Genomic DNA, 44,421 nt, shown 5'->3' on the forward strand with positions numbered 1-44,421 from the left:
AGCGCACGCAAAAAGAATATTTCTTACGTGAGCAAATGAAGGCGATTCAAACTGAACTTGGCGACAAAGAAGGTAAGGGCGGAGAAGTAGAAGAACTTCGTGAAAAAATTGAACAGTCAGGAATGCCTGAAGAAACAATGAAGGCTGCGCTGAAAGAATTAGATCGTTATGAAAAGTTACCAGCAAGTTCTGCGGAGAGTGGTGTTATTCGCAATTATATTGATTGGTTATTAGCGCTTCCGTGGACAGAGGCAACAGAAGATATAATTGATCTTGCTCATTCGGAAGAGATTTTAAATAACGATCATTACGGTCTTGAAAAAGTGAAAGAGCGTGTACTTGAATATTTAGCTGTACAGAAGTTAACGAATTCATTAAAAGGACCTATCCTTTGTTTAGTAGGCCCTCCTGGGGTCGGCAAAACTTCGTTAGCGCGTTCAATTGCAACATCATTGAATCGTAACTTTGTCCGTGTATCTCTTGGTGGTGTGCGTGATGAATCTGAAATTCGTGGTCACCGCCGTACATATGTTGGAGCAATGCCAGGACGCATTATTCAAGGTATGAAAAAGGCGAAAACAGTTAATCCAGTCTTCTTATTAGATGAGATTGATAAAATGTCTAACGATTTCCGTGGAGATCCATCAGCGGCATTACTTGAAGTATTAGATCCAGAACAAAACCATAACTTCAGTGATCATTACATTGAAGAACCATATGATCTATCGAAAGTTATGTTTGTAGCAACCGCTAATACACTTTCAAGTATTCCAGGTCCATTACTTGACCGTATGGAAATCATTTCGATTGCTGGCTATACAGAACTTGAAAAAGTACACATTGCTCGTGAGCATTTATTGCCGAAACAATTAAAAGAGCATGGCTTACGAAAAGGTAATTTACAAGTGCGTGATGAAGCGCTTCTTGAAATTATTCGTTATTATACACGTGAGGCTGGTGTTCGTACGCTAGAACGTCAAATTGCAAAAGTTTGCCGTAAAGTAGCGAAAATTATCGTTACAGCAGAACGTAAACGTATCGTTGTGACAGAGAAAAAGATTGTTGATTTACTTGGTAAACACATATTCCGTTATGGGCAAGCTGAAAAAACAGACCAAGTTGGTATGGCAACAGGTCTAGCTTACACAGCAGCAGGCGGCGATACACTTGCAATTGAAGTTTCTGTAGCGCCAGGAAAAGGGAAACTAATTTTAACGGGGAAACTTGGGGATGTTATGAAAGAATCAGCACAAGCTGCGTTTAGTTATATACGCTCTCGTGCAGAAGAGCTTCAGATTGACCCGAATTTCCATGAGAAAAATGATATTCATATTCATGTTCCAGAAGGAGCAGTTCCAAAAGATGGACCGTCAGCAGGTATTACGATGGCAACGGCACTTATTTCTGCACTAACAGGTATTCCTGTAAGTAAAGAAGTAGGTATGACAGGTGAAATTACACTTCGTGGTCGTGTATTACCAATTGGTGGCTTAAAAGAAAAAACATTAAGTGCTCACCGCGCAGGCTTAACAAAAATTATTTTGCCAGCAGAAAACGAGAAAGATTTAGATGATATTCCAGAGAGCGTAAAAGAAAACCTTACGTTTGTGCTTGCATCTCATTTAGATGAAGTATTGGAGCACGCATTAGTAGGAGTGAAACAATGAAAGTAACAAAAGCAGATATTGTAATTAGTGCTGTTAAACCAGAACAATATCCAGACAGTGATTTACCAGAAATTGCATTAGCAGGTCGTTCAAATGTCGGGAAGTCTTCCTTTATTAATAAAATTTTAAATCGTAAAAAGTTAGTGCGTATTTCTTCTAAACCAGGAAAAACGCAAACACTGAACTTTTTCTTAATCAATGAGATGATGCATTTTGTTGACGTTCCAGGTTATGGATATGCGAAAGTGTCTAAATCGGAGCGCGCGGCATGGGGGAAAATGATTGAAACGTACTTTACAACGCGTAAGCAATTAGACGCAGCTGTATTAGTAGTTGATTTACGTCACCAACCAACAAGTGATGACGTGATGATGTATGATTTCTTAAAGCATTATGAAATCCCAACAATTATTATTGCGACGAAAGCCGATAAAATCCCGAAAGGGAAATGGCAAAAGCATTTAAAAGTTGTAAAAGAAACGCTTGCTGTTGAAATTGGCGATGAAATCGTTCTATTCTCTTCTGAAACAGGACTTGGAAAAGAAGAAGCGTGGAAGGCAATTCATAAAATGACAAAAACAAAAAACGCGTGACGAATGTCGCGCGTTTTTTTCTTTATATAAGCTGTTAACGTACGTTTAATGTAACTTCAATATTACCTCGTGTTGCTTTAGAGTAAGGACATACACCGTGAGCCGCTTCTACAAGTTCTTTTGCTTCGCTATGTGAAACGCCAGCGACATGTACATCAAGCACGGCAGATAGGCCAAAACCACCGTCTGTATCTTTTCCGATAGAAACGTGAGCGGTTACTTCTGTACTTTCTACTTTCATACGTTTTGTACGAATGACAAGTTGTAATGCACTATCAAAACAAGCTGCATAACCAGCTGCAAATAGTTGTTCTGGATTTGTTGCTTCTCCGCCTGCACCACCTAGTGCTTTCGGCATTTTTACATCAAGATTTAATATGCCATCATCTGAAACTACTTTCCCATTTCTTCCACCTGTTGCTGTTACTGAAGCAGTATATAATTTATCCATATTTATTCCCCTTTTCCATTATTAATTGTTTTCATTGTTTCAATTAGTTTATTTAGCTCAATTAATAAAGAGCGATATTCGTGCTCTGTAATTCCTAAATTTGTAGCCATCGTTGTCGGTAATGAGCAAGCCTTTTCCTTTAAATCTTTGCCTTGTTCTGTTAATTCAATACAAACTTTTCGCTCGTCTTCTTTGGAACGAACACGTTTTACAAGTTTTAATGATTCCATTCGTTTTAACATAGGTGTTAACGTACCGGAATCTAAAAATAGACGTTCTCCAATTTCTTTTACTGTTAGTCCATCTTGCTCCCATAGTACGAGTAAAGTAATGTACTGGGGATACGTAATACCCATCTCTTCTAAATAAGGTCGATAAAAACGAGTAACCTCTCTAGAACAGGCATAAATAGAAAAACAAAGTTGGTTATCTAGATGCAAAGAGTCCTCTGTCATACATAACTCCTTTCTAATTAAGTTGTGCGCAATTTAATTTTGTAAAATCAATATAACGAAAAATAAATAAAATGTCAAATACATTGTATTGAGAAAGTGTTTGCTACATTTTGGAACAATCATACATATTTTCCTTCATGATGAAAGAAGATAGGAAAGATGATGTTATAATTTATATGGAATAGTTTCCATCACTTGATTATGAGGACTTTTTTTGGTAACGTACAAATAGAGTTATTAATTTATAATCATTATAAAGTAGAAGATTTTTTATTAGTTTACTGAATCTCCTTTATTACATACGGAGAATAATTAAAAAATAATCGGTTGTTCACACGATTGTCAGATTCATAAGAGGAAAGTTGTATTATGATAGTAGATAAAGTGATAAAACGGGTGAAGGGGGACATGCTGCGTGCATATTCTTGTTGTTAGTGTAAATTATCGAACAGCCCCTGTAGAATTTCGTGAGAAACTCACATTTCAGGCAGCAGAGCTAGAGCGAGCGATGACTACATTACAAAATCAAAAGAGCGTGTTAGAGAATGTCATTGTATCAACTTGTAATCGCACTGAGATTTATGCTGTTGTCGATCAATTACACACGGGACGGTATTATATTAAGAAGTTTTTAGCTGATTGGTTTCAGCTTGAAATAGAAGAAGTCGCGCCATATTTAACTATTTTTGAACAAGATGGTGCAATAGATCATTTATTCCGCGTAACGTGCGGTTTAGATTCGATGATAGTCGGAGAAACGCAGATTTTAGGTCAAATAAAAGATAGCTTTTTAGAAGCGCAACAAGTTAAAGCAACAGGCACAATTTTTAATGAATTGTTTAAGCAAGTCATTACATTAGCAAAACGTGCCCACTCAGAAACAACAATCGGGGAAAGTGCAATGTCTGTTAGTTATGCTGCTGTTGAGCTTGGAAAGAAAATATTTGGCGAGTTAACAAATTGTCATGTGCTTATTCTTGGTGCTGGTAAAATGGGCGAACTTGCACTGCAAAACTTATATGGAAGTGGTGCTCGTAAAGTAACGGTTATGAATAGGACGCTTTCGAAAGCAGAAGTAATGGCTGAGAAATATATGGGACATGCAAAATCGTTAAGCGAATTACAATGTGCATTATTAGAAGCAGATATTTTAATTAGTTCAACTGGTGCATCTGAGTATGTCATTACGAAAGAGATGATGACAAAGGTGGAGAAAATGCGCTCTGGTCGTCCTTTATTTATGGTTGATATTGCAGTACCACGTGATATTGATCCAGCGATTGATGAGTTAGAAGGTTCTTTTTTATATGACATTGATGATCTGCAAGGAGTAGTGGAAGCAAATCGTGCTGAGCGTTTGAAAGAAGCGGAGAAAATTCAATTTATGATTGAAGAGGAAATTGTTCTATTTAAAACGTGGTTAAGTACACTTGGTGTTGTTCCATTAATATCAGCTCTTCGTGATAAGGCACTTGCAATCCAAAGTGAAACGATGGTAAGCCTAGAGCGAAAAATACCAAACCTTAGTGATCGTGAGAAAAAAGTCATTAGTAAGCATACGAAAAGTATTATTAATCAATTATTAAAAGACCCAATTTTAGTAGCGAAAGAAATAGCTGCTGAAGAGGGAGCGAGCGAAAAATTAGCGTTATTTGCGAAGATTTTCGATTTAGAAACGGAAGAAGTAGAGAGTCGTGCGGAAGAAGTAGAACATAAAAGAGTGTGGACACCATCCGTTCCATCTTTATAATTTGGAAGGATGATCGGATGAGTTTTTTAAATAACAGTATTATTTATCATATTGCAATTATTTTATATGCTTGTAGCATTAGTTTATATTTTATAGATTATTTCCAAAGTAACCGAAAGGCGAACCGATTTGCTTTTTGGTTACTTTCGATTGTATGGGTATTGCAGTCTATTTTTATGTTGCTTAGGGCGACAGATTCAGAAACGAACCCCATTTTAACTTTATTATCAGGGATTTATTTTTATGTTTGGTTATTGATTACGATGTCGTTAGTCATAAATCGATTTATGCGCGTTGACTTTTTAGTCTTCTTTACAAATGTTGTTGCATTTGGCGTAAGCGCTTTTTCTATTTTTACACCGCTCGGAAAGATGTCGCCAGTACTTGCAGAGCAATTAGTTTCGGAACTTGTATACGTGCATGTTGGAATGGCGATTATTTCTTATGCAACGTTTACGGTATCGTTTATTTTTTCTATTATGTATTTACTGCAATATCGCCTATTAAAAAAGAAAAAGTGGAATGCGAGATTAAGAAGGTTAGGGAATTTACCGAAGCTTGAATCTACGTCTTACGGATTAAATTTATTTTCTGTTCCATTTTTCTTACTAGCAATTTTATTAGGGTGCATATGGGGATATACAAAATTGGATAATTTTCATTGGTATGATACGAAAGTAATTGGTTCGTTTGTCGTTCTATTTGTATATTGTGCGGGCTTGTATTTAAGAGCGGCAGATGTGTTGCAAGGGAAGAAAATTGTACTGTGGAATGTAGGGGCCTTTCTCGTAATGCTAGTTAACATTTTTTTATTAAGTAGTTTATCTAATTTCCACTTTTGGTATTTATAATGAGGAGAGAGAATTATGCGCAAAATTATTGTAGGGTCACGAAAGAGTAAGCTAGCATTAACACAAACAAACTGGTTTATTGATCAGTTAAAAGCACTTGGTTTACCATATGAATTTGAAGTGAAAGAAATTGTCACTAAAGGTGATGTGATTTTAGATGTTACTCTTTCAAAAGTAGGCGGAAAAGGTTTGTTCGTTAAAGAAATTGAGCATGCGTTACTTACGAAAGAAATCGATATGGCTGTACATAGTATGAAAGATATGCCAGCCGTACTTCCAGAAGGGTTAATGATTGGCTGTACACCAAAGCGTGTTGACCCTCGTGATGCTTTTATCTCAAAAAATGGAGCATCGTTTAAAGAGTTAGCGGAAGGTGCTATTTTAGGTACGAGTAGTTTAAGACGTAGTGCACAACTACTCGCTGCGAGACCAGATTTACAAGTGAAGTGGATTCGCGGAAATATCGATACACGTTTACGTAAATTAAAAGAAGAGGATTACGATGCGATTATTTTAGCGACAGCTGGATTACAAAGGATGGGCTGGGATGATGAAGTTATTACAGAACATTTAGATGAAACGTTATGTGTACCTGCTGTAGGACAAGGTGCATTAGCGATTGAATGTCGTGAGGATGATAAGGATTTATTGCAGTTGTTATCGCATATTAATGATGCGATAACAGAAAGAACAGTGGCAGCGGAGCGAGTATTTCTTCATAAACTTGAAGGTGGATGTCAAGTTCCAATCGCTGGATATGCAACCCTTAAAGAAAACGATACAATCGAATTAACAGCTCTTGTTGGCTCTATGGATGGCTCTGTTTTATTAAAAGAGACAGTAGTAGGTACTAATCCTGAGGAAGTAGGATTAGAAGCCGCGGGCCGTTTAATTAAACAAGGCGCCAAAGAACTCATTCTTGCTGCAAATAAGGAGCAACAATAAATATGAACGCTCTCGCTGGAAAAACGGTATTGATTACACGTGCCCAGCATCAAGCGAAACAAATGAGTGTAGCAGTGAAAGAAAAGAGCGGAATTCCATTGGAAATTCCGCTTTTGCATATGGAAGGTATGTCTCATAGGCAAATTCAACATATTGAAGGGCAGCTACATTCGTATGACTGGGTTATTTTTACGAGCAGAAATGGTGTAGCTTTTTTTCTAGATAGTTTGAACAAGAAACTACCGCTAACCATTAAAATCGCTGCGGTAGGTGTGAAAACAAAATTAGAGTTAGAAAAAAGGGGCTATCAAGTTCATTTTGTTCCAACTTCATTTGTTGCAGAAGCATTTGCAGAAGAGTTTCTAAAAGAATTAAGTGGAAACGAACATATTTTATTTCCGAAAGGGAATTTAGCAAGAGATGTAATACCAGTTAAACTTCGGGAAATTGGTGTTTCTCTAGATGAGTTAATCGTATATGGTACGAAAGTGAATGTAGAAAAAAAGCAAGAGCTTATAGCAGCGTTGAAGTTAGGGAAAATAGACATTATTACATTTACGAGCCCTTCAACTGTTACTAGTTTTGTTCGTTTACTTGAGGGTACAAACTGGAGAGAATGGACAAAAAAATGTACAATTGCTTGTATAGGACCTATTACGGAAAAAGAGGCAAGTCGTTATTTTCCGTCTGTTATTGTGCCGAAAGAGTACACTGTAGAAGCATTACTACAATGTGTTTGTGAATCTATAAAATGAAAGAATGGGGATAGAAATCTATGAACTCTTTACAATTTAATCGTCATCGTCGTTTAAGACAAAGCGGTAGTATGCGTGCACTTGTGCGTGAAACGTTTTTACATACGGAAGATTTTATTTACCCTATTTTTGTATTAGAAGGTGAAAATGTTCGTAATGAAGTTCCTTCTATGCCAGGCGTATATCAAATGTCTTTAGATTTATTGCAAACTGAAATGCAAGAAGTTGTTGATTTAGGTATTCGTTCTGTTATTGTATTTGGTTTACCTGCTGAAAAGGATGAAGTTGGATCATCAGCATATTGTGATCATGGAATTGTACAACGTGCTATTCAACAAATTAAAGGCGATTTCCCCGAGCTAGTAGTAGTTGCGGATACATGTTTATGTCAATTTACAAGTCATGGTCATTGCGGTGTAATTGAAGATGGTATTATTTTAAATGACGAGTCTCTTGCAGTTCTTGCGAAAACAGCTGTAAGTCAAGCGAAGGCAGGAGCGGACATTATTGCGCCATCAAACATGATGGACGGCTTCGTAACAGCAATTCGCCATGCATTAGATGAAAATGGTTTTGGACACGTGCCAGTTATGTCGTACGCTGTGAAATATTCATCAGCATTTTATGGGCCATTCCGTGATGCTGCGCACGGTGCGCCGCAATTTGGTGACCGTAAAACATATCAAATGGACCCAGCGAACCGTATGGAAGCATTCCGTGAAGCGGAATCAGATGTAATGGAAGGGGCTGATTTCTTAATTGTAAAGCCAGCTCTTTCTTACTTAGATATCATTCGTGATGTGAAAAATAACTTTAATTTACCAATCGTTGCTTACAACGTAAGTGGTGAATATTCAATGATTAAAGCGGCAGCGCAAAATGGTTGGATTAATGAAAAAGAAGTTGTGCTTGAAAAATTAATTAGCATGAAACGTGCAGGAGCAGACTTAATTATTACGTATCATGCGAAAGATGCAGCAAAATGGTTGCAAGAAGGAGGAGCTAAATGATGAAAAAGTTTGATAAGTCAATTGCAGCGTTTGAAGAGGCGCAAGACTTAATGCCTGGTGGCGTAAATAGCCCAGTTCGTGCCTTTAAGTCTGTTGGGATGAATCCGTTGTTTATGGAGCGTGGTAAAGGCTCTAAAGTATATGATATTGATGGAAATGAATACATCGACTACGTATTATCATGGGGGCCTTTAATTCATGGTCATGCAAATGATCGTGTTGTTGAAGCGTTAAAATCTGTTGCTGAAAGAGGTACAAGCTTCGGTGCACCGACAGAAATCGAAAATAAATTAGCGAAACTTGTTATTGAGCGTGTACCATCGATTGAAATTGTCCGCATGGTCAACTCTGGAACAGAAGCGACAATGAGTGCACTACGTTTAGCTCGTGGTTATACAGGCCGTAATAAAATCTTGAAATTCATCGGTTGTTACCACGGTCATGGTGATTCGTTATTAATTAAAGCTGGTTCTGGTGTGGCGACTCTAGGTTTACCAGATAGCCCTGGCGTACCAGAAGGTGTAGCGAAAAATACGATTACAGTAGCTTATAATGATTTAGAAAGTGTGAAATACGCTTTTGAACAATTCGGTGATGATATTGCTTGTGTAATTGTAGAACCAGTGGCAGGGAATATGGGTGTTGTTCCTCCGCAACCAGGATTTTTAGAGGGACTTCGTGAAGTAACAGAACAAAACGGTGCACTGCTTATTTTTGATGAAGTAATGACAGGATTCCGTGTTGCTTATAACTGTGGACAAGGTTACTACGGTGTAACACCTGATTTAACTTGTTTAGGTAAAGTAATCGGTGGTGGCTTACCAGTAGGAGCGTACGGTGGTAAAGCAGAAATTATGCGCCAAATTGCGCCAAGCGGACCGATTTATCAAGCTGGTACTTTATCAGGTAACCCACTTGCAATGGCAGCAGGTTATGAAACGTTAGTACAGTTAACGCCAGAATCATATGTAGAATTTGAGCGTAAAGCTGAAATGTTAGAAGCTGGATTACGTAAAGCAGCTGAAAAACATGGCATTCCACATCATATTAATCGTGCAGGTTCTATGATTGGTATTTTCTTTACAGATGAGCCCGTTATTAATTACGATGCAGCAAAATCTTCAAACTTAGAATTCTTTGCGGCTTACTATCGTGAAATGGTAGAACAAGGTGTATTCTTGCCACCATCTCAATTCGAAGGTTTATTCTTATCGACAGCACATAGTGACGCAGATATTGAGGCGACAATTGCAGCGGCTGAAATTGCAATGTCAAAATTAAAATAATGTATTAGAGAAAAATCGCTCTCCATAAGGGGAGCGATTTTTTTTATTCATAAAGTAAGCTTTCCCTACATAAATCTGTAATGACATATAGTTTGGGAGGGGGAAAAGAAGTGGCTGCAGATCATTCGTTACGATTTTCATTAAAAGAATCTGTTTGGTTCCAAAAGGGACAGGAAGTCGATGAACTTTTGTCAATTTCGTTAGATCCAGACGTTGAGATAGAAGAGCTTGATCATGAAGTAATCGTGAGAGGGCAATTAGATTTAACGGGAGAGTATGTTGCAAGGCAAGATGATTCGGCGTATTCACTAAGAGAACTATCGCCAGCAAAGTCAATTGATTATGTAGAAACAAGGGAAGATGGGGTTAATGAACTTGTTCATTCCTTTCCGCTTGAAATATCAATTCCGAGAAATCGAGTGAAAGTAATTGAAGAACTATATGTATCAATTGAGGAATTTGATTATGAATTAAAGGAAAATGGTTGCTTACAATTATTAGCGGATATATCTATTACTGGTTTATGTGATGAAGAGAGAAGCGAGGATGAAGAAGAAACGGTGTATGCTGAGTTAGAAGAAGATTCAGCGCAAGAGGATGAGAATAGACCGGCGCCGCATGTAGAAGAACCAACATACAAGGAATCAGATGAGTGGGAAGATTACGCATTTGAACCGTTCCAATTAGAGGAAAGAAAAGAGCAGGAATTAGAAGAAGAGAAAATAGAAGAACATGAATTTGTGGAGCGTGAAGAGGAGCAAGAAACAACGCCGCAATTTGAATTGTTCGGACGAAAAGATTTCAAGAAAGAAAAAGCGAAAAAGCAGGAAGAACAAGAAGAAGAGTACTCACAGCGAGATGAAAATGCGCTTTATTTAACAAAACTATTTACGAAAGAACCGGAAGAGGAATTTACAAAGTTAAGAATGTATTTCGTGCAAGAAGGGGATACAATTGAATCTATTGCAGACCGTTATGAAACATCGGTACAAAATTTGTACCGTGTCAATCAAACAGAAGATATATTTTTAAATACGGGGCAAATTATTTATATTCCCGTTTCAAGAGTAAAGGCGAAATAAAGAAGTGAGTGTTTTCACTCACTTCTTTTCTTAGAAGCTATGTTTTGAATAGAAAGGGTTATTCGTATGGATATTGAATTGCGAAATCACTATGAACCTATCGTGAGGCAATATAGATTGGATACGCAGCATATGGAAGAGCACGGAAGTGTAATGAAAATTTATACGAATCAAGGTCCATATGCACTTAAGAAAATAGAAGGCAGAAAGTTAGAGCGGAATAACTTTCTGCATCATATTCAATATTTGAAGGAGAAAGGTTTTTCAAATTATGTACCTATATACCATGCGACGGATGGAAATTATATTTTAAGTGACGGGACGTATAATTATTATTTAATGCCTTGGTTAGAACGTGCAGAAGGAAATGGTGAGGACAATGATCAATACCATAAAATGTTTCAGACACTCGGAACGTTGCATCAAAAAACTGTGAAGGAAGAAACGTATACGGAAGAAGATTTAGAAAAACATTATACAACTATATCCAATCGCTGGGAAAATGATGGTGAGATGTTAGAAGAGTTTCTCGTAGAATCTGAATCAAAATGGTATATGTCCCCGCTTGAATTGCAATATTGTACGTACTATCATCATGTAATGAGAGCGCGTGAATTTGCAACGAAGCAATTAAATGAGTGGAACGATGCGATGAAAGAAAAAGATAAAACGCGTATTACTTTTGTGCATGGTAACGTGTCACTTAATCATTTTTTATTTGACTATGAGCGGAATGGCTATTTTATTAGTTTGGAAAAATCGAAGTTTGCAACGCCTGTGCAAGATATAGTAGGTTTTTATTCACGGTCTTTAAACACATATCCAATCGCAAGAAGTGATCGGTTTGAATGGTTTCAAATGTATCAAAAAAATTTTCCGTTTACGAAAGAAGAGCAACTTCTCATGTTTGCTTATATGACGTACCCATCACAATTTATTCGACAAATCGGTTCGTATAGAAAAAGAAAAGATAATCGCAACGAGGAAAATGAATTGCGGGAAGTAAAGAGTTTGCAACAATCGCATTGGCTCGTTAGCAATATAGAATATTTCCTATCACAATTACAAGCTGCCCAGCAAGGGAACGGGTAAAGTAAAACTTTAATCAGCGGGGCTCCCGCCTAACTTCTTTGCTTCAGCTGAATTTTGATATAGGGATCTTACTGCCCGCAAATAGCGAGATAAAGAAGATAAGTAGAGAATGCTACTTATCTTTTTTTGTGCGCCCGAAAATTCATAGACTTAAATTTATCTTGACGAATAAGGTTTCGTTTTTTACACTATTGTATATAATAATTAACAATCATATAAATGCCTTGAAGGGGAAGAGTATAACATGAAACGTCTTCAGAGAGGAGAATCATTAGCTGGGAGATTCTCTAGATAGTTATGTTAGAAGGTAGCCCTGGAGCATCTTTTCTGAACGGAATAGTTCTCATTAGGAAAAGACGGATTTGTCCGTTATCAAATTAAGAGTATAAGCAAATTATGAATTTGTTTGTAAATAAAGGTGGTACCGCGATGTCCCTCGTCCTTTTTTGGATGAGGGACATTTTTTATTTTAAGGAGGGAAAATAATGTCAAACACGGAAAAGAATTTACCAACTAAATATGATCATATGTCCGTTGAAGAAGGCCTTTATCAGTGGTGGCTAGAAGGCAAATATTTTGAAGCAACAGGAGACGAGAAGAAACAACCGTATACAATTGTAATTCCACCTCCGAACGTAACTGGTAAGTTACACTTAGGTCATGCTTGGGATACAACTCTTCAAGATATTTTAACTCGTACGAAGCGTATGCAAGGTTACGATGTGTTATGGCTTCCAGGAATGGACCATGCTGGTATCGCAACACAAGCGAAAGTAGAAGGAAAACTTCGTGAAGAAGGTATTTCACGTTACGATCTTGGCCGTGAGAAATTCCTTGAAAAAGCTTGGGAATGGAAAGAAGAATACGCTTCTCACATTCGTCAACAATGGGGGAAAGTTGGTTTAGGACTAGACTATTCTCGCGAACGTTTCACATTAGACGAAGGTTTATCTGATGCGGTTAATAAAGTATTCGTTCAATTATACGAAAAAGGCTTAATTTACCGCGGTGAATATATTATCAACTGGGATCCAGCAACACGCACAGCTCTTTCTGATATTGAAGTAATTCATAAAGAAGTTCAAGGTGCATTCTACCATATGAACTATCCGTTAACAGACGGTTCAGGTCACATTCGTCTTGCTACAACTCGTCCAGAAACGATGCTTGGTGATACAGCAGTAGCAGTTCATCCGGAAGATGATCGTTACAAACATTTAATCGGAAAAACAGTTACACTTCCAATCGTAGGCCGTGAGATTCCGATTATTGCTGATGAGTACGTAGAAAAAGACTTCGGAACAGGTGTTGTAAAAATTACACCAGCTCATGACCCGAATGATTTTGAAGTAGGTAACCGTCATGACTTACCACGCATCTTAGTAATGAATGAAGATGGATCGATGAACGAAAAAGCTGGTAAGTATAACGGTATGGATCGTTTCGAATGCCGTAAAGCATTAGTGAAAGACTTACAAGAGGCTGGCGTATTAGTAGAAATCGAGCCTCATATGCATTCAGTAGGTCATAGTGAGCGTAGCGGTGCAGTAGTTGAGCCTTACTTATCAACACAATGGTTCGTAAAAATGGCTCCACTTGCAGAAAAAGCAGTAGCACTTCAACAAAAAGAAGAAGAAAAAGTAACGTTCGTACCAGAGCGTTTTGAAAACACATACTTACGCTGGATGGAAAACATTCATGACTGGTGTATTTCTCGTCAATTATGGTGGGGACACCGTATTCCAGCTTGGTATCATAAAGAAACTGGTGAAGTATACGTAGGTACAGAAGCACCAGCAGATATTGAAAACTGGAATCAAGATAATGACGTACTTGATACATGGTTCAGTTCAGCGCTATGGCCGTTCTCAACACTTGGTTGGCCGGATGAAGATTCAGCAGACTTTAAGCGCTACTATTCAACAGATGCATTAGTAACTGGTTATGACATCATCTTCTTCTGGGTATCTCGTATGATTTTCCAAGGTTTAGAGTTTACAGGCGAGCGTCCATTTAAAGATGTATTAATTCACGGTTTAGTTCGTGATGAGCAAGGTCGTAAGATGAGTAAATCTCTTGGTAACGGTATTGACCCAATGGATGTTATCGAGAAGTACGGTGCAGATGCAATGCGCTATTTCTTATCAACAGGAAGTGCACCAGGTCAAGATTTACGCTTCAGCATGGAGAAAGTAGAATCTACTTGGAACTTCATTAATAAAATTTGGAATGCATCACGCTTCGTATTAATGAACATGGATGATATGAAGTATGAAGAAATCGATTTAACTGGTGAAAAATCAGTTGCAGATAAGTGGATCTTAACTCGCTTAAACGAAACAATCGAAAGTGTAACACGTAACATGGATAAATATGAGTTCGGTGAAGCTGGACGTTCATTATACAACTTCATTTGGGACGATTTCTGTGACTGGTACATTGAAATGGCGAAGCTTCCACTATACGGTGAAGATGAAGCAGCTAAGAAAACAACTCGTTCTATTTTAGCTTACGTATTAGACCAAACAATGCGTCTATTACACCCATTTATGCCATTCGTAACAGAAAAAATTTGGCAACATTTACCACACGAAGGCGAATCTATTACAGTAGCTGCGTGGCCAACAGTTCGCGAAGATTTACAAGATACGGAAGCTGCGGCAGAAATGCACCTTCTAGTTGATATCATTCGCTCTGTTCGTAACATCCGTGCAGAAGTAAATACGCCAATGAGCAAAAAAGTTCAAATGCAAATTAAAGCAAAAGATGAGGCTGTACTTGCTCAACTTACGAAAAACAGCTCTTACATTGAGCGTTTCTGTAATCCAAGCGAATTAACAATTCAAACAGATTTACAAGCGCCAGAAAAAGCAATGACTGCAATCGTATCAGGTGCAGAGTTATTCTTACCATTAGCTGATCTTATCAATCTTGATGAAGAGAGAGCTCGTCTTGAGAAAGAACTTGAGAAGTTCGATAAAGAAGTAGAACGTGTACAGAAGAAACTTTCTAACCAAGGTTTCGTAGCGAAAGCTCCTGCGGCAGTTATTGAAGGAGAGCGTGCGAAAGAGCAAGATTACCTAGAAAAACGCGAAGCAGTTCGTCAACGTCTAGTAGATCTTGAAAAGTAAAAATGTTTTTAGAGACTCACTATATTGGTGAGTCTCTTTTCTTTGCGTATAATAGAACTATGAAAGTTGTCTTTTGAAAGGGGAAAAGCATACGTGATACATACATACGAAGAAGCGATAGGATGGATTCATAGCCGATTGAAATTTGGAATTAAGCCAGGATTAGAAAGAATGAGATGGATGCTAGAAGAACTCGGAAATCCAGAGCGTCATATAAAATGTGTTCATCTTGCTGGTACAAATGGAAAAGGTTCAACGTTAACATATATGCGCTACATGTTAGAAGGCGCGAAATATAAGGTAGGAACGTTCACCTCTCCTTATATCGAAACATTTAATGAACGCATTAGTGTGAATGGGACACCAATTGCAGATGAAGAGATTACTGAACTTGTAAAGATGGTAAAACCAGTCGTGGAAAAACTAGATGAGACGGATTTAGGGGAAGCGACGGAGTTTGAAATTATTACTGTTATGGCAATTTGTTATTTCGGTAAAGTCAATTTCTGTGATGTTGTTTTATTTGAAACAGGGCTTGGTGGACGTTTTGATTCTACTAATGTTATACACCCTGTTCTCACGATTATTACAAATATCGGTCACGATCATATGCATATTTTAGGGAATACACTAGGAGAAATTGCATATGAAAAGGCGGGGATTATTAAGTCTGGCGTGCCGGTAATTACTGGTGTGCAGGACGAAGAAGCTTTGGAAGTCATTCAAAATGTTGCAAAGGAAAACCATGCAAACCTATACGAACTTGGCAAGCATTTTACAGCGTTACATAAGCAGTCTAAAGAAGATGGGGAACAGTTTGATTTTACTTGTCCTTTTGCCGCATTTGAAGATTTGCAAATCTCAATGAAAGGCATTCATCAAGTAGGAAATGCAGCGCTAGCACTTATGGCAGTCATGTATGTAAAAACATATCTATCATTTTTAATTGAGGAAGAGGAAATAAGAACGGGATTACGGGAAGCGTATTGGATTGGGCGCTTTGAAAAGCTGCAAAGTAACCCGGATATTATTATAGATGGTGCCCATAATCCAGAAGGTATTGAAAGCCTTGTGAAAACAGTAGAAGCGCATTACAAAGATAAAAATGTAATAGTTTTATTTACTGCCCTTGGTGATAAACAATTGCATAACATGGTAGGCCAATTAGAAACCATTGCAGATGAAATTATTTTTACAACATTCGCCTTTGATCGTGCTATCTCTGCTGATAAACTTGCATCATATTCACAAAAAGAATCAAAATTAGTTTTTGAAAATTGGAAAGATGCAATTGATACAAAAGTTGAAATGATAGGAGAAAATGATGTTTTCATCATAACAGGTTCTCTTTATTTCATTTCTGAAGTTCGAAAATATATTCGCGAGAAAAACTAGATAGTCTTTGCTATCTAGTTTTTTGTTCTACAAATGAAGGCAAAAGCATACATATAAGATAAATATATAGGGTTATTTGGCGAATTTCTCTGACAAATATCTCGTTTTTTTGTGAAAGGAATATGATATGATGCGGACAACGATAAGAGGTGAGGTGTGAGTGTATGGACAAGCAATCACGAACGATCTCAGTGAAAGTGAATGGAACAGAAGCGAAGTATGAGGAAAAGAAGAAAGATGAATTTGAATGGATGGTAGTAGAAGGTGAACGACCGAGAAATGTTGTTCCGTTTCAAAAAGCGAAATCGATGTCTGTGGAAAAATACCGAAAGAAGTGGAGTAATACATTAATTGCAATCGTTGCAACCGCAATTATTATCGGTACGGCGTTTGGAATGGGGATGCTTCATTTACTCACCGGACAAGGAACGACAGGAGGAAGTGAAGTAACAGCTTCCCAGCCGACTGGGAATGGAGAATCAAAGGTGGGTGGAACGGCAGGACAAACATCAGAACCAAAAGAAGAAAAACAAAAAGCACAGGCAGGAGCGTCATTGGATCCGATGAAATTATTTTTTGTTCAAGGGGGGCTTTATTCTTCTGAAGAAAAGGGACGAGCAGCTCTTGAAGAATGGAAAGGCAATGGGGGCATTGGAGCTTTGAGACCGAGCGGGGATAAGTATGCAATAGTTGTTGGTATTGCTAGCGATGAACAGGCTATAAATCAATTAATGACTCAGTATAAAAATGATGGTGTCTCCGTTTTAAAAAAGAACTGGGATATAACAGATAAAGCGTTGCTGAAAGATGATAAAGAAGTAGGAACATTTTTAACAAAAGTGCAGCCATTATACACTCATTTAGCAAAATATGCTTCTAGTGTACAAGTTGGTGGAAAAAGCAGCGCAAAAGATATAGAAGCAATTAAAAAAGAATGGAAAGCGATTGAAAAAGAGGGGAAAAGTATGAAGCGAGAAGAAGCAAAGAAACTGTATATGTATACGTCGATAGCTGTACAAACAGTAAAAGATGGGAAAATGGATAAGGAATCTTTGGCGAAATTAAATCAAGTTATTATTGATGGCTTACTCTCGTATGAAAAAATTGTTTCGTAGAAAGTGAAATGATAGGATAATAAAATGAGTAAGAAAGAAGTACATGTACTTCTTTCTTTTCTTTTGAATTTAGAGCAAAGTGCTTTCTCTATGACAGGAATATAATCGTATGCAATAAAGAATTGTTATTTTAGTTAGAGAAATTAATATTTCTTTCATTTGTGGACAAACTACTCCTTTGATACGATTGATATAAATTGTTCTGCTTCATGTGAGAAAGGAAGGAGAAAATATGAAAAAAATAATTTTAGCTTCAGGATCACCTCGGAGGAAGGAATTGCTTGAGTTAGCTAGCATACCATTTGAAATCATTGTAAGTGAAGTAGAGGAAACAATTGGTGCATATTCATCGCCTTCTGATATTGTAATGTCGCTTGCCTTGCAAAAAGCATCAGCGGTGGCAGAAAATAATAGTGATTACATTGTGTTAGGTGCAGATACAATTGTTACATATGAGTCGCGTATTCTTGGTAAGCCTTCTAATGAGGATGAGGCGAAAGAGATGTTACAATTATTATCAGGGAAAACACATGAAGTGTATACAGGTGTTGCGATTATATCAAAAGAAAAAACGGTTACTTTTTATGAGCGTACAGAAGTTACGTTTTGGGAGCTAACAGAAGAGGAAATTGATACATACGTCGCGTCGAAAGAACCTCTTGATAAAGCCGGTAGTTATGGGATTCAAGGTAAAGGATCTATTTTCGTTCAAAATATTCAAGGGGACTACTATAGTGTAGTTGGCTTACCAATTGCACGTCTCGTTAGGGAATTAAAACAATTTGATATTGATGTAACCCATGCGTAAAATTGCATGGGGTTTTCTTTGAGAGAACAAATAAAGGAGTGGAGAGATGAACGGTATTCGTGATGTTGTAAGAGAAGAACAGCCACGGGAGCGTTTATTGTTAGAAGGTGCCGGAAGTTTATCAAATCGAGAGCTTCTCGCAGTATTACTCAGAACAGGTTCTAAAGAAGAAACAGTGTTAAAGTTATCAGATAAAATTTTACACCAATTTGATGGCTTACGTATGTTGAAAGACGCAACATTAGAAGAGCTAATTAGTATACATGGTATTGGGATTTCAAAGGCATCGCAACTTATGGCAGCCTTTGAACTAGGCAGAAGAATGGTGCGTTTAGAATATCAAAATAGATATAGTATTCGAAGTCCAGAAGATTGTGCGAAATACATGATGGAAGAAATGCGTTTTTTACAACAAGAGCATTTTGTTTGTTTATATTTAAATACAAAAAATCAAGTTCTACATAGGCAAACGATTTTTATTGGAAGTTTAAACACGTCAATTGTACACCCCAGGGAAGTTTTTAAAGAAGCCTTCCGTCGTGCAGCAGCCTCTATTATATGTCTTCATAACCATCCCTCAGGAGATCCCACGCCGAGCCGTGAAGATATTGAAGTAACAAAACGTTTAGTAGAATGCGGCCAGATTATCGGAATTGAAGTGCTAGATCATATTATAATAGGTGACCATAAATTCGTGAGTTTAAAGGAAAAAGGTCATATTTAAGACTATGCTTTTTACTTATTTTGTTTTATAATGTGATTTATGAGTTTTTTGTAGAAATTTATCTACAAAAAGGATAAAGATATAAAAAACGTACTGTTTTTATAATATAAAGTAAGAAAAAATGAGTCCGTGAAAACAAGAAAGGAAGATAAATAATATGTTTGGATTTGGTGGATTTACTCGCGATCTTGGAATAGACTTAGGAACTGCGAACACGCTTGTATATGTAAAAGGAAAAGGTGTAGTTTTACGTGAGCCTTCAGTAGTTGCGTTACAAACTGATACGAAACAAATCGTTGCTGTAGGTAGCGACGCAAAACAAATGATTGGTCGTACACCAGGGAACGTTGTGGCACTTCGCCCGATGAAAGACGGTGTAATTGCTGATTATGAAACAACTGCAACAATGATGAAATATTACATTCAACAAGCTCAAAAATCAAACGGTTTCTTCTCACGTAAGCCGTATGTAATGGTATGTGTACCATCTGGTATTACAGCTGTAGAAAGACGTGCAGTAATCGATGCGACTCGTCAAGCGGGTGCTCGTGATGCTTATCCTATCGAAGAGCCATTTGCAGCAGCAATTGGTGCAAACTTACCTGTTTGGGAACCAACTGGTAGTATGGTAGTTGATATCGGTGGTGGTACAACAGAAGTTGCAATTATTTCTTTAGGAGGTATTGTAACAAGTCAGTCAGTTCGTGTTGCTGGTGATGATATGGACGATTCAATCATTCAGTACATTAAGAAAAGCTATAACTTAATGATCGGTGAAAGAACAGCTGAAGCATTAAAATTAGAAATCGGTTCTGCAGGCGAGCCAGAAGGTATCGAGCCTATGGAAATTCGCGGTCGTGATTTAGTAAGTGGTTTACCAAAAACAGTACTAATTCAGCCAGAAGAAATTGCAGATGCATTAAAAGATACAGTAGATGCGATTGTAGAATCAGTTAAAAATACGCTAGAAAAAACTCCACCTGAATTAGCGGCTGATATTATGGACCGCGGTATTGTATTAACAGGTGGCGGGGCATTACTACGTAATTTAGATAAAGTAATTAGTGAAGAAACAAAAATGCCAGTTCTTGTTGCAGAAGACCCATTAGATTGCGTAGCAATTGGAACAGGTAAAGCATTAGACAATATCGATCTTTTCAAAACTGCTGCTCGATAATATTGCAAAATAAAAATCAGTGAAATTAAGAGGGTGTGAACGTGCCACAGTTTTTCTTAAACAAAAGATTAATTGTTTTGTTAGTTAGTATTATTCTTCTCGTGGCATTGATTGGAATCTCATTGAAAGAACGGAACAGTTTAACATGGCCAGAGCAGTTTGTTAAAGATACTGTCGGTGTTGTAGAACGTGTATTCCAAAAGCCAGCGAAATACGTAGCTGGATTCTTCGAAAATGTAGAGGATGTAAAGCGCACGTATGAAGAGAATAAAGAATTAAAAGCAAAATTAGATAATTATGCAGGTCTATCAGGTAAAGTAAAACAATTAGAAGATGATAACAAGAAGTTACAAGAGTTAACTGGAAAAAAAGAGTTGCTGAGCGATTATACTGAGATTCCAGCTACTGTTGTTTCTCGTAGTTCAGATAAATGGTACGATTTAATTGGAATTGATAAAGGGGCACAGCAAGGAATTAAAAAAGATATGGCTGTTATGACTTCACAAGGTTTAGTTGGACGTGTGAAAAGTGTATCTCAGTTTACATCATCAGTAGAGTTATTAAGCTCTATGAGCCGAACAAATCGTGTATCTGCTATTGTACAAGGGCAAGAAAATATCTTTGGTTTAATTGAAGGTTACGACAAAGAAAAACACTTACTTCTTTTCACAAAGATTGGTTCTGATGCAAAAGTAGAAAAAGATCAAATGGTTGTAACATCTGGACTAGGTGATATTTTCCCGAAAGGTCTTGTAATTGGGAAAATCGTTGATGTACAACCAGATGCATACGGCTTAACAAAAACAGCTTATGTAAAACCTGCCGCTGATTTAAATGACGTAGAGCATATTATGGTTGCTAAACGTAAAAAGCCTTCAGCGCCATTAGAATAGGAGGGGGAGAAGAGATGATGAAGATTTTAAAAAGAGCAGCTCTTCCTCTTTTGCTCCTTTTTGTGTTTCTATTTGAAAATATGTTTGCTACCATTGTTCCAACAAATGTGTTTTGGAAAGAGAGTATAGCAGCACCGCATTTCTTTATAATCGTCTTATGTTTTATTACAGTGTATTATAGTCCGGTCCAGGGGATTTATTACGGACTATTATTTGGTTTCTTATTTGATACCGTATACACAGAACTTGTCGGTATATATATTTTTGCTTATCCGATTTTAGCTTATTTAGTTTATAGTGTGATGAAAGTACTGCAATTGAATTTATTTATTGTTGTTTCCATCATATTAGCTAGCGTTGTAGCACTAGAGTATTATGTGTATGGATTTTTAACTTTGTTGGGACGTACTCATATGCCAGCGTATGTCTTTTTCACAGATCGTCTCCTTGCTACTTTATTGTTAAATGCTATTTTCTTGTTGATAGTTTGTTTCCCACTGAGACGATATATATTGCGTCTTTCAAAAGCGATGGAAGAAAAAGAAAAAAGGATTTTCTAATTTTATGTCGAATTGAATCGGTGGGGTGAACTTTAGTGGAAGAAAAAAAGCAACAAAATGTAACGATAAAAGGGACAAAAGATGGGATAACGCTTCATTTAGATGATTGTTGTTCATTCTCTGAATTGTTGATAGAATTAGACGAAAAACTTTCTACACATTACTACGATGGTGATGGACGCTCTTTAATTGAAGTGCATGTGAAAGTAGGAAATCGTTATTTAACAGAAGTCCAACAAGAAGAGATTCGTACGTTAATTCGTAATAAAAAGAATCTTGTTGTGGATTCAATTGAAAGTGATGTTATCACTAAAGCAGAAGCAATAGCTTGGAAAGAAGAAACAGAAATTGTCCCTATTTCCAAAATTGTTCGCTCTGGACAAGTTTTACATGTAAAAGGAAATTTGTTGTTAATTGGAGATGTTAATCCAGGCGGAACGGTTATCGCTGGGGGGAATATTTTTGTTGTAGGATCATTAAGAGGAATTGCACATGCTGGGTATTATGGGGATTCGGATGCTGTAATCGCTGCATCTGTTATGAACCCGATGCAACTTCGAATTAGTGATGTGGCAATGCGGGCTCCGGAAGAGAAAGAAGACGGAGCGGAGGCGGCAGAATGTGCGTATATTAATGAGAACAATCACATTGTTGTCGATCGCCTGCAACTTCTCACTCATCTTAGACCTAATTTAACAAAGTTAGAAAGGGGAATTGTATAGCTGTGGGAGAGGCAATAGTAATTACATCTGGAAAAGGCGGAGTAGGTAAAACTACAACGTCTGCGAACATTGGTACGGCCCTAGCGTTATCTGGAAAGAAAGTGTGCTTAATTGACACAGATATCGGTCTTCGAAATTTAGACGTAGTAATGGGGCTGGAAAATCGTATTGTATTTGATCTTGTTGATGTCGTTGAAGGGCGTTGCCGTTTACCTCAGGCTCTTATTAAAGATAAACGTTTTGATGATCTTTATTTATTACCTGCAGCACAAACGAGTGATAAATCAGCGGTAACACCTGAACAAATGGATGAATTAATACAAGTATTACGTCAAGATTATGATTACATATTAATTGATTGTCCTGCGGGGATTGAGCAGGGATTTAAAAATGCGGTAGCTGGTGCGGATAAAGCAATCGTTGTTACGACGCCAGAAGTATCCTCAATGCGCGATGCGGATCGTATTATTGGGCTTTTAGAAAAAGAGGATATTGAACCACCAAAACTTGTTATTAACCGTGTACGTAGTCATATGCTTCATGAACAGGATATGTTAGATGTTGATGAAATTGTACGTACATTGTCAATCGAGCTTCTTGGTGTTGTCGAAGATGACGATGAAGTTATTCGAGCTACAAATACAGGTGAACCTGTGGCGTTGCAACCAAGCGGAAAAGCAGCGTTGGCTTATCGTAATATTGCAAGACGCTTGTTGGGTGAGAATGTACCATTACAAGCATTTGAACAAGAAAAGGTATCGGTATTTGCAAAGGTAAAAAACTTCTTTGGAATCCGTTAAAAGCACTTCGCACATATGCGAAGTGCTTTCTTTTTTCTTCACACGAATATCTTTCTTTCTTAGCTCATACACATGTACAAACTGTATACAACTGTTTCTATTGAAATTAGCTTACGGAAAGAAAGGAGACAGTATGAAGAATAGACGCGTAGAAGAAATTAAAAAGCGGATTGCGAAAAGGAAGGCCGAGCAAGAAAGGATGGAGGAAGAGCAGTATTTTACCGGAGGAAATTTTGGTAGCGAAACAGTATTTATTGAAGAAGGAGAAAAGGAAATTCACCCTTTATTTCGAAAGGAAGTCTTTTTCTTCAAAGTTTTATTATCAGCAATATTAGTTCTTTCGGTTGCTATTTTATATAAGAATGCCCCGTCTTCGTTCGATGGTGCTAAAGCTGTTACAGAAAAAGTGATGAAAGAGGAATTTCAGTTTGCTACTGTAGCGAAATGGTATGAAAAGCAATTTGGAAAACCGCTTGTATTTTATTCACCGAATGAGAAAAAAGAAGGGAGTATTCAGCAAAAAGATTATGCAATTCCTGCTTCTGGAAAAGTAATGCAAGGGTTTCAAAAAAATGGTCAAGGTGTATTTGTCCAAACAGCTACAAATGCAACAGTTGAGTCAGTGAATGAAGGATTAGTTGTTTTTGCGGGTAAGAAAGAGGAACTTGGAAATACAGTTCAAATTCAACATGCAGATGGTACGGAGTCATGGTATGCAAACTTAAACGATATGTCAGTGAAATTATATGATTACGTTTCAAAGAAACAAAAAATTGGAACGGTGAGTAATGATACAAATGATAAAAATGGAAAGTTTTATTTCGCGATAAAAAAGAATGAAAAATTTATTGATCCGATCCAGGTGATATCATTTGATTAAATATAGGGACGTTTTAACGAAAATTTCCGTGCATCCATTATTTTGGGTTATCATTGTCATTGGTATTTTTACTGCACGTTTTAAAGAATTAATACTGTTATTTTGTATTGTTCTTATTCATGAACTTGGGCATGCTTTTGCAGCAGCGCACTATAATTGGCGTATAAAAAAAATTCAGCTTTTGCCGTTTGGTGGCGTGGCTGAGCTTGAGGAACATGGTAATAAGTCGTTGAAAGAGGAACTTGTTGTCGTAATTGCAGGACCGATTCAACATGTTTGGATGATGCTAGTAGGTTATATATTGTTTGAAGCTGGTTGGCTGAACGCGGATTTATATTATTTCTTTATGTGGAATAATATAATTATTTTAGCGTTTAATTTACTCCCTATTTGGCCGTTAGATGGCGGGAAAGTATTGTTTAATATACTATCATATCGTTTTCCTTATTTACAAGCACATGAAAAGATGATGAAATTGTCATGTGTTTTTTTTGGTGTAATATTAGGATGGCAGTTACTCTGGAATAGCAATAATATTATGATGTGGGTACTACTCATGTTTTTGGCAGTGTCGTTATATCAAGAGTGGAAACAAAGACGGTATGCCTTTATGCGTTTTTTATTAGAACGTTATTATGGGAACAAAAGAGGAATTGAAAAGATTGCACCTATTGAAGTGCAATCAGAAGATCATTTATATAAGATATTCACAAAATTTCGTAGAGGATATAAGCACTCTATTATCGTCCATGGAAAATATAAAGAACATTACACATTAGATGAAAATGAACTGCTCTATGCATATTTTACTGAAAAACGAACAACTTCATCAGTTGAAGAATTAATCGGTTAGTGTTGACGATAGCACTAACCTTTTATTATTGTAAAAGCAAAGAAGATTATAAAGTGAGGAAATAATTTTGAAAACGTTATATGTGAATTACGCTGGATCGGAAAAGCGCGTTGCAATTGAAGAGAAGAAAAAAATTGTTGAGTTTTTATGGAAACGTAATGAAGAGCAAGAGATTGTTGGGCATATTTATGCCGGACGTATCGTAAGAACAATCGCTGGAATGAACGCAGCATTTGTAAACATCGGTTTAGAAAAACATGCGTATCTTTCATACGATGATGTACCATCTTGTTATCGTATACATGAAGGGCAAGCGATTCTCGTACAAGTTGTGAAAGAGGCAATTGATACGAAAGGGCCTAAATTGACAGCGAATATAGAATTTACCGGGAAATATGTCGTTTATATGCCGTTTGATGAGATGCGCGCTGTTTCTCGGAAAATAAAAAATAATAAAAGAAGACAACAGTTACTCCAAATTGAGGTAGAAGGAACGGGGGGGTACATTTTCCGCTCTGCTTCTGAAAAAGGAGCGATTGAAGAAATACAAGCTGAAATGCAAATGTTACAGCAGTTATATGAAGAGCTACAAAGAAAAGAGGGCCAAGGAAAGGCGCCGTTATTACTTCATCGACCGGCCACCTTTTTAGATCGTGTATTCCAAGAGAATCCGATTGAAACAATTGAAAAAGTAGTTGTAGATACAAGAAGTATAGTAAAAGAATTAGAGGAAAAGATTGGAAAAGAAAAAGTATCTTTTTATAATGAAAAATCTTCAATGTTTAACCATTTTGGAATAGAGCGTGAAATCGAGAAAGCACTTCAAAAAATTGTATGGCTCCCGAATGGTGCTTATTTAATTGTGGAACAAATGGAGACGATGACTGTAATTGATGTGAATACGGGCAAGTTTACTGGAAAACAGAATTTACAAGATACAGTCCTTCGTACAAATGAAGTGGCAGCTGAAGAGATTGCACGTCAATTAAGACTGCGTGATATCGGTGGTATGATATTAATTGATTTTATTAATATGAAAAGAAGAGAAGATAAAGAAATGGTAAGAGAATGTCTCATGGCTGCTATGCAAAATGATCGCACATATACAAGAGTGCTTGGGTTTACAGAGTTAGGGATTTTAGAGATGACACGTAAACGTAAGAAACATTCTTTACGCGACGTATTACTAGAAGAATGTGTACCGTGCAAAGCGACGGGGTATGTGATGTCATATGAGACAATTGCGTATGAGTTAGAGAGAGAGCTAATTACATATGGCAATATAGAGGATGAGGCAGTATTAATCGCTGCACCTAAAGACTTGCAAAAACAATTTTTGCAAAAAGAATTACAAAAAAATATTCCATTTGAAATTTATTTCAAAGATGATATGATCGAAAAGTATGCAATTGTCCGTTTTGGAAGTAAAACAGAAATTGTAGAGCGGAAAAAATAGTTAGCAGAACATTTATTGACAACCGTCTATGATTCATGATAACATCTTTATGTTATAGTTTATAGCACCTAAACGGCTATATGCTACAACCGCACAAGACAGGTTCCCTAAAGGCATATATGTCTACCTCGTTTTTGGCGAGTCTTAGTAATTAAGAGGAGGTGCAAGTATGTACGCAATTATCGAAACAGGTGGAAAACAAATTAAAGTTGAAGCTGGTCAAGCAATCTACATTGAAAAATTAGATGTTGAAGCTGGTGAAACTGTTACTTTTGACAAAGTTCTTTTCGTTGGTGGCGAAAACGTTAAAGTTGGTAGCCCAGTTGTAGAAGGTGCAACAGTTACTGCGAAAGTTGAAAAACAAGGTCGCGCTAAGAAAATTATCGTTTTCAAATACAAAGCGAAAAAGAACAATCGTAAGAAACAAGGTCATCGTCAACCTTACACTAAGCTAGTTGTTGAAGCTATCAACGCTTAATCCAGGTTAACATGATTAAAATTACGATAAGTCGCACGAAATTAGGAAGTATCCAATCATTTAAAATGACTGGACATGCCGATTATGCGCCACATGGACAAGACCTTGTCTGTGCTGGAACTACAGCGGTTGTGTTTGGTTCTATAAATGCAGTGGAAGAACTTTGTAATGTGCAGGCAACTATTGAACTCGGAAGTGATGGCGGATTCTTAACGTATGAATTGCCTAATGATTTAGACGTTCATACAGTAGAAAAAGCACAGATACTTTTGGAAGGATTGGTTGTTTCGCTTAAGACGATCGAACTTGATTACGGAAAGTATATCCGTTTAATAGAAAAAGTGCAGGAGGTGTAACGTATGTTAAGATTAGATCTTCAGTTTTTCGCATCTAAGAAAGGTGTAGGTAGTACAAAGAACGGTCGTGACTCTCAGTCAAAACGTCTTGGTGCTAAACGCGCAGATGGTCAAACGGTTTCAGGTGGTTCAATTCTTTACCGTCAACGCGGTACAAAAATTTATCCAGGTGTTAACGTTGGTCGTGGTGGCGATGACACTTTATACGCGAAAGTTGACGGCGTAGTACGCTTTGAGCGTCTTGGCCGTGACCGCAAACAAGTGAGCGTATATCCTGTTGCTCAAGAAGCATAAGAACTCACGGAAAACTCTAACCTGAGTGCAGGTTAGAGTTTTTCTATATTAAGGGGTATCTAAATGAATGAAAAATGGACAATTATAGATGCATTGCGCCATTCAAGACATGATTGGCTCAATCGTATGCAGATGGTGAAAGGAAACCTTTCCCTTGGAAAAGTGGAAGAAATTCATAGTCTCATCGATCGTTTTGTCCAAGAAGCGAGACAAGAATCCAATCTGATGGGGCTATCAATGCCTTTATTTTCAGAGTGGATTTTAACATATAATTGGAAACAGCAGCCGTGCTTATTGGAGTACGAAGTATTAGGGAAATTACATAACTTATCTCACTTAGATGAGACTGTATGTACATGGACGAATCAATTTTTCTCGATGCTTCAGCATAGTTTAGACGTATATGTTGAAAATTATGTTTGTATCACAATTGAATGTGACGCGGATAATGCTCGTTTCTTTTTTGATTTTCGTGGTAAGCTAACGAGTGTAGAAGAACTACAGAATTGGCTTGCGACCCAAAACAATAAATGGTATTCCATTTCTTATACAGTGCGAGACGAAGAAGTCTCAGTTATATTACAACCAATTGAAAAAGTGTGGTGAAATAATGTTTGTAGATCAGGTCAAGATATATGTAAAAGGCGGCGACGGTGGTAACGGTATGGTTGCGTATCGTCGTGAGAAGTATGTTCCTAAAGGTGGCCCAGCAGGTGGCGACGGCGGTAAAGGTGCAGATGTTGTTTTCGTAGTTGAGGAAGGCTTACGTACATTAATGGACTTCCGCTACCAACGTCATTTCAAAGCTGATCGCGGTCAGCACGGAATGAGTAAAGGTCAGCACGGACGTAAATCTGAAGATTTAATCGTAAAGGTTCCACCAGGAACAATAGTAAAAGATGAAAAAACTGGTCAAATTCTTGCCGATTTAGTAACGCATGAACAAACTGCTGTAATCGCAAGAGGTGGCCGTGGTGGCCGTGGTAACTCACGTTTCGCAACAGCTACGAACCCAGCACCAGAAATCGCTGAGAACGGAGAACCAGGTCAAGAACGTGATGTCATTCTAGAACTTAAAGTACTAGCAGATGTTGGACTTGTTGGATTCCCAAGTGTAGGTAAATCTACATTATTATCTGTTGTATCATCAGCACGTCCGAAAATTGCAGAGTATCACTTTACAACAATCGTTCCGAATCTTGGTGTTGTTGAAACTGGTGATAACCGCAGCTTCGTGATGGCTGACCTTCCTGGACTAATTGAAGGCGCACATGCTGGCGTTGGACTTGGACACCAATTCTTACGTCATATCGAGCGTACACGTGTAATTGTACATGTTATTGATATGTCTGGTTTAGAAGGCCGTGAGCCATATGAAGATTATGTTACAATTAATAATGAATTAAAAGAATACAATATGCGTTTAACAGAGCGTCCACAAGTTGTTGTAGCAAACAAAATGGATATGCCAGATGCAGAAGAGAACTTACAAGCATTTAAAGAGAAAGTGGGAGACGAAGTAAAAATCTTCCCAATTTCAGCTGTAACGAAACAAGGTGTTCGTGATTTACTATTTGAAGTAGCGAACTTATTAGAAACAACACCAGAATTCCCAATGTACGATGTTGTCGAAGAGTCTGAAGCAAGTGTAATGTATAAATTTGATGCTGAAAGTCTTAAATTTGAAATTACACGTGAAAGTGACGGCACATTTGTTATTTCTGGTTACGATATCGAGAAGACATTCAAAATGACAGACTTCTCACGTGATGAATCTATACGTCGTTTCGCTCGCCAAATGCGCGGAATGGGTATTGATGAAGCGCTTCGTGCACGTGGTGCAAAAGACGGAGATATTGTAAAAATTCTTGAATATGAATTTGAATTTATCGACTAAGACTGCCGAAATATGGCAGTCTTTTTTTTATCCCACTATTTGCCCGTAGAACCTCCACTGATTAAAGTATCACTTTATATTGCAATAGTTAGATTATTATAGGAAAAAATCCCCACTAAATAAATTTTCAATTTATAATGGAAAAAGGAGTAAATGTAGAAGAATTCTTTTATGGGGAGAAAAAGAGCATGTATAAAATATTAATTGTAGAAGATGATGAGAAAATCGCGGGAATATTAGAGGAGCATTTAGAAAGGTATGGCTATCAATCATTTAGAGTAAGTGATTTATGTCATATAAAAGATGAGTTTGTAAAAGTAAATCCTCATCTCGTGTTACTTGATATTAATTTACCGTACTTTGACGGTTTTTATTGGTGTCGTCAAATTCGTACTATATCGAATGCGCCGATTATTTTTGTTTCTGCAAGAACAGGGGAAATGAATCAAGTAATGGCGATTGAAAACGGCGGCGATGATTATATTACGAAGCCATTCCATTTAGATATCGTAATGGCAAAGGTGAAGAGTGCGCTTCGCCGTGGTTATGGAGAGTATGCTTCTGCTGCTGAGAGTGATTGTTTAGGTGTAAATGGACTGTTGTTATTCCCGTCCCAGCATATTGTTGAGTGGCAGGGACAACAAACTGAACTGACAAAAAATGAGTTTTACTTATTAGAATGTTTAATGAAACAGGTGAATCAGTATGTAACGCGCGAAGAACTGTTAGAAGCTCTATGGGATGAAGTAGCATTTGTGGATGATAATACATTAACCGTAAATGTAAAACGTGTAAGGAAGAAACTAGAGGAGTTAGGCATTAAAAATGCAATTGTAACGAAACGTGGATATGGTTATGCGCTTCTTACGGAGTGGGGCGAAGGGCATGAAGGTTAAAAATTACCTCGTGGATCGCTTTCCTTTAATTCTTTCTTATATTGTTAGCCTTTGTTTATTTGGGCTCGTTTTGCAGTTGCAAAGTCTTTTAGAAAAGAAATCCATTGATTGGAGTACGTGGTTATATGGACTTTTATTAGGAACAGTTGTGTTTACTGTATACCTCATTTACGATTATCGAAAACGGAGTGTGTATTTAAAGAGGATCGAAAAGTATGTTACTGGCGGAAATACATTACATGACTCTTTACTTATTGATGAATCTTATACATCAGAGCAAGAAATGGTCGTTGAATCTTTTACGTTATTAAGACAGCAATATATGAATGAAATTCATAAACAGCATGCGAAAGAGCAACAGCAAATGATATTTATGAACCAATGGATTCACCAAATGAAAACACCAGTATCTGTTATTGAATTATTGTTGCAGAAGTTTGGCAAAGAGCATCGTGAGGCAAGAGTAACAGTTGAAAGTATCCGTGAAGAAAATAACCGTATACTAAATGGGTTAGATTTAGCGTTACATATGGCAAGACTAGAGCAGTTTGCGAAAGATTATAAGGTAGAAGTAGTAAATGTTATAGATATCGTGCGAGGTATTATTAATGAAAACCGAAAATCCTTCATTCAATCGTCTGTATTCCCGAAAGTGATGTTTGAAGAAGATACTTGTATGGTTGCATCTGATAGAAAATGGCTGAGCGTTGCTATAGGTCAAATTGTTGTAAACGCAATCAAGTATACCAAAATTTCAGCGGTAGAGAAAAAAGAAATTCAATTTCAAATTGAAGAGAAAGATCAAAAGGTGTTATTACATATTAAGGACAATGGAATTGGTATTCCAGAGCAAGACGTAAAGCGCATATTTGACCCATTCTTTACGGGAATAAATGGACGTAAAACGAGAGAAGCGACTGGGATGGGCTTATATATTACGAAGGAAATTTGCGATAATTTACATCATGGAATGTATGTTCAATCGGCTGAAGGAGAAGGGACAACATTCACGTTCCAATTTGCAAAAGATGAAGAATATCATACATTGATGAGAAAAATGACAAAACTGTAAGATAACAAAACGTTTTGTAAGGGAAATCACTCGTTTCTTTTTCTTATTTTTCTTATAGTAAATGTAAGAAGAAAACACATAGGGGGATTAGAAATGAGTGTTCTTGAAGTAAAAGGATTAACGAAGGTGTACCAATCAAAAGGTTCAGTAGCGACGACTGCTTTAAACGATATAAATTTTAAAATAGAAGAAGGCGAATTTGTAGGGATTATGGGTCCTTCAGGAAGCGGGAAAACGACGCTTTTAAATTTATTAGCAACAATTGATAAGCAAACTTCAGGTCATGTACTTGTAAATGGTGAAGAAATTAATCAAATGCGTGCTGCCAAATTAGCGGAGTTTCGCCGTACACATTTAGGATTCATCTTCCAAGATTTTAACTTACTTGATACGTTATCCATTAAAGAAAACATCATTTTACCACTTGTAATGGCGAAGAAATCTGTAAATGAAATCGATGCGAAAGTACTGGAAATTGCGAAGTTTTTAAACATCGAAGAAATTTTAAATAAAAAAGTATACGAAGTATCAGGCGGACAACAACAACGCGCAGCAGCAGCGAGAGCAATCATTCATGAACCGACGTTAATTTTAGCAGATGAGCCAACTGGAAACTTAGACTCAAAGTCAGCGAAATCGCTAATGGGCGCTCTGCAAGATTTACACGAGCAAAAGAAAGTAACGATTGCAATGGTTACGCACGATCCAGTAGCGGCTAGTTATTGTGAACGTATCCTTTTCATACGCGATGGAGAAATTTTCTCGGAAATACATAAAGGAAGAACGAAACAAGCCTTTTTCCAAGAAATTCTGGACGTACTTGCGATGCTAGGAGGAGAATATCATGAACTTTCGCCAGCTCGCGCTTAATAACGTAAAAGGAAATTGGCGTAACTATAAAGCGTTTCTTATAAGTAGTTGTTTATCGATTGTCGTATTTTTCATGTATGCTTCTTTTATTTATCATCCAGATGTCGTAAGCGGTAATATTAGTATGAGAACGATGATCACAAAAGGATTAGAATCGATGAATTATATTGTGGTCATCTTCTCGGCACTCTTTATTTTATATGCAAATTCAACGTTTTTACGAGCAAGAAAAAAAGAGTTTGGTCTACTAACATTAATAGGCGGAACGAAATCGCAGCTCGGCCGAATGATTATATTAGAGCAACTGATGTTAGGTAGTATTGCAATTGTAGTTGGTATTGGGGTTGGAATGCTTTGTTCAAAATTATTTTTCCAAGCGTTAAGCGTATTATTGAAAATAGATAAGACACTTCCACTCGTTTGGAATAGTAAAGCAGTTTTTATTACAGCTGGTGTATACTTTATTTTATTTTTAATCCTATCATTGTTTAGTGTTTGGACAGTAGGACGCTTGCAAATTATTGATTTATTAAGAGAAGCAAGAAAGCAAAAAGTAGAGCCGTTTGCATTTACATGGTTAAGTGTAGTTGGTATAGGATGTATTATTGCTGCATATGTGCTTAGCTTCCAAGTAACGTTTCTGAATTTCCTCATCCTCTTTTTACCGGTTGTAGGACTGACAATTGGCGGAACGTATTTACTATTTACACAAGGAAGTACAGTCGTATTAAAAGCATTGCAAAAACGAAAACAATCTTTTTATACGTACCCAAATATGTTCGTCCTTAGTAACCTTATTTATAAAATGAAAGATAATGCTCGTTTTCTATTTGTAATTTCTATTATTACGGCGGTTGTATCCTCGGCAGTTGGCACGCTTTACGTATATTTTGAAAATTTGAGTGCGAAAACGGTAGAACTTACACCACACGCTATTTCATATGAGGAAAAGGGGTTAAGTACGCATAGCCTTATTAATGAAGAAAAGGTACAGGAGCTTGTGAAGAGACATGGGTTTGAAGATGCGCGAAAAGTAACCTACGTTAAACTACCGGCAACACAGAAAATAACGTTGTTTAATAGTGAACATGAAGTACCGATGACGATTATTTCAGAAAAAGAATATAATACGGAAGTGCGCAAACAAAAGAGAGAGCAACCTACAGAAGTTCATAATGCACTGGGTAGTGCAACAATGGTTATGGTTGATATGTCAAATGAACTGATGAAGATAGACCGCACGAAACCGTATGAATTTACAATTAACGGACAAAAGCAGTCTGTTCAATTAAATAAGCCAACGCAGTATTCTGTTTTTAATGATAGTGAATATCTCGTTGTAAATGATCAAGATTTTGAGAAATATGCAAAACTCGTACCAGATGAAGAAAAGACGAAATATTACGGTTATTATATTGAGGATTGGAAAAGTACAGAAGATCTTGTATTAGATTTGAAAAATGAAATTGCACCAGAAAAGCAAGGAGAATTGAGAAATTCAGTGTTTGCGTATAAGGATATAAGAGAAGGTGGAGCAATTACAATGTTCATCGGTTTCTTCGTAGCGGTACTGTTCTTCTTCTTTGCTTGTAGTATGACATACTTTAAATGGTTTAACGATAAAGAACAAGATCGTATTCAATTTAAATCGTTAAAGAGAATCGGTATGACAGATAAAGAAATTCGCAAAATTGCGATTCGACAAATGGGAGTTATCTTCTTTATCCCAATTTTAATCGGTTCCATTCATAGTGGAGTTGCTCTTCATACGTTAGGGAAAATGCTTTATATTGATTTGTGGAAATCAGGTGCGCTTGTAATTGGAGCATACATTTTAGCTTCTGCTATTTACTTTATGATCGCGCAAAGAGGATATTTAAAACACGTAAAAAGCTAGGGGAATCTCTAGCTTTTTGCCTATGTAGTAAGTTACAGGAGGACGATAGATGAACATTCGGCAACTAGCGCTGCAAAATATAAAAGGAAATTGGCGTAATTATAAAGTGTTTTTCTTAAGTAGTTGTTTTGCAATATTTGCTTCTTTTGCATATATGTCTGTCATTGTACATCCGTATATGCAAGAGACGATATGGTATCAAAACGTACGCTGGGGACTTATCATATGTAATGTTATAATCATTTCTTTTTTCGTCATATTTATTTTGTACTCTACCTCTATTTTCATAGAAGCACGTAAGAAAGAATTAGGGTTATATATGTTAATGGGAGCAACGAAGTCTAACGTAATAGGAGTGATTATGACCGAGCAAATTTTAATCGGGGTCTTCGCGAATATTTTCGGTATTGGGCTTGGTATGATATTTTTAAAACTCTTTTTTATGGTATTTAGTATGTTACTTCGACTTCCGAAAGAACTTCCTGTTATATTTGACGTAAGTGCGATTGGTGTAACATTTATTACATATATGGTCGTTTTTATTCTGTTATCTTTTATAAGTGCTTTACGTATATGGAATATAAAAATCATTCGGTTATTGAAAGAATTTCGAACAGATAAAAAAGAGAAGAAAACATCCAAGTGGCTTTGTATATTCGGCTTTATTTGTTTAGGGATAGGATATGCGTTAGCGCTACAAGTGACGATGGCTACGATAGCAATATACTTTTTCCCTGTGTCTATACTTGTCTTTTTTGGAACGTATTTTTCTTTCGCGCATGGTGCTACCCAAGTGTTAGAGATGATAAAGCGAAATAAAAAGATTATGTATACATATCCGTATTTATTTATAGTGAATCAATTGTCACATCGAATGAAGGAAAATGGTCGCTTTTTCTTTCTGATGTCTATGGCAACGACGTTTGTAGTTACGGCAACAGGTACGGTGTTCTTGTATTTTTCTAGCATGCAAGATATGTGGCGAACTGGAGGGGTACACTCGTTTTCGTACATAGAAAAAGGTATTTCTACTTATGAAGTCTTTGAAGAAGGTGCGGTTGAAAAATTACTGAATCAATATGGGTATGATGATTTTCAATATATGAGTTTTGTTGGAGTGTATGCATCCTTTCAGTCTAATAAAGGAGAAACAACAATAGCACCGCTTATAAAAGAAAGTGATTATAACCAAGAAGCGAGGAAACAAAAACAGAAAACATATCATCCTAAAAAAGGTACAGTGACACTCGTTTATTATAATAAATACAATAATTCGAATGTATATAATCAAAAAGAGATTCAATTGCAAGTAATGAATCAACCATATCAATTCGTATTTAACGGTCAGAAAGAAGGGGTTCAATTTAACTATCACCCTTCGTACATTAATGGTCTGTTCTTCGTTATGAATGATGAAGACTTTGACAATATAGCAAATAAGGTTCCTGATTCTGAAAAGATGATATATAGAGGCTACACATTATCAAATATCGAAAAGACGAAGAAATTGAATGAAGATTTACGGAAACATATGAAACAAGATAATAATAATGCATTTCGAAGTAATATGGAGTTATATGTAAGTATGAAAGAAGGCGGTGATATTACTCTATTTATGGGCTCGTTTATTAGTATATTATTCTTTCTTACTTCATGTAGTATCGTGTATTTTAAATGGTTCCATAATATTGCATCGGACCGAAAGCAGTATGGTGCACTCTCTAAACTTGGAATGACGAAGGAAGAAGTATGGAAAATTTCTCGTTGGCAATTATGTATGCTATTTTTTGCGCCAATTATAGTAGGGAGTATGCATAGTGCAGTTGCGTTATATACGTTTCATAATACTTTCTTTATGGATGGATCATTAAAAAAAGTAGGTTTGTTCATTCTGTTTTATATCGTAGCATGTATCATTTATTTCTTCTTCGCTCAAAGAGAATATAAGAAACATTTAGACTAGCAAATGCTAGTCTTTTTTTAATATTCGAAATTTACATAGAAGAATATAAAAAAGTATGGTATAACAGTAAGAAAACGAAAAAGAGGGGAAAAGACGATGATTCGAGTAGGATATTTAGGACCAGAAGCAACATTTACAAATATGGCGGTGAGTCGTTTTTTTCCGGAAGCAGATCATGTACCGTATCGAACGATTCCAGATTGTATAGATGCAGCTGCAAATGAAAATGTAGACTTCGCAGTCGTACCGTTAGAAAATGCAATAGAAGGTTCAGTGAATATAACGGTTGATTATCTTGTACATGAGCAGCCGCTTTCCATTGTAGGAGAAATTACAGTACCAATTCAGCAGCATTTACTTGTACATCCGCAGTATGCAGAAGTGTGGGATGAAGTATATGCGGTGCATTCTCATCCGCATGCCATTGCACAGTGCCATAAATTTTTAAATGAAGAATTAAAAGGAGTAACTGTTCGAGATATGACATCCACAAGTGCCGCTGCGCAATATGTGAAAGAACATCCTGAAGAAAAAATTGCCGCTATTGCAAATGAAGCAGCTGCAGAAAAATACGGATTAACGATTGTAAGACGTAGCATTCATACGCATAAAAATAATCATACACGCTTCCTCGTGCTCCATAAGAAAAAGAAAGCGATACTTCCAAATAACGGAGAAAACCGCGGAGAGAAAACGACGCTTATGATAACGTTACCTGCTGATTATGCAGGGGCACTATACCAAGTGCTATCAGCTTTCGCATGGAGGAAATTAAATCTATCAAAAATCGAATCTCGCCCGATGAAAACAGGCCTTGGCAATTATTTTTTCTTAATCGATGTCGATAAAGCATACGATGATGTATTATTACCAGGCGTAACGATGGAACTTGAAGCACTCGGCTTTTCTGTTACTGTGCTGGGGAGTTATTCTTCTTATTGGTTGTAAGATGTAGACGGAATGTTGGTATTTGTCTAATCGTCAATATCATTTCATTGCCTAGTATATTTTTTAATAGATTAATAAAATCCCACCTGCAGAAGGTGGGATTCTTTATTTTAACTTCGCAAGACGATCTTTTAACTGACCACGCCAAATATCAGCTAGTTCTGGAAGAGCAAGAATTTTTTCTATGCCATCTTTATCTTTTCTATTATGAAAATAGATTTCGTTAGAGAACAACACAGAAATATTGCTCGGTTGACGTTCTAGTAATGTAATTTTAGAATCTTTACGTACAGTACCTTCTTGAAGAACACGGCATAGGTAGCCAGTAAATCCAGTTGCTACAATGCGCGGTAAAATGCCAGGAATACCGAGGCGTTTTGAAATAGTGCTACAAGGTACTCTTGCTTGTGTCACTTGAATGATTGCTTCACCTAGTTGATATGTATCTCCGATGCAAACATCACGCTCTAACATATTTGTTACGGTAATGTTTTCGCCAAATGTGGAAGCTGGAAGCGTAGTTTGAAATTCCTCTTCCCATAGTGCGTAATGCTCGTGTGGGTATACACAAACAGCGCGATCAGGACCGCCATGATGTTTTAAATCTGCTACGTCATCGCCGAGGAATCCATCTTTTGAGAGGAAAGCTTCTTCTGTAAGTTCCTTACATATACCAGTAATCATTTCTTTATCTTCGCTATATTTCATTTGTTTCGGTTTGCCAATGCTAAAGTGAACGAGTTCAATTCCCATAAGTGATCTCCTTTACGATTGATTACAATATTATAGCATTAAAAAAGCACAGAGAATTATAAAAACTCTGTGCTTTACATTAATAAACGAGAAATCCTGCTTTATCCAGTGCCTCGCAAGCAGCATCTAACTTTTCTTTAGAATCGGCCTCAATTGTATGTAAGTGAATACCATCTGTTAGTTGCGAAAGGTAAGAAGCATTTGTGTTTTCTATTTTTTGTAAATATTGTTCTACATCAAAGCGATTACTTACCATAATAGATGCTGTTAAATCGCCGTATACAGGATGCTCAACTTTTACGTCTTTAATCGTAACGCCGTGATCAACAAGCATTGTAAGTTCTTGACGTACTTCTGCTGGTTTGTGCTGGCATACGATTACGCGTTCAAAAGCTTGTTGTTTCTCTTGTGGCTTTAAATATAAATAGCCTTGAGCAGTCGCAATAATTGGTTCGTTTCGTGCTTTAAGCAAGGAAATATCTTGCACGATAACTTGCCTACTTACGTTTGTCTTCTTCGATAGTTCATTCCCAGATAACGGCTCATTTGCAGCGAGAAGCCACTGAAGGATAAGCTGTCGTCTTTCTTCACCTAAAATCTTTTTTTGTTCATTTTGTTTCATTATGATTTAACACCTCTATAAAATTGATTTCCAATTGTGTGTAGTGCATGAATAGTAGTATCAATTTGATCTTTCGTTGTTTGTTGTCCGAAAGAGAAGCGGACATATTGTTTGGCCTCTTCATACGTTTTTCCAATTGCAAGCATAGTTTTCGAAGGTTCTTGTTTACCGACTTGGCAAGCACTTCCGGTGGAAATGGCAATACCATGACGATTACATTCTAGCATAGTATATTGACCTTCGATTCCTTTTATTGTAACCCCAACAATATGTGGTAAACAAGAAGTAGAATGACCTTCTACTTCAATTTCTAGCGGAAGTGTTTGTATTTGCTCTAAAAAGTAGGATCGTAACTCTTTAAAACGTAAACTTTCTTCCCATTGAGTTTTTAATATATTTTCAGCAGCTGTTAAAAAAGATGCGATGCCGGGAACGTTCACTGTACCTGGGCGAAATCCTTTTTCGTGAGAAGTTCCTGGAAATACTTGTTCCCAGCGAGATTGCGGATTTATGTAGCAAGCGCCGACACCTTTTGGTCCGTATATTTTATGTGCTGAAACAGAAAGACTATCAATCCCCATCTCAAAAACATGGATAGGCAGTTTACCAAACGTTTGCACACAATCCGTATGAAATAAAACATTATATTTTTTCAAAATTGCCCCGATTTCTGTAATGTTTTGAACGGTTCCGATTTCAGAGTTTCCATGCTGTATACTTGCTAGCACAGTATCTTCTGTAATAGATGCCTCTAAATCTACTAAACAAATGAGTCCGCTTTTATCAACAGGAATTTCAGTGATCGTATAGCCTTTTGATTTTAGAGATTGAAAATAACTTCGAATGGATGCATGTTCCATAGGTGTCGTAATAATATGCTTCTTATTTCGGGCATTTAGAAGTGATTGGATCGCAAGATAGTTTGATTCTGAGCCACCGCTTGTGAAGAATACTCCTTGTTCTTTTCCACCAATCATTTCCGCGAATGTTTTTCGGCAAACTTGTAATAAAGAAGAAGCCGTTCCTCCAATGTCATGTAAACTTTGTTCATTTCCGAAGTATTGAGAAGCTGCTTTCATATATGTTTGTAACGCTTCCTCGCTCATAGGTGTAGTAGCTGCATAGTCAAGATATATCATCATGTAAGTTCCTCTCTCTAGTAAGAGTTACATTTCTTTTACTTTTTAAATGGTAGTGAAAATAAGAATTATAAAAAAACTCTTGTCATTATTTTAAAACTATGTAAATATAGGTGTCAAGACAGTTGAAAAGTGTAAAGTAGGAGGCAACAATTATGCCAAGTGCAGATGTCTTAATTATTGGAAGTGGCGTTGCGGCACTTCGTGTTGCAAAAGAGATTTGTCACGAAAAGAATGTGATTATTATCACAAAGGAGACGAAACGTAATAATAATACACATTTAGCTCAAGGTGGAATTGCCGCAGCGGTAGCTACATATGACAATCCTAATGATCATTTTGAAGATACGTTAGTAGCAGGGTGTCATTATAATAATGAAGAAGTGGTCCGTTATTTAGTCGAGGAAGGGCCGAAAGAAATTAATAACCTTATTGAAAGAGGAATGAAATTTGATGGAGATGAAACAGGTCCTCATCTTGGAAAAGAAGGAGCGCATCGAAAACGTCGTATTTTACATGCAGGTGGCGATGCAACAGGAAAGAATTTATTAGAGCATCTTATTCAAGAAGTAGCTCCATACGTTACGGTAGTGGAACAGGAAATGGTGCTCGATTTTATTATAGAAAAAGATAAATGTGTTGGGGCTTTAACTCGTAACAATAAAGGAGAACTGAAACGTTACAATGCAGTTTATACGGTGTTAGCTTCAGGCGGTATTGGCGGTTTATACGCCTTTACTTCTAATGATGAGACAATTACAGGCGATGGACTTGCAATGGTGTACCGTGCAGGCGGAGAACTTGTAGATTTAGAGTTTATACAATTTCATCCGACGATGTTATACGCGGGTGGGCGTTGTTCCGGCCTCGTGTCCGAAGCTGTTCGCGGAGAAGGAGCTGTCCTTATAAATGGCAAAGGGCAGCGTTTTATGATGGATATACATTCCGAACAGGATTTAGCGCCTCGTGATGTAGTCGCAAGGGCTATTCATGAACAGCTACTTGCGGGTGAAAAAGTGTACTTAAACATTGAAATGATTCAAAACTTTGAACAACGCTTTCCGACCGTGTCATCGATATGTAAAACAAATGGAGTCGATATAAATAAAAAGCTTATTCCAGTCGTGCCCGGTACTCATTTTCACATGGGCGGCGTGAAAACGAACTGTGATGGAGAGACGTCTATTCCGAACCTATACGCAGTCGGTGAAGTAGCTTGTAATGGGGTTCATGGTGCAAATAGATTAGCGAGTAATTCATTATTAGAAGGTCTTGTGTTTGGAAAAAGAATCGGACGACACATTTTATCTAGAGAGACAAAAGAAAAGGTGAACATGCTAGCCGAAAAGGAAGCGAAGTTTATCGTTCTGAATCATTTACCGACGAAAGAAGAAATACAAAAATGCATGATGAAATATGTTGGGATTGTGCGAACAGAGCAAAGTTTATCTTATGCGAAGAGATGGCTTAGTAAGTACGGTGTTCGAAATATGATATTACAACATGATGTTCTTACGAATGAAGAGATAACACTTATTAATATGTTAACGGTTTGTGAGCTTATAGTTGTGTCAGCCCTGCAAAGAGAAGAAAGTATTGGTGGGCATTACCGGAGTGATTATCCAGATAGAAATGTAGGAAAGAAAGAGATTGTTCGAGTAAAGAGAAAACTACAACTTGTGTGATGAGGGGAAGAGGGGCTTTATGAACACGATAAAAGTGAAAGAAGCATTAAATCGATTTTTTTTAGAAGATATAGGAGAAAGAGATGTAACATCTCAGCTTATTTTTCCAGATAACTTGCTTTCAAAAGGAACGTTTCTTTCGAAGGATACAGGGGTCTTTGCAGGACGTTTAGTAATTGAATCGGGATTTAAATTAATTGATGAGAGAATTGAAGTAGAGCTTCATAAAAAAGATGGGGATCTTGTAGAAAAAGGCGAAATCATTGCAACTGTGCAAGGTCCAATTGCATCGTTATTAACAGCAGAGCGCGTTATATTAAATGTTATCCAGCGTATGAGCGGAATAGCGACGATGACGCGTAAAGCGGTTCTTGCTTTAGATAGCAGCCATACACGTATTTGTGATACGCGAAAAACAATGCCGGGGCTACGTATGTTTGATAAGTATGCAGTCGTGTGCGGAGGAGGATTTAATCACCGTTTCGGTTTATATGATGGTGTCATGATCAAAGACAATCATATTGCCTTTGCTGGTTCTATTACGAAAGCTGTTACATCGCTGAAAGAAAAATTAGGACATATGGTGAAAGTAGAAGTGGAAACAGAAACGGAGGAGCAAGTGAGAGAGGCTGTAGCGGCTGGTGCGGATATTATTATGTTTGATAACCGTACGCCAGATGAGATTAGAGAGTTTTCAAAGATTGTACCAAGTGCCATCGTTACGGAAGCATCAGGAGGCATTACAATTGAAGATTTATCGAAATACGGAAAAACAGGGGTAGATTATATTTCACTTGGAGCGTTAACACATTCAGTGAAAGCACTTGATATTAGTTTCAATATTGAAGGGTAAGGAAAGTCGCTTAGAGGGGGAGAAAGGAATATGAGTATTTTAGAAAAAGTGCAACCAATTGAAACGATGTTACCGGAGCGTTATCACAAGATGTCAAAAGAAGATATGGAAAAGCGTGTTCATGAAATTAAAGAAAAAATGGGGAAAATGTTATTCATTCCAGGACATCATTACCAAAAAGATGAAGTGGTACAATTTTCAGATGCAGCAGGGGATTCACTTCAGCTTGCGCAAGTTGCAGCGAGCAATAAAGACGCAAAGTATATTGTGTTTTGCGGGGTGCACTTTATGGCGGAAACAGCAGATATGTTAACGACAGATGATCAAATCGTTATTTTGCCAGATATGCGTGCAGGATGTTCGATGGCAGATATGGCAGATATTGAACAAACAGAAAGAGCGTGGAAAGAGCTCACGAAATTATTTGGAGATACGATGATTCCGTTAACGTATGTGAACTCTACAGCTGCAATTAAAGCGTTTTGTGGTCGTAACGGAGGAGCAACAGTAACTTCTTCTAATGCAAAGCAAATGGTATCTTGGGCGTTTACACAAAAAGAACGTCTCGTCTTTTTACCGGATCAACATTTAGGAAGAAATACAGCGTACGACTTAGGTATCGCGTTAGATAAAATGGCAGTATGGGATCCGCATACTGATTCTTTAGAGTACGATGGAGATATAGAAGAAATTCAAGTGATTTTATGGAAAGGTCATTGTTCAGTTCATCAAAACTTTACAGTGAAAAACATAGAGAATGTACGAAAAAATCATCCGGATATGAATATTATTGTACATCCAGAATGTTGCTATGAAGTTGTAGCTGCTTCAGATTATGCAGGGTCAACGAAATATATTATTGATATGATTGAATCAGCGCCATCTGGTAGCAAATGGGCGATTGGTACAGAAATGAATTTAGTGAATCGAATTATTCAGCAACATCCAGATAAAGAAATTGTTTCGCTTAATCCATTTATGTGTCCATGTTTAACGATGAACCGAATTGATCTGCCTCACTTATTATGGGCACTTGAAACGATAGAAAGAGGAGAAGAAATTAATGTTATTAGTGTAGATAAACAAGTAACGGCAGAAGCGGTTCTTGCATTAAATCGTATGTTAGAGCGTGTGTAAAGCAACGGTATTCCCGTTGCTTTTTTTCATGCACATAATCATAACGAGAACGAAATGGGCATACATTGTTGTGAAGAAATCATTGCGATTTTTTTATGCTTATTCCACTTCAAATGATATTGAAAATCGAAGAAGTGATGAAAGTGAAAAGAAGTTAACGTTATTTAGAAAGAGTTACTTCATGAGATTTGTTACTTATAGATAAGTTATACAGGAGGGGGAAAATTTGAAAATTCATATCGTGCAAAAAGGGGATACCCTTTGGAAAATTGCGAAAAAGTACGGAGTGGATTTTGATACACTGAAACAAACAAATACACAACTTAGTAATCCTGATCTAATCATGCCAGGTATGAAAATTAAAGTGCCATCAAAGAGTGTTCATATGAAACAACAGGCTGGAGCAGGCTCAGCGCCTCCAAAGCAATACGTAAAAGAAGTGCAGCAAAAAGAATTTGCAGCAACACCAACTCCGCTTGGAATAGAAGATGAAGAAGAAGTTACGTATCAATCAGCACCAATTACACAGCAGCCAGCTATGCAACAAACACAAAAAGAAGTGCAAGTAAAACCGCAGAAGGAGATGCAAGTAAAGCCGCAAAAAGAAGTACAGGTGAAGCCACAGAAGGAGATGCAGGTAAAGCCGCAGAAAGAGGTGCAAAAAGAACAGCCAATTCAAAAAGAAAAACCAGTTGAAAAACCGTCTGTTATTCAAAAACCACCTGTGATAGAAAAACAAAAACCGGCGGAAAAAGAAAACACGAAGTTTTCGGTAAATGTATTACCGCAGCCGCCACAACCACCAATAAAACCCAAAAAAGAATATAAAATTTCAGATGTAATAAAAAAAGGAAGCGAGTTAATTGCTCCTCAAATTAGTAAAATGAAACCTAACAATATCATTTCTCCGCAAACGAAAAAAAACAATATAATATCGCCGCAAGTGAAGAAAGAGAATGTAGGGAATATAATATCGCCGCAAGTGAAGAAAGAGAATGTAGGGAATATAATATCGCCGCAAGTGAAAAAAGAAAATGTAGGGAATATAGTGTCACCGCAAGTGAAGAAAGAAAATGTAGGGAATATAGTGTCACCACAAGTGAAGAAAGA

The 44,421-nt window shown here is 37.1% G+C and carries 42 protein-coding genes, 1 pseudogene and 2 other annotated features (1 of these 45 cut by a window edge); of the genes and pseudogenes, 38 read left to right on the forward strand and 5 right to left on the reverse strand.

Annotation, left to right across the window (positions count from 1 at the left end; translation table 11 throughout):
- Positions 1-1,667, forward strand: partial view of an endopeptidase La gene (gene lon / locus C4S65_RS02420; protein ID WP_061666250.1) — the 3' portion only. It extends 664 nt beyond the left edge of the window; the window shows 1,667 of its 2,331 coding nt (coding positions 665-2,331); its start codon lies beyond the left edge, outside the window; its stop codon occupies positions 1,665-1,667.
- On the forward strand, positions 1,664-2,260 hold the full coding sequence (ysxC, locus tag C4S65_RS02425) for a ribosome biogenesis GTP-binding protein YsxC (protein ID WP_000869118.1): 597 nt from the start codon (positions 1,664-1,666) through the stop codon (positions 2,258-2,260). The genes lon and ysxC overlap by 4 nt, the downstream gene beginning before the upstream one ends.
- A 34-nt stretch (positions 2,261-2,294) precedes the next feature.
- Here the strand turns inward: ysxC and C4S65_RS02430 are convergent, their stop codons facing one another.
- Together C4S65_RS02430 and C4S65_RS02435 are read right to left on the reverse strand one after the other, a co-directional pair.
- A complete protein-coding gene (locus C4S65_RS02430; RefSeq protein ID WP_000359773.1) occupies positions 2,295-2,711 on the reverse strand; it encodes an organic hydroperoxide resistance protein in 417 nt (138 codons plus the stop codon).
- Positions 2,712-2,713: 2 nt separating this feature from the next.
- Positions 2,714-3,166, reverse strand: coding sequence for a MarR family transcriptional regulator (locus C4S65_RS02435; RefSeq protein ID WP_000133912.1), 453 nt, complete (start codon positions 3,164-3,166; stop codon positions 2,714-2,716).
- Between the two features lie 415 nt (positions 3,167-3,581).
- Between C4S65_RS02435 and hemA the strand changes: the two genes are divergently transcribed.
- From hemA to pheA, 32 genes are all read left to right on the forward strand, one after another.
- Positions 3,582-4,916: a glutamyl-tRNA reductase gene (gene hemA, locus C4S65_RS02440; RefSeq protein ID WP_061666251.1), complete on the forward strand. Its 1,335-nt coding sequence runs from the start codon at positions 3,582-3,584 to the stop codon at positions 4,914-4,916.
- A 17-nt stretch (positions 4,917-4,933) separates the two neighbouring features.
- Complete coding sequence (gene ccsA / locus C4S65_RS02445) at positions 4,934-5,767, forward strand: cytochrome c biogenesis protein CcsA (RefSeq protein ID WP_000009002.1); 834 nt, start codon at positions 4,934-4,936, stop codon at positions 5,765-5,767.
- Between the two features lie 15 nt (positions 5,768-5,782).
- On the forward strand, positions 5,783-6,712 hold the full coding sequence (gene hemC / locus C4S65_RS02450; RefSeq protein ID WP_001226405.1) for a hydroxymethylbilane synthase: 930 nt from the start codon (positions 5,783-5,785) through the stop codon (positions 6,710-6,712).
- 2 nt (positions 6,713-6,714) lie between these two features.
- Positions 6,715-7,467: a uroporphyrinogen-III synthase gene (gene hemD, locus C4S65_RS02455; RefSeq protein ID WP_061666252.1), complete on the forward strand. Its 753-nt coding sequence runs from the start codon at positions 6,715-6,717 to the stop codon at positions 7,465-7,467.
- Positions 7,468-7,487: 20 nt separating this feature from the next.
- Positions 7,488-8,477, forward strand: a complete 990-nt coding sequence (gene hemB, locus C4S65_RS02460; protein WP_001087081.1) for a porphobilinogen synthase — start codon at positions 7,488-7,490, stop codon at positions 8,475-8,477.
- Complete coding sequence (gene hemL / locus C4S65_RS02465; RefSeq protein ID WP_000712938.1) at positions 8,477-9,763, forward strand: glutamate-1-semialdehyde 2,1-aminomutase; 1,287 nt, start codon at positions 8,477-8,479, stop codon at positions 9,761-9,763. The genes hemB and hemL overlap by 1 nt, the downstream gene beginning before the upstream one ends.
- Positions 9,764-9,873: 110 nt before the next feature.
- On the forward strand, positions 9,874-10,845 hold the full coding sequence (spoVID, locus tag C4S65_RS02470; protein WP_061666253.1) for a stage VI sporulation protein D: 972 nt from the start codon (positions 9,874-9,876) through the stop codon (positions 10,843-10,845).
- Positions 10,846-10,911: 66 nt separating this feature from the next.
- A complete protein-coding gene (gene ysxE / locus C4S65_RS02475) occupies positions 10,912-11,937 on the forward strand; it encodes a spore coat protein YsxE (RefSeq protein WP_000350661.1) in 1,026 nt (341 codons plus the stop codon).
- Between the two features lie 215 nt (positions 11,938-12,152).
- Positions 12,153-12,384 (forward strand) — a binding site (T-box leader).
- 38 nt (positions 12,385-12,422) lie between these two features.
- The gene (locus C4S65_RS02480; protein ID WP_086407265.1) at positions 12,423-15,068 is read left to right on the forward strand and encodes a valine--tRNA ligase; all 2,646 of its coding nucleotides are present in this window, start codon (positions 12,423-12,425) and stop codon (positions 15,066-15,068) included.
- A 93-nt stretch (positions 15,069-15,161) separates the two neighbouring features.
- Complete coding sequence (gene folC / locus C4S65_RS02485; protein ID WP_000582075.1) at positions 15,162-16,463, forward strand: bifunctional tetrahydrofolate synthase/dihydrofolate synthase; 1,302 nt, start codon at positions 15,162-15,164, stop codon at positions 16,461-16,463.
- 164 nt (positions 16,464-16,627) lie between these two features.
- Positions 16,628-17,578, forward strand: a complete 951-nt coding sequence (locus C4S65_RS02490) for a stage II sporulation protein B (RefSeq protein ID WP_086407264.1) — start codon at positions 16,628-16,630, stop codon at positions 17,576-17,578.
- Positions 17,579-17,810: 232 nt separating this feature from the next.
- Positions 17,811-18,386 carry a Maf family protein gene (locus C4S65_RS02495; RefSeq protein ID WP_000720490.1) on the forward strand — a complete coding sequence of 192 codons (576 nt, stop codon included), beginning with the start codon at positions 17,811-17,813 and terminating at the stop codon, positions 18,384-18,386.
- Positions 18,387-18,432: 46 nt separating this feature from the next.
- Entirely contained in the window at positions 18,433-19,110 is a 678-nt protein-coding gene (radC, locus tag C4S65_RS02500) for a DNA repair protein RadC (RefSeq protein WP_001013396.1), read from the forward strand.
- A gap of 157 nt (positions 19,111-19,267) precedes the next feature.
- A complete protein-coding gene (gene mreB, locus C4S65_RS02505; protein WP_000466736.1) occupies positions 19,268-20,287 on the forward strand; it encodes a cell shape-determining protein MreB in 1,020 nt (339 codons plus the stop codon).
- Positions 20,288-20,328: 41 nt separating this feature from the next.
- Positions 20,329-21,180 carry a rod shape-determining protein MreC gene (mreC, locus tag C4S65_RS02510; protein WP_001135484.1) on the forward strand — a complete coding sequence of 284 codons (852 nt, stop codon included), beginning with the start codon at positions 20,329-20,331 and terminating at the stop codon, positions 21,178-21,180.
- A 14-nt stretch (positions 21,181-21,194) separates the two neighbouring features.
- Complete coding sequence (mreD, locus tag C4S65_RS02515) at positions 21,195-21,740, forward strand: rod shape-determining protein MreD (RefSeq protein ID WP_000975762.1); 546 nt, start codon at positions 21,195-21,197, stop codon at positions 21,738-21,740.
- A 35-nt stretch (positions 21,741-21,775) separates the two neighbouring features.
- Positions 21,776-22,462, forward strand: a complete 687-nt coding sequence (gene minC, locus C4S65_RS02520; protein WP_000391512.1) for a septum site-determining protein MinC — start codon at positions 21,776-21,778, stop codon at positions 22,460-22,462.
- 2 nt (positions 22,463-22,464) lie between these two features.
- Complete coding sequence (gene minD, locus C4S65_RS02525; RefSeq protein ID WP_000503309.1) at positions 22,465-23,262, forward strand: septum site-determining protein MinD; 798 nt, start codon at positions 22,465-22,467, stop codon at positions 23,260-23,262.
- Between the two features lie 133 nt (positions 23,263-23,395).
- A complete protein-coding gene (gene spoIVFA, locus C4S65_RS02530) occupies positions 23,396-24,142 on the forward strand; it encodes a stage IV sporulation protein SpoIVFA (protein ID WP_000797476.1) in 747 nt (248 codons plus the stop codon).
- Positions 24,135-24,995, forward strand: a complete 861-nt coding sequence (gene spoIVFB / locus C4S65_RS02535; protein ID WP_000599045.1) for a stage IV sporulation intramembrane metalloprotease SpoIVFB — start codon at positions 24,135-24,137, stop codon at positions 24,993-24,995. The genes spoIVFA and spoIVFB overlap by 8 nt, the downstream gene beginning before the upstream one ends.
- A gap of 67 nt (positions 24,996-25,062) precedes the next feature.
- Positions 25,063-26,451: an Rne/Rng family ribonuclease gene (locus C4S65_RS02540; protein ID WP_061666258.1), complete on the forward strand. Its 1,389-nt coding sequence runs from the start codon at positions 25,063-25,065 to the stop codon at positions 26,449-26,451.
- 77 nt (positions 26,452-26,528) lie between these two features.
- Positions 26,529-26,606: a sequence feature (ribosomal protein L21 leader region), on the forward strand.
- 14 nt (positions 26,607-26,620) lie between these two features.
- On the forward strand, positions 26,621-26,929 hold the full coding sequence (rplU, locus tag C4S65_RS02545; protein WP_000270907.1) for a 50S ribosomal protein L21: 309 nt from the start codon (positions 26,621-26,623) through the stop codon (positions 26,927-26,929).
- Between the two features lie 11 nt (positions 26,930-26,940).
- On the forward strand, positions 26,941-27,285 hold the full coding sequence (locus C4S65_RS02550; RefSeq protein ID WP_002082112.1) for a ribosomal-processing cysteine protease Prp: 345 nt from the start codon (positions 26,941-26,943) through the stop codon (positions 27,283-27,285).
- Positions 27,286-27,288: 3 nt separating this feature from the next.
- Positions 27,289-27,579 (forward strand): 50S ribosomal protein L27, encoded by a 291-nt coding sequence (gene rpmA / locus C4S65_RS02555; RefSeq protein WP_000944957.1) that lies wholly within the window; start codon positions 27,289-27,291, stop codon positions 27,577-27,579.
- A gap of 63 nt (positions 27,580-27,642) precedes the next feature.
- The gene (locus C4S65_RS02560) at positions 27,643-28,185 is read left to right on the forward strand and encodes a sporulation initiation phosphotransferase B (RefSeq protein WP_001003585.1); all 543 of its coding nucleotides are present in this window, start codon (positions 27,643-27,645) and stop codon (positions 28,183-28,185) included.
- Between the two features lie 4 nt (positions 28,186-28,189).
- Entirely contained in the window at positions 28,190-29,476 is a 1,287-nt protein-coding gene (gene obgE / locus C4S65_RS02565) for a GTPase ObgE (RefSeq protein ID WP_000497121.1), read from the forward strand.
- Between the two features lie 188 nt (positions 29,477-29,664).
- Positions 29,665-30,372, forward strand: a complete 708-nt coding sequence (locus C4S65_RS02570; protein ID WP_086407271.1) for a response regulator transcription factor — start codon at positions 29,665-29,667, stop codon at positions 30,370-30,372.
- Positions 30,362-31,444 carry a HAMP domain-containing histidine kinase gene (locus C4S65_RS02575; RefSeq protein WP_061666259.1) on the forward strand — a complete coding sequence of 361 codons (1,083 nt, stop codon included), beginning with the start codon at positions 30,362-30,364 and terminating at the stop codon, positions 31,442-31,444. Before C4S65_RS02570 ends, C4S65_RS02575 begins: the two co-directional genes overlap by 11 nt.
- Before the next feature lie 93 nt (positions 31,445-31,537).
- Positions 31,538-32,314 carry an ABC transporter ATP-binding protein gene (locus tag C4S65_RS02580; protein WP_000114529.1) on the forward strand — a complete coding sequence of 259 codons (777 nt, stop codon included), beginning with the start codon at positions 31,538-31,540 and terminating at the stop codon, positions 32,312-32,314.
- Complete coding sequence (locus C4S65_RS02585; protein WP_098838581.1) at positions 32,289-34,211, forward strand: ABC transporter permease; 1,923 nt, start codon at positions 32,289-32,291, stop codon at positions 34,209-34,211. Before C4S65_RS02580 ends, C4S65_RS02585 begins: the two co-directional genes overlap by 26 nt.
- A gap of 49 nt (positions 34,212-34,260) precedes the next feature.
- Positions 34,261-36,174: an ABC transporter permease gene (locus C4S65_RS02590; RefSeq protein WP_001026321.1), complete on the forward strand. Its 1,914-nt coding sequence runs from the start codon at positions 34,261-34,263 to the stop codon at positions 36,172-36,174.
- A gap of 96 nt (positions 36,175-36,270) precedes the next feature.
- On the forward strand, positions 36,271-37,122 hold the full coding sequence (gene pheA / locus C4S65_RS02595; RefSeq protein ID WP_000621693.1) for a prephenate dehydratase: 852 nt from the start codon (positions 36,271-36,273) through the stop codon (positions 37,120-37,122).
- Between the two features lie 105 nt (positions 37,123-37,227).
- Here the strand turns inward: pheA and C4S65_RS02600 are convergent, their stop codons facing one another.
- From C4S65_RS02600 to C4S65_RS02610, 3 genes are all read right to left on the reverse strand, one after another.
- Positions 37,228-37,875, reverse strand: a complete 648-nt coding sequence (locus tag C4S65_RS02600; RefSeq protein ID WP_103945126.1) for an MOSC domain-containing protein — start codon at positions 37,873-37,875, stop codon at positions 37,228-37,230.
- 79 nt (positions 37,876-37,954) lie between these two features.
- Entirely contained in the window at positions 37,955-38,497 is a 543-nt protein-coding gene (locus C4S65_RS02605; protein ID WP_000812272.1) for a transcription repressor NadR, read from the reverse strand.
- Entirely contained in the window at positions 38,497-39,639 is a 1,143-nt protein-coding gene (locus C4S65_RS02610) for an IscS subfamily cysteine desulfurase (protein ID WP_000973781.1), read from the reverse strand. The genes C4S65_RS02605 and C4S65_RS02610 overlap by 1 nt, the downstream gene beginning before the upstream one ends.
- A gap of 152 nt (positions 39,640-39,791) precedes the next feature.
- Between C4S65_RS02610 and nadB the strand changes: the two genes are divergently transcribed.
- The 4 genes and pseudogenes from nadB to exsA all read left to right on the forward strand — a co-directional run.
- A complete protein-coding gene (nadB, locus tag C4S65_RS02615; RefSeq protein WP_061666262.1) occupies positions 39,792-41,321 on the forward strand; it encodes an L-aspartate oxidase in 1,530 nt (509 codons plus the stop codon).
- Positions 41,322-41,340: 19 nt separating this feature from the next.
- Positions 41,341-42,174: a carboxylating nicotinate-nucleotide diphosphorylase gene (nadC, locus tag C4S65_RS02620; protein WP_001092241.1), complete on the forward strand. Its 834-nt coding sequence runs from the start codon at positions 41,341-41,343 to the stop codon at positions 42,172-42,174.
- A 30-nt stretch (positions 42,175-42,204) separates the two neighbouring features.
- Positions 42,205-43,311, forward strand: coding sequence for a quinolinate synthase NadA (gene nadA / locus C4S65_RS02625; protein WP_061666263.1), 1,107 nt, complete (start codon positions 42,205-42,207; stop codon positions 43,309-43,311).
- A gap of 226 nt (positions 43,312-43,537) precedes the next feature.
- Positions 43,538-44,421, forward strand: a pseudogene (gene exsA, locus C4S65_RS02630) (spore coat assembly protein ExsA); the annotation flags it as partial.

Source organism: Bacillus sp. ok061 (genome assembly GCF_900108285.1).
GTDB classification, from domain to species: domain Bacteria; phylum Bacillota; class Bacilli; order Bacillales; family Bacillaceae_G; genus Bacillus_A; species Bacillus_A thuringiensis_S.

Excerpts from the sequence above, each read along its gene's own strand:
- C4S65_RS02580 (WP_000114529.1), top strand. The coding sequence starts at position 31,538 with ATGAGTGTTCTTGAAGTAAAAGGATTAACGAAGGTGTACCAATCAAAA.
- nadC (WP_001092241.1), top strand. The coding sequence starts at position 41,341 with ATGAACACGATAAAAGTGAAAGAAGCATTAAATCGATTTTTTTTAGAA.
- radC (WP_001013396.1), top strand. The coding sequence starts at position 18,433 with ATGAACGGTATTCGTGATGTTGTAAGAGAAGAACAGCCACGGGAGCGT.
- C4S65_RS02560 (WP_001003585.1), top strand. The coding sequence starts at position 27,643 with ATGAATGAAAAATGGACAATTATAGATGCATTGCGCCATTCAAGACAT.
- C4S65_RS02575 (WP_061666259.1), top strand. The coding sequence starts at position 30,362 with ATGAAGGTTAAAAATTACCTCGTGGATCGCTTTCCTTTAATTCTTTCT.
- C4S65_RS02590 (WP_001026321.1), top strand. The coding sequence starts at position 34,261 with ATGAACATTCGGCAACTAGCGCTGCAAAATATAAAAGGAAATTGGCGT.
- ysxC (WP_000869118.1), top strand. The coding sequence starts at position 1,664 with ATGAAAGTAACAAAAGCAGATATTGTAATTAGTGCTGTTAAACCAGAA.
- C4S65_RS02430 (WP_000359773.1), bottom strand. The coding sequence starts at position 2,711 with ATGGATAAATTATATACTGCTTCAGTAACAGCAACAGGTGGAAGAAAT.
- obgE (WP_000497121.1), top strand. The coding sequence starts at position 28,190 with ATGTTTGTAGATCAGGTCAAGATATATGTAAAAGGCGGCGACGGTGGT.
- rpmA (WP_000944957.1), top strand. The coding sequence starts at position 27,289 with ATGTTAAGATTAGATCTTCAGTTTTTCGCATCTAAGAAAGGTGTAGGT.
- C4S65_RS02550 (WP_002082112.1), top strand. The coding sequence starts at position 26,941 with ATGATTAAAATTACGATAAGTCGCACGAAATTAGGAAGTATCCAATCA.
- C4S65_RS02600 (WP_103945126.1), bottom strand. The coding sequence starts at position 37,875 with ATGGGAATTGAACTCGTTCACTTTAGCATTGGCAAACCGAAACAAATG.
- C4S65_RS02610 (WP_000973781.1), bottom strand. The coding sequence starts at position 39,639 with ATGATGATATATCTTGACTATGCAGCTACTACACCTATGAGCGAGGAA.
- pheA (WP_000621693.1), top strand. The coding sequence starts at position 36,271 with ATGATTCGAGTAGGATATTTAGGACCAGAAGCAACATTTACAAATATG.
- mreD (WP_000975762.1), top strand. The coding sequence starts at position 21,195 with ATGATGAAGATTTTAAAAAGAGCAGCTCTTCCTCTTTTGCTCCTTTTT.
- C4S65_RS02605 (WP_000812272.1), bottom strand. The coding sequence starts at position 38,497 with ATGAAACAAAATGAACAAAAAAAGATTTTAGGTGAAGAAAGACGACAG.
- C4S65_RS02585 (WP_098838581.1), top strand. The coding sequence starts at position 32,289 with ATGAACTTTCGCCAGCTCGCGCTTAATAACGTAAAAGGAAATTGGCGT.
- hemB (WP_001087081.1), top strand. The coding sequence starts at position 7,488 with ATGAACTCTTTACAATTTAATCGTCATCGTCGTTTAAGACAAAGCGGT.
- rplU (WP_000270907.1), top strand. The coding sequence starts at position 26,621 with ATGTACGCAATTATCGAAACAGGTGGAAAACAAATTAAAGTTGAAGCT.
- hemD (WP_061666252.1), top strand. The coding sequence starts at position 6,715 with ATGAACGCTCTCGCTGGAAAAACGGTATTGATTACACGTGCCCAGCAT.
- hemL (WP_000712938.1), top strand. The coding sequence starts at position 8,477 with ATGAAAAAGTTTGATAAGTCAATTGCAGCGTTTGAAGAGGCGCAAGAC.
- C4S65_RS02435 (WP_000133912.1), bottom strand. The coding sequence starts at position 3,166 with ATGACAGAGGACTCTTTGCATCTAGATAACCAACTTTGTTTTTCTATT.
- C4S65_RS02570 (WP_086407271.1), top strand. The coding sequence starts at position 29,665 with ATGTATAAAATATTAATTGTAGAAGATGATGAGAAAATCGCGGGAATA.
- mreB (WP_000466736.1), top strand. The coding sequence starts at position 19,268 with ATGTTTGGATTTGGTGGATTTACTCGCGATCTTGGAATAGACTTAGGA.
- spoIVFA (WP_000797476.1), top strand. The coding sequence starts at position 23,396 with ATGAAGAATAGACGCGTAGAAGAAATTAAAAAGCGGATTGCGAAAAGG.
- ysxE (WP_000350661.1), top strand. The coding sequence starts at position 10,912 with ATGGATATTGAATTGCGAAATCACTATGAACCTATCGTGAGGCAATAT.
- ccsA (WP_000009002.1), top strand. The coding sequence starts at position 4,934 with ATGAGTTTTTTAAATAACAGTATTATTTATCATATTGCAATTATTTTA.
- C4S65_RS02490 (WP_086407264.1), top strand. The coding sequence starts at position 16,628 with ATGGACAAGCAATCACGAACGATCTCAGTGAAAGTGAATGGAACAGAA.
- C4S65_RS02495 (WP_000720490.1), top strand. The coding sequence starts at position 17,811 with ATGAAAAAAATAATTTTAGCTTCAGGATCACCTCGGAGGAAGGAATTG.
- nadB (WP_061666262.1), top strand. The coding sequence starts at position 39,792 with ATGCCAAGTGCAGATGTCTTAATTATTGGAAGTGGCGTTGCGGCACTT.
- nadA (WP_061666263.1), top strand. The coding sequence starts at position 42,205 with ATGAGTATTTTAGAAAAAGTGCAACCAATTGAAACGATGTTACCGGAG.
- C4S65_RS02480 (WP_086407265.1), top strand. The coding sequence starts at position 12,423 with ATGTCAAACACGGAAAAGAATTTACCAACTAAATATGATCATATGTCC.
- hemC (WP_001226405.1), top strand. The coding sequence starts at position 5,783 with ATGCGCAAAATTATTGTAGGGTCACGAAAGAGTAAGCTAGCATTAACA.